This window comes from Stutzerimonas sp. 21-1 (assembly GCF_056336065.1).
This window is the reverse complement of the sequence record NZ_CM150500.1, coordinates 2655512-2708520: the sequence shown is the minus strand read 5'-3', so window position 1 is coordinate 2708520 and position 53009 is coordinate 2655512. Positions and strand designations below refer to the sequence as shown.

The following is a 53009-nucleotide window of genomic DNA, read 5'->3' as shown; positions in this document are numbered from 1 at the left end:
CGATGCCAACCACGATGCGAAGCGGCTGTTCGACGAGATTGAGGAGGCGCTGCTGGCGTTTCACGGCCAGCTGCGCGACGACCTCAGCCTGGTCGAGGTCGATCTGAGCGAGAAGATGGTGGCGCTGCAGCTGCCGTTGTCGTTCGGTGCGCCGAAGGAAGGCCGGCCGGCCGACTGGTCCGGGCGCTTCGAGTTGCGTGCGGCCAGCCTGCGCGCCGGCAATCCCTTGCCGCTGTTGCTGCAGGTGCTGCTGCAGGTCCATCAGCTGCGGCCTCGCGCCGGCGCCGTTTATGCGGTACTGGTCGAGCTGTATTCCAACGCGCTGGAGCACGGCGTGCTCGGCCTGGATTCGGCGCTCAAGCGCGATGCCGCCGGCTTCGCCCGCTATTACGAGGCGCGTAGCGAGCGTCTGGCCGCGCTGGTGGACGGCTACATCCGTCTCGAGCTGGATATTCAGTGCGACGCAGTGGGTGGTCGCCTGCGCATCGGCATTCAGGACAGCGGCACGGGCTTCGACGTCGAGCGCGCGCTGGGCGAGGCGCGCGGCGTGGAATGTCTGCGTGGGCGGGGATTGCAGTTGATCCGTCAGCTCAGTGACGGTTTCGCCTGGCAGGCCGACGGGCGCGGACTGAGCGTGGAGTTCCGTTGGTCGGCTCAGGCATAATTCAGCGCCTTTCTCCCAGGAGCGGATCGGTGTCCATTCCTCATCTCGACAGTGCCGTACTCGTCACGCTGCAAGCGGTCATGGAAGGCGAGTACCCACTTCTGCTGGACACCTTCCTGGCCGACTCCGAGGAGCGCCTGCGCCTGCTGCGCCAAGCCTTCCAGGCCGGTGAGGGCGAGACTCTGCGGCGTGCGGCACACAGCTTCAAGGGCAGCTGCAGCAACCTGGGCGCCGCCGCGCTGGCCGATCTGTGCTGCCAGCTGGAGACCCTGGCCCGCGAGCAGCGGCTGGTCGAGGCGCCGGCGATGATCGAGCGGATCGAGCGCGAGTTCGCCATCGTCGGCATCCTGTTTCGTGCCGAGCGTCAGCGCTACGGCTGAACGGACGGCTCTCTGACGGTTTTGCTGGCCCGGAACTTGCTCAAGGTTCTGCACGAACCACACTGAGCGGAATGTTTCATGGCCGTTTCCCCCGATCTGTTGCTCAAGTCCCCGACTCTCGAAGTGCGTCCCAAGGCCGCCGCCGCGCAACCGTCGCCGGCGCCCGAGGCGAGCGATGGCAAGCGTTCCAGCTTCTCCGAGGTGTATGCGCGCGAGCGCCAGACCAAGCCTGTCGAGCGCAAGGACGATGCTTCTGCATCGTCGCGCGAGAAAGTCGACGAGGAGCAGAGCGCCGGCGAGCCGACGGCAACCGCTGACGCCGAGAAGCCGACGGTTGCCGAGAGCGGCAATTCCTTGCCTGGCGAGGAAGCGAGCGATGAGCCGCTGCCGGAGGGCGAACTCGATCCGCTGCTGCTGTTCGGCCTGAATGGCCAGTTGCCGGCGCCCGAGCCGGCCGCCGCTCAGACCGAGGCCCTGACGCTGTTGCCAGGGCTGGGCCAGACGCAGCTGACACCGCCGCTCGCTGATGCCGAGACGCAAGTGTCGGAAGATGTTTCCGGCGAGTCGGCGACCACCGTCGCGGCACCGGCCCTGACGCTGAAGGCCGCGCCCACCGCCGTTTCGCCAGCCGCTGCGAGCGAGACCGCGGCACCCGCCGAGGACGACTTCGCCAGTCTGCTGCAAGCCAGCAGCGAGCCCGAGCCGGAAGTCGAGCTGGAGGTTGCGCTGAGTGAAGTCTCGAAGGGCCTGGATGCGCCGCAGGACAGCCGTCAGCCGGCCGATCCGGCGCTCGGCCGTGCCAGCCCGCTGAGCCAGGCGATCACCCAACAGATTCAGCAGGCGCAGCGCACGCCGCTGGTACCGGGGCAGCCGGTGGCGATGCAGCAGGCCGGCTGGAGCGAGGCGGTGGTGGATCGGGTGATGTGGCTGTCCAGCCAGAACCTCAAATCGGCGGAGATCCAGCTCGATCCGGCTGAACTGGGGCGGATGGAGGTGCGCATCGAGATGAACCGCGAGCAGGCGCAGATCACCTTCCTCAGCCCGCATGCCGGCGTGCGCGATGCGCTCGAAGGGCAGATGCAGCGCTTGCGCGAGATGTTCGACCAGCAAGGCATGAGCATGAACGTCAACGTTTCCGATCAGTCCCTGGCGCGTGGCTGGCAGGGCCGCGGCGAAGGCGAAGCGGGGCGCGGTGGCGCGTCGCCTGCCGCGACGGCGGGCGACGACGAGCAGCTGCAAGGCGTCAGCGAAGTCGCCAGCAATCGTGCCGTGGGCAACCGCGGGCTGGTGGATTACTACGCCTGACCGGCCGCCGCCGGTTTCCCGTCGCTCTGGCGCGCAGGCCCGTCTCGCGCCGGAGCGTCATCTATCTTCCTTCGGGCGTGCCGGGCGGCGCCTTCAGGGATGCCGTATCCTCTGCGGCCTAACGCGCAGCGCGTCGCTGACATTGGCACAGCAGTTGCTCCAACGATGCCTCAGTGAGCGGTCGCGCGCAGAATGACGGATATTTGGCATGGCGAAGAAACAGGTACCCCCCGGACCACCGATTGCCGACGCGCAGGACGCGGGCAAAGGTCGGTTGAAAATCATCATCGCGATCGCGGTGGCCTTCCTGCTGGCCATCGGGTTGTCCATCGGCGGCACGCTGTTCTTCCTCGACAAGGGTGGGGACGAGGCGGCTGAGCAACCGGCCGAGGCCGGGCAGACGGCGACCGGCAAGCCGGCGGCGATCTACGAGGTGCTGATGCCGGCCTTCGTGGTCAACTTCAATCACAAGGGGCGCCAGCGCTACATGCAGGTGAGCGTGGCACTGATGTCGCGCGATCAATTGGCGCTCGATGCGCTCAAAGGACATATGCCGTTGCTGCGCAATCATCTGGTGATGCTGTTCTCCAGCCAGGATTTCGCGGCGCTGATGACCCCGGTGGGCAAGGAAATGCTGCGTCAGCAGGCGACCTCCAGCGTGCAGGAACTGGCGCAGAAGGAAGTCGGCAAGCTGGCGGTCGAGCAAGTACTGTTCACCAACTTCGTACTGCAATAGAAGGTTCCGCCGATGGCTGTTCAAGACCTGCTTTCGCAAGACGAGATCGATGCGCTGCTGCATGGCGTCGATGACGGTCTGGTCGATACCGAAAGCGATTCCGAACCGGGCGCGATCAAGAGCTACGACCTCACCAGCCAGGACCGCATCGTCCGCGGGCGCATGCCGACGCTGGAAATGATCAATGAACGCTTCGCGCGCTACACCCGCATCAGCATGTTCAACCTGCTGCGCCGCTCGGCAGACGTCTCGGTGGGCGGTGTGCAGGTCATGAAGTTCGGCGAGTACGTACATTCGCTGTACGTGCCGACCAGCCTCAATCTGGTAAAGATGAAGCCGCTGCGTGGCACCGCGCTGTTCATCCTCGACGCCAAGCTGGTGTTCAAGCTGGTGGACAACTTCTTCGGCGGCGACGGCCGCCACGCCAAGATCGAGGGCCGCGAATTCACCCCCACCGAACTGCGTGTGGTGCGCATGGTGCTCGATCAGGCCTTCACCGACCTCAAGGAAGCCTGGCATGCGGTGCTGGACGTCAACTTCGAGTACATCAACTCGGAGGTGAATCCGGCGCTGGCCAACATCGTCAGCCCCAGCGAAGTGGTGGTGGTGTCGACCTTCCATATCGAGCTGGACAGCGGCGGCGGCGACCTGCACGTGACCATGCCCTATTCGATGATCGAGCCGATCCGCGAAATGCTCGACGCCGGCTTCCAGTCCGACGTCAGCGATCAGGACGAGCGCTGGATCAAGGCGCTGCGCGAGGACATCCTCGACGTCAACGTGCCGCTCGGCGCGACGGTGGTGCGTCGCCAGCTGAAACTGCGCGACATTCTCAACATGCAGCCGGGCGACGTGATTCCAGTGGAAATGCCCGAGGACATGATCATGCGCGCCAACGGCATGCCGGCCTTCAAGGTCAAGCTGGGCGCACACAAGGGCAATCTGGCCCTGCAGGTGCTGGAGCCGGTGGTGCGTACCCGGTGACTCACTTTTCTACTCAATTCGAGCCGGTCGAGGACTAGCGATGGCAGACGATCAGAACACTTCCCCCGAAGAGCAGGCGCTGGCCGACGAATGGGCCGCGGCGCTGGCCGAGGCCGGCGATGCCAGCCAGGACGACATCGACGCGCTGCTCAACCAGGGACCGGCGGCGGCACCGGCTGCTCCGCGTGCCCCGCTGGAGGATTTCGCCAGCGCACCCAAGGGCGGTGGCGGCGTGCCGCTGGGGCTGGAAGGGCCGAATCTGGATGTGATTCTGGATATTCCGGTGTCCATCTCGATGGAAGTCGGCAGCACCGAGATCAGCATCCGCAACCTGCTGCAGCTCAATCAGGGCTCGGTGGTGGAGCTCGACCGGCTGGCCGGCGAGCCGCTGGACGTGCTGGTCAACGGCACGCTGATCGCCCATGGCGAGGTGGTGGTGGTCAACGAGAAGTTCGGCATTCGCCTGACGGACGTGATCAGCCCCACCGAACGCATCAAGAAGCTGCGCTGACATGCGCGCGCTAGCCTTTCTCGCGCTGCTGGTGGCGCTGCCGGCACTGGCTGCCGAACCGGCTGCCAGCATGAGTAGCACCGACATGGGGGCGCAGCTGAGCAAGCTGCTGCTCGGCCTGCTGTTGGTGGTCGGGCTGATCTTTCTGCTGGCCTGGCTGCTGCGCCGTGTCCAGCAGATGAACCCTCGCGGTACCCAGGTGATCAAGCTGGTTTCCAGCCAGGCACTCGGCCCGCGCGAACGGCTGGTGCTGGTGCAGGTCGGCAGCGAGCAAGTGCTGATCGGCCTCTCCGCCGGGCGCATCACGCCGCTGCACGTGCTCAAGGAGCCGGTGCATCTGCCCGATTCTGAACCGGCCAACCCGGAGTTCGCCCAGCGCCTGATGGAGCTGTTGGGCAAGGATCACAAGGACAAGCCCTGATGTTGCGAATTCTGCTGGCGTTGCTGCTGGCCGTGGTCGCCCCGCTGGCTCTCGGCCAGGAGGCGGGCGGACTGCTGACCCGTGGCGACAATCCGCTGTCGATCCCGGCGATCACCCTGAGCACCGACGCCCAGGGCCAGCAGGAGTATTCGGTCAGCCTGCAGATTCTGCTGATCATGACGGCGCTGAGCTTCATCCCGGCGTTCGTCATGCTGATGACCAGCTTCACGCGGATCATCATCGTGTTTTCCATCCTGCGTCAGGCGCTGGGCCTGCAGCAGACGCCATCGAACCAGATTCTCATCGGTCTGACGCTGTTCCTCACGCTGTTCATCATGGCCCCGGTGTTCGAGCGGATAAACCAGGAAGCGCTGCAGCCGTACCTCGCCGAGCAGATTCCGGCGCAGGAGGCGATCACTCGCGCCGAAGGCCCGCTCAAGGCGTTCATGCTGGCGCAGACTCGCGAGAGCGATCTCGATCTGTTCATGCGGCTGTCGCGGCGTACCGACATCGCCAGTCCGGAGGCGGCGCCGCTGACCATCCTGGTGCCGGCCTTCGTCACCTCGGAGCTGAAGACGGCGTTCCAGATCGGTTTCATGATCTTCATTCCGTTCCTGATCATCGACATGGTGGTGGCTAGCGTGCTGATGGCGATGGGCATGATGATGCTCTCGCCACTGATCATCTCGCTGCCGTTCAAGATCATGCTGTTCGTGCTGGTCGACGGCTGGGGCCTGATCATCGGCACCCTGGCCGGCAGCTTCGGCACGCTCTAGGAGGCTCGTCATGACGCCCGAAGTCGCGGTGGACCTGTTTCGCGAAGGCCTGTGGATGACCGCGATGATCGTCGGTGTGCTGGTGATGCCGAGCCTGCTGGTCGGCCTGGTGGTGGCGATGTTCCAGGCCGCCACGCAGATCAACGAACAGACCCTGAGCTTCCTGCCGCGCCTCTTGGTGATGCTGCTGACGCTGATCTGGGCCGGACCGTGGCTGGTGCGCGAGCTGATGGAGTACACCCAGGGCCTGATCGCCAACATTCCGCTGATCATCGGCTGAACCATGCTGGAACTGAGCAATGCGCAGATCGGCAGCTGGGTGGCGCAGTTTCTGCTCCCGCTGTTTCGTATCGCCGCGTTGCTGATGAGCATGCCGATCATCGGCACGCAGCTGGTGCCACCGCGGGTGCGACTGTATCTGGCGCTGGCCATCACCCTGGTGCTGGCACCGACGCTCGGGCCGATGCCGCTGGTCGAGGCGCTGAGCCTGCGGGCACTGCTGCTGATCGCCGAGCAGATTCTGATCGGCGTGATGCTCGGTTTCGTCCTGCAGCTGTTTTTCCAGGTGTTCATCGTTTCCGGGCAGCTGCTGGCGATGCAGATGGGCCTGGGCTTCGCCTCGATGGTCGATCCGGCCAACGGCGTGTCGGTGCCGGTGCTCGGCCAGTTCTTCAACATGCTGGTGATCCTGCTGTTCCTGGCGATGAACGGCCATCTGGTGGTGCTGGAAATCCTCACCGAGAGCTTCGTGACCCTGCCGGTGGGCGGCGGGCTGTCGACCAATCATCTGTGGGAGGTGGCGAGCAAGCTCGGCTGGGTGCTCGGCGCCGGCCTGCTGCTGGTGCTGCCGGCGATCACCGCGCTGCTGGTGGTCAACCTGGCGTTCGGCTTGATGACTCGTGCCGCACCGCAGCTGAACATCTTTTCCATCGGCTTTCCGCTGACGCTGGTGCTGGGCTTGGTCATCGTCTGGATCGGCATGGCCGACATCCTGGCGCAGTACCAGATCTTCGTCGGCGAGGCGCTGGCCATGCTGCGCGAGCTGGTGGGGCTGCGCTGATGAATACGCTGATGCACAACGCGGAGGCCGTCGATGGCTGAAAGCGAAAGCGGTGCCGACAAAAGCGAGGAACCCACAGAGAAACGGCTCCGGGAATCTCGCGAGAAAGGCCAGATCGCGCGCTCGCGCGAGCTGAACACGGTGGCCGTGACCATCGGTGGCATTGGCGGCCTGCTGGCGTCCGGCAGCGGGCTGGCGCAGGCGCTGATGGCGATGATGCAGGGCAGTTTCGAGCTGAGCCGCGAAACCCTGCTGGACGAGAGCAACATGGCGATGCTGCTGGCGGCCAGCGGCAGGATCGCGCTGGAGGCGACCCTGCCGTTGCTGATCGCACTGCTGATCGCGTCCATCGCCGGGCCGATCGCGCTGGGCGGCTGGCTGTTCTCCGCCAAGGCAATGGCGCCCAACTTCGGCCGGATGAATCCTGCTGCCGGGCTCAAGCGCATGTTCTCGACCAAGGCGCTGGTGGAGCTGCTCAAGGCCCTCGGTAAGTTCTTGGTGGTGCTGCTGGCGGCGTTGATGGTGCTGTCCTCCTACGAGGACGATCTGCTCTCCATCGCCAAGCAGCCGCTGGACCTGGCGATCATGCACAGCGCCGAGGTAGTCGGCTGGTGCGCGCTGTGGATGGCCTGCGGGCTGATCCTGATCGCCGCGGTGGATGTGCCGTTCCAGCTCTGGGACAACAAGCAGAAGCTGATGATGACCAAGCAGGAGGTCAAGGACGAGTACAAGGACTCCGAGGGCAAGCCGGAGGTCAAGTCGCGCATCCGTCAGCTGCAGCGCGAGGCGGCGCAGCGGCGCATGATGCAGGCCGTGCCCGAAGCCGATGTGGTGATTACCAACCCGACGCACTTTGCCGTGGCGCTGAAATACGACGGCGACAAGGGTGGCGCGCCTCGGCTGGTGGCCAAGGGCGGCGACTTCGTGGCGCTGAAGATTCGCGAGATCGCCCAGGAGCACAACGTGACGGTGCTTGAATCGCCGGCGCTGGCGCGAGCGGTGTACTACTCGACCGAACTGGAGCAGGAAATTCCTGCCGGCCTCTACCTGGCCGTGGCGCAGGTGCTGGCTTACGTCTATCAGTTGCGCCAGTACCGCGCCGGCAAGGGCCGTCGACCCGATCCGCTGAACGACCTGCCGATTCCGCCAGATCTGCGGCGCGACGAATAGCTTCGGGCTGCAAGCGTGTCGCTTGCAGCCCGAAGCCCGTCGCTGCCGTTACTCGATGACGCCGCAGGCCACCCGGGCACCGCCACCGCCGAGCGGCTGCGGATGGTCGGCATGGTTGTCGCCGCCCTGATGCACCATCAGCGCCAGGCCCTTGATGTCGCCCAGGCTCTTCAGGCGTGGGGCCAGCACCGGCTGGCTGGCCTTGCCATCCTTGTCGACATAGAGCGCGGGCAGGTCGCCCAGGTGGCCGTCGCCCCAGGGTTCGCCGTGCTTGCCGCTGTTCTTCGGATCCCAGTGGCCGCCGGCAGCGCCCGCCGGCGTGACCTTGCCGTCGATCTCGGCGCTCTCGCAATTGCCCTTGGCGTGCACGTGGAAGCCGTGAATGCCGGGCTCCAGCCCCGACAATTCGGGGCGCAGGAGCAGGCCGTATTCGCTGCTCTCGATCTTCACGCTGCCGACGGCGGCGCCGATGCCCTGGGCGCTGACGGCCTTGAGCGGAACGCTGAGCGTCTCCGCCTGGACAGTCAGCGCGGTGCAGCCGGCCAATGCGGCGATGATCCACTGTTTCATCGATTGTCTCCTTGCAGGTTGGGCCGGGCGGAGCGGTTCCGCCGGTCGAAGGTCTGACTGCGCGACACCGGTCGGGTTCGCCCGCAGGCGGCGAGACGTCCCGTAGCGCCTGCTTCAGTTGAGTTCAACTGGCCCGCGTCCGCCAGTCCGCCGCTGCGCCGCCAAGTTGGACCCCTTCTTGCTATAGCCCACGGCAGGGCGCATCGGGCGTCAAAAAACTTTCTGCTGGGGGCCACGTTGGATCGCACGCAACTCATCAACATGCGCAACAACCTGACGAGTGTCGGCCGCGGCAACCTCGGGGTGCCGCTGCTGTTGCTGGTGATGCTGGGCATGATGATGCTGCCCGTGCCGCCGTTCCTGCTCGACGTGCTGTTCACCTTCAACATCGCACTGTCGATCGTCGTGCTGCTGGTCAGTGTCTACGCGCTGCGGCCGCTGGATTTCGCGGTGTTCCCGACCATCCTGCTGGTGGCGACCTTGCTGCGTCTGGCGTTGAACGTCGCATCCACCCGGGTGGTGCTGATTCACGGCCACGAAGGCGGCGCGTCGGCCGGTCACGTGATCGAAGCCTTCGGCAACGTGGTGATCGGCGGCAACTACGTGGTCGGTATCGTGGTGTTCGCGATCCTGATGATCATCAACTTCGTGGTGGTCACCAAGGGCGCCGGGCGGATTTCCGAGGTGAGCGCGCGCTTCACCCTCGACGCGATGCCCGGCAAGCAGATGGCGATCGATGCCGACCTCAACGCGGGGCTGATCGATCAGTCCGAGGCGAAAAAGCGCCGGGTCGAGGTGGCTTCCGAAGCGGACTTCTACGGCTCGATGGACGGTGCCAGCAAGTTCGTGCGCGGCGACGCCATCGCCGGTCTGCTGATCCTCTTCATCAACCTGCTCGGCGGCATGGGCATCGGCATGGCGCAGCACGGCCTGAGCTTCGCCGAAGCCGGCAAGGTCTACGCGCTGCTGACCATCGGTGACGGTCTGGTGGCGCAGATCCCCTCGCTGCTGCTGTCCACCGCGGCGGCGATCATGGTGACGCGGGTCACCAGCTCCGAGGACATGGGCCAGCAGGTCAACCGGCAGATGTTCGCCTCGCCCAAGGCGCTGGCGGTATCGGCCGCGATCATGATCGCGATGGGCCTGGTGCCGGGCATGCCGCACCTGTCATTCCTCGGCCTCGGTGCGCTCGCCGCCGGTGGCGCCTACTGGATCTGGTACCGGCAGAAGCGCGTCAAGCAGCAGGCCGAGCAGGAAGTGCAGAAGCAGCAGGAGCTGCTGCCAGCGCAGCGCGCGGCGGAAACCAAGGAGCTGGGCTGGGATGATGTCACGCCGGTGGACATGGTCGGTCTGGAGGTCGGCTACCGGCTGATTCCGCTGGTCGATCGCAACCAGGGCGGCCAGCTGCTGGCGCGGATCAAGGGCGTGCGCAAAAAGCTGTCGCAGGACCTGGGCTTCCTCATGCCGTCGGTGCATATCCGCGACAACCTCGATCTGCTCCCCAATGCCTATCGCCTGACGCTGATGGGCGTCAGCCTGGCCGAGGCGGAGGTCTACCCGGACCGCGAGCTGGCGATCAACCCGGGCCAGGTGTTCGGGCCGCTCAACGGCATCGCGGCCAAGGACCCGGCGTTCGGGCTGGATGCGGTGTGGATCGAGGGTAGCCAGCGCGACCAGGCGCAGTCGCTCGGCTATACCGTGGTGGATGCCAGTACCGTGGTTGCCACCCACCTCAATCAGGTGTTGTACAAGCACGCGCATGAACTGCTTGGCCATGAGGAGGTCCAGCAGTTGCTGCAATTGCTCGCGCGCAGCTCGCCCAAGCTGGCCGAGGAGCTGGTGCCGGGCATGCTGTCGCTGTCCACGCTGCTCAAGGTGTTGCAGGCGCTGCTGCAGGAGCAGGTACCGGTGCGTGACATCCGCACCATCGCCGAAGCCATCGCCAATGTCGCCACTAAGAGTCAAGATCCCGCCGCGATGGTGGCGGCAGTGCGCGTCGCGCTTTCTCGCGCAATCGTGCAGAACGTTGTGGGACTAGAGCCGGAGCTGCCTGTGATCACGCTGGAACCGCGATTGGAACAGATCTTGCTCAATAGCCTGCAGAAGGCCGGACAGGGTGCCGAAGATGGCATCCTGCTGGAGCCGGGAATGGCAGAGAAGTTGCAACGGTCGCTGGTAGAAGCGGCGCAGCGCCAGGAAATGCTCGGTAAGCCGGCGATCCTCCTGGTGGCCGGACCGGTTCGCGCGATGTTGTCCCGCTTCGCCCGGCTGGCCGTACAGAACATGCATGTACTGGCCTACCAGGAAATTCCGGACAACAAGCAGGTCACCATCGTTGCGACGGTGGGTCAGAATTAATCGAGGGTGCAGGCCATGCAGGTCAAACGTTTCTTCGCCGCCGATATGCGCATCGCCATGAAGATGGTGCGTGATGAGCTGGGCGCCGATGCCGTGATCATCGGCAATCGCCGGGTCGCCGGCGGTGTCGAGCTGACTGCCGTGCTCGATTACCCGATGCAGGCCGCGCCGGAAGCGAACAAGCCCAACCCCGTGCTGGAAGCCGAGCTGCGCAAGACGCAGGCGCGCATCGCCTCGGCACATGCCGAACTGAGCGCGCCGAGCCGCGTGAAGGCGGGCCAGGACCGTCAACTGCTTGACGAGCAGCCGGCCGCCGCGCCGCAGCCCGCTGCCAGTGCGCCGGTCGATACGCGTGCCTTCGAGAGCATGTGCACCGAACTGCAAGGTCTGCGTGAGCTGATCGAAGTGCAGCTCGGCTCCATCGCCTGGGGCCAGGAGCAGAGCCGGCGGCCGCAGCAGGCCGGGCTCTGGCGCCGCCTGCAGCGTCTCGGCCTGCCGGCAGAGCTGTCGCGCAGCCTGCTGGAAAAGGTCGCCACCATCGCTGATCAACGTCAGGCCTGGCGCATGTTGCTGGCGCACTTGGCGCAGGCGATCAAGGTCACCAAGCACGAACCGCTGGAAGAGGGCGGGGTAATCGCCTTGGTGGGACCGGCCGGTGTCGGCAAGACCACCACGCTGGCCAAGCTGGCGGCCCGTTACGTATTGAAGTACGGCGCGCAGAACATCGCGCTGGCGAGCATGGATAACTACCGCATCGGCGCGCAGGAGCAGCTGAAGACGCTCGGTCGTATTCTCGATGTGCCGGTGGTGCAGATCGACCCGTCGCAGCCGCTGGGCAAGACGCTGGCGCCGCTGGCGCGCAAGCGCGTGATCCTGATAGACACGGCCGGTCTGCCGGCGAGCGATCCGACACTGCGCATGCAGCTGGAAGCGCTGTCCGATCGTGGCGTGAAATCGAAGAACTACCTGGTGCTGGCCGCCACCAGCCAGAGCCAGGTGCTCAAGGCGGCGTGGCACAACTATCGTCGCTGCGGCCTGGCCGGTTGCATCCTGACCAAGCTCGACGAGGCCGGCTCGCTCGGCGACGTGCTCGGACTAACGATCAGCCAGCACCTGCCGATAGCCTACCTCGCCGACGGGCCGCGTATTCCCGATGACCTGCACCTGCCGCGCAGTCATCAGCTGGTCAGTCGGGCGGTGAGCCTGCAATCTGGCGAGGAGCCGAGCGAGGAAACGATGGCCGATATGTTCGCCGGCCTGTACAACGAATCATCGCGGCGAGCGGGCTGAAGCGGCAGTGCGTTACTCGGATAAACCTGATGCATTCGAGCTGAATGCATCGCCGGCCTTGCAGGCCGAGCAACATATAGGCGTTTGAACATGGGTATGCATCCCGTACAGGTGATTGCGGTGACCGGCGGCAAGGGTGGCGTCGGCAAGACCAACGTGTCGGTCAATCTGGCACTGGCGCTGGCCGAACTCGGGCGGCGGGTGGTGTTGCTCGACGCCGACCTCGGGCTGGCCAATGTCGACGTGCTGCTGGGGCTGACCACCAAGCGCACGCTTGCCGACGTGATCGCCGGTGAATGCGACCTGCGCGACGTGCTCATCCAGGGGCCGGGCGGCATTCGCATCGTGCCGGCTGCATCCGGCACGCAGAGCATGGTGCAGCTGTCCTCGCTGCAGCACGCCGGCCTGATTCAGGCGTTCAGCGAGATCGAGGATCTCGACGTACTGATCATCGACACCGCCGCCGGTATCGGCGAGGCGGTGGTCAGCTTCGTGCGCGCCGCACATGAGGTATTGCTGGTGGTTACCGACGAGCCGACCTCGATCACCGATGCCTATGCGCTGATCAAGCTGCTCAACCGCGACTACGGCATCAACCGCTTTCGCGTGCTGGCCAACATGGCGCACGCCCCGCAGGAAGGGCGCAACCTGTTCGCCAAGCTGACCAAGGTCACCGAGCGCTTCCTCGACGTCGCGCTGCAGTACGTCGGTGCGATTCCCTACGACGAAGCCGTGCGCAAGGCCGTACAGAAGCAGCGTGCAGTCTACGAGGCCTATCCGCGGTCGAAATGCGCATTGGCTTTCAAGGCCATCGCGCAGAAGGTCGACACCTGGCCGCTGCCGGCCACGCCGCGCGGGCATCTTGAATTCTTCGTCGAGCGCCTGATCAGGCCGGCGAACGACACTCACGAATGACGGCTGCTGGATTCGCTATGTATTACAGCAAGGCTCAGGCGAAGGATGCCCAGCATCGTTTGATCGACCAGTATGCGCCGCTGGTCAAGCGCATTGCCTACCACCTGCTCGCACGCCTGCCGGCCAGCGTCCAGGTCGACGACCTGATCCAGGCCGGGATGATCGGCCTGCTGGAGGCAGCGAAGAAGTACGACGCCGGCAAGGGCGCCAGCTTCGAAACCTACGCCGGTATCCGCATCCGCGGCACCATGCTCGACGAGGTGCGCAAGGGTGACTGGGCGCCACGCTCGGTGCATCGCAACTCGCGCATGGTCAGCGAGGCGATTCGCGCCATCGAAGCGAAAACCGGACGTGACGCTAAAGATCACGAGGTTGCGGCCGAACTTAAGCTCAGCCTCGATGAGTACTACGGCATTCTCGGCGATACCCTGGGCAGCCGCCTGTTCAGCTTCGACGACCTGTTGCAGGACGGCGAACATGGCGAGTTGCACGACGATGCCGCCAGCACTCATTCCGAGCCGTTTCGCGATCTTGAGGACGAGCGTTTCCAGCAGGCGCTGGCTGATGCCATCACCAACCTGCCCGAACGCGAAAAGCTGGTGCTGTCGCTGTACTACGACGAAGAGTTGAATTTGAAGGAAATCGGTCAGGTGCTCGGGGTCAGCGAGTCGCGGGTCAGTCAGCTGCATAGCCAGTGCGCCGCCCGTCTGCGTGCCCGCCTCGGCGAATGGCGGGCGAGCTGACTGGTACCCTCACTGCGAGACGTGCTCGGTTGCCGAGATTTTGGGATTTACGGAGGTCGACTTGGACAAGAACATGAAAATCCTCATCGTCGATGACTTCTCGACGATGAGACGAATCATCAAGAACCTCCTGCGAGACCTGGGGTTCACCAATACCGCCGAGGCCGACGACGGCACCACTGCGTTGCCGATGCTCAAGAGCGGCAGCTTCGATTTCCTCGTCACCGACTGGAACATGCCGGGCATGAGCGGCATCGACCTGCTGCGCCACGTACGTGCGGACGAGCGCCTCAAGCACCTGCCGGTGCTGATGGTGACGGCCGAAGCCAAGCGCGATCAGATCATCGAAGCGGCTCAGGCCGGCGTTAACGGTTACGTCGTCAAGCCTTTCACTGCCCAGGTGCTCAAGGAGAAGATCGAAAAGATCTTCGAGCGCGTCAACGGCTGAAGCAGTAACGCCGCGAGGGCACTATGACGCAAGCAGACCAACGCCTGGCGGAGTTCGAAGCGACTCTGCAGGCCAATGCACCGCAGCTGATTGAAAGCCTGCAGCAGGGCCGCTTCGATGAGGCGGCGCAAATGTTCAACGAGCTCAACCAGGCCCGTAATCAGGGACTCTATCAAGAGGTTGGCAAGCTCACCCGCGAACTGCACAACGCGATCGTCAAGCTCGAGATGGACACCTGCGCCACAGGCGGGGATCCGTCGCCGATCACCGATGCGACCGACCGGCTTTCCTACGTGGTGGCGATGACCGAGAAGGCCGCCAACCGCACCATGGATCTGGTCGAGGAGTCGGCGCCGCTGGTGAACTACGTCAGCTACGAAGCCCAGAGCCTGACCGCCGACTGGCAGCGCTTCATGCGCCGCGAGATGAACGCCGAGCAGTTCCGCGAGTTGGTCCGGCGCATCGACCAGTACCTGCAGCGCTCGATGAACGATGGCAGTCAGCTGTCGCAGAACCTCAGCGAAATCATGCTGGCACAGGACTTCCAGGACCTGACCGGGCAGGTGATCAAGCGCGTCACGCGGCTCATCACCGAGCTGGAAAGCAATCTGGTCAACTTGGTGGCAATGGCCGGGCAGGTCGATCGCGTGGCCGGCATCCAGCACGACCGCGACGCGATGCGTGCCGAGCAGGAAAAGAAAAAACAAGAGAAAGAGCCTTCCAACGGTGAAGGTCCGCAGATGCATGCCGATATACGTGAGGACGTCGTATCTGGACAGGACGACGTGGACGATCTGCTTTCGAGCCTGGGCTTTTAGGGGAATTGCAATATGAGCTTCGACGCCGATGAAGAAATCCTCCAGGATTTCCTGGTAGAGGCCGGCGAGATTCTCGAACTGTTGTCAGAGCAGTTGGTGGAGCTGGAAAGCAGCCCCGACGACATGGCGTTGCTCAATGCAATTTTTCGCGGGTTCCATACGGTCAAGGGCGGGGCGGGCTTCCTGCAGCTGAACGAGCTGGTGGAATGCTGCCACATCGCCGAGAACGTCTTCGACATTCTGCGCAAGGGCGAGCGCCGGGTGGATTCCGAGCTGATGGACGTGGTGCTGCAGGCGCTGGACGCCGTGAATGCCATGTTCAGTCAGGTTCGCGAGCGCGTCGAGCCGACCCCGGCAACCCCTGAGCTGCTGGCGGCGCTGGCGCGCCTGGCCGAGCCGGCGTCGGCGGATGCTCCCAGCGTGGCGGCAGAAGTCGCGGCGCCGGTAGCGGCGGACGACGAGTTCGAGCAGATGCTGCAGGCCATCGACACGGCGGCTGCGGTCGAATCCGCAGCGGCGGCGAGCGATGAAATCACCGACGATGAATTCGAGTCGCTGCTCGACCAGCTGCACGGCAAGGGCCAGTTCAGTGCCGCACCTGCCGAAGCGGAGACGCCAGCAGAGCCGGTAGCGGCCGCGGGCGACGAGATCACCGACGAAGAATTCGAGGCGCTGCTCGACCAACTGCACGGCAAAGGGCAGTTCAACGAGCCTGCCGCCACGCCTGCGTCAGCACCCGCGGTAGCCGAGACCGGCGCCCCGGCGGCCGGCGACAATATCACCGACGACGAATTCGAAGCGCTGCTCGATCAGCTGCACGGCAAGGGCAAGTTCGAGCCCGAGAGCGTGGCGCCGGTCGCTGCAGTAGCGGCAGCGGCTCAGCCCGCAGCAGTGGCCAAGAGCGCGCCGCGCCAGCCCGCTGCCGCGCCGAGCAAGGCAGAGGCGGCGCCGCGCGCAGCGGCTCCGGCCGAGAAGCCGGCCAGCGACGCGGAAACCACCGTACGGGTCGATACCGCCCGGCTCGACGAGATCATGAATATGGTCGGCGAGCTGGTGCTGGTGCGTAACCGTCTGGTGCGCCTGGGCGCCAACAGCGGCGACGAGGCCATGTCCAAGGCGGTGTCCAACCTCGACGTGGTCACCGCCGATCTGCAGAGCGCGGTGATGAAGACGCGCATGCAGCCGATCAAGAAAGTCTTCGGCCGCTTCCCGCGGCTGGTTCGCGATCTGGCGCGCAACCTGAAGAAAGAGATCAACCTGGAGCTGGTGGGCGAAGAGACCGATCTCGACAAGAACCTCGTCGAGGCGCTGGCCGATCCGCTGGTGCACCTGGTGCGCAATGCCGTCGATCACGGCATCGAGTCGCCGGAGGACCGCGAGGCCGCCGGCAAACCGCGCGTCGGACGCGTGGTGCTCTCTGCCGAGCAGGAGGGCGACCACATCCTGCTGATGATCACCGACGACGGCAAAGGGATGGACGCCAACATCCTGCGCGCCAAGGCGGTCGAGAAGGGCATGCTGGACAAGGATGCCGCCGAGCGCCTGAGTGATCTGGAGTGCTACAACCTGATCTTCGCGCCCGGTTTCTCGACCAAGACCGAGATTTCCGACGTGTCCGGCCGTGGTGTCGGCATGGACGTGGTCAAGACCAAGATTTCCCAGCTCAACGGTACGGTCAACGTGTTCTCCACCAAGGGCCAGGGCTCGCGGGTGGTGATCAAGGTGCCGCTGACCCTGGCGATCATGCCGACGCTGATGGTCATGCTCGGCAACCAGGCGTTCGCTTTCCCGCTGGTCAACGTCAACGAGATCTTCCACCTCGACCTGTCACGCACCAACGTGGTGGACGGCCAGGAAGTGGTCATCGTCCGCGACAAGGCGCTGCCGCTGTTCTACCTCAAGCGCTGGCTGGTGCAGGGCGCCGAGCAGGACGAACAGCGCGAGGGGCACGTGGTGATCCTCAGCGTCGGCAATCAGAGCATCGGCTTCGTCGTCGACCAGCTGGTGGGTCAGGAAGAGGTGGTGATCAAGCCGCTCGGCAAGATGCTGCAAGGTACGCCCGGCATGTCCGGTGCGACCATTACCGGCGATGGCCGCATCGCCCTGATCCTCGATGTTCCCAGCATGCTCAAGCGCTACGCGCGTCGAGTGTGACAGACCGGCAGGGGTCGTGACGGGCCGCTGCCGCTAGGAGTGTTTTATGGCAGTCAAGGTCCTGGTGGTCGACGATTCGGGGTTCTTCCGCCGGCGTGTCTCGGAAATCCTCGCGTCGGATCCCGCTATCCAGGTGGTCGGCACCGCCACCAACGGTCGCGAGGCCATCGATCAGGTACTGGCGCTCAAGCCGGACGTCGTCACCATGGACTATGAAATGCCCATGATGGACGGCATTACCGCGGTGCGGCAGATCATGCAGCGCTGTCCCACGCCGGTGCTGATGTTCTCTTCGCTGACTCACGAAGGCGCGCGGGTCACGCTCGATGCGCTCGACGCCGGCGCGGTCGACTATCTGCCGAAGAACTTCGAGGACGTCTCGCGCAACCCGGAGAAGGTCAAGCAACTGCTGTGCGAGAAGATCCATACCGTCTCGCGCAGTAACCGGCGCTACGGCAGCTGGAGCGGTGCGGCAGCGCCCGCGCCGACCCCGCTCGCGCGCAGCACGCCGCTGACAACCGGGACAGTGGCACCGCGTGCCAGCACCTCTCCGGCCCCCGTCGCCGCGGCACCCAAGCGCAAGGCTTACAAGCTGGTTGCTATCGGCACCTCGACCGGCGGCCCGGTGGCGCTGCAGCGCGTGCTGACGCAACTGCCAGCCAGTTTTCCGGCGCCGATCGTGCTGATCCAGCACATGCCGGCGGCGTTCACCAAAGCCTTCGCCGAGCGTCTCGACAAACTCTGCAAGATTCGCGTGAAAGAGGCCGAGGACGGCGACCTGCTGCGCCCCGGACTGGCGCTGCTGGCCCCCGGCGGCAAGCAGATGATGGTCGACGGACGCGGGGCGGTGCGCATCCTGCCCGGCGACGAGCGGCTGAACTACAAGCCGTGCGTGGACATCACCTTCGGCTCGGCGGCCAAGTCGTTCCATGACAAGGTCCTGGCGGTGGTACTCACCGGCATGGGCGCCGATGGCCGCGAGGGTGCGCGCCTGCTCAAGCAGAGCGGCAGTCAGGTGTGGGCGCAGGACGAGGCCAGCTGCGTGATCTATGGCATGCCGATGGCGGTGGTCAAGGCGAACCTCAGCGATGCGGTCTACAGCCTGGGTGATATCGGTCGCCACCTCAGTGAGGCGTGCATCTAGATGGATGTTCTCAGCCTGATCGGGCTGGTGCTGGCCTTCGTCGCCATCGTCGGCGGCAATTTCCTCGAAGGCGGGCACATTTCCTCGTTGCTCAACGGGCCGGCTGCTCTCATCGTGCTGGGCGGTACCCTGGGCGCGGTGCTGTTGCAGACGCCGATCGCGGTGTTCATGCGGGCGGTGTCCATCGCGCGCTGGATCTTCTTCCCGCCGCGCATCGATATGAACGGCGGCATTCAACTGGTCACCGGCTGGAGCAACACCGCGCGCAAGGAGGGTCTGCTGGGCCTGGAGCCGGCGGCTGAAACCGAGCCCGATCCTTATGCTCGCAAGGGCTTGCAGCTGCTGGTCGATGGCGCCGAGCCGGAAGTCATTCGCAGCATCCTCGAGGTCGACCTGTACACCCAGGAGAGTCGCGATCTGCGCGCGGCCAAGGTCTACGAGAGCATGGGCGGCTACGCGCCGACCGTTGGCATCATCGGCGCGGTGATGGGCCTGATTCACGTGATGGGCAACCTCGCCGATCCCAGCCAGCTGGGCAACGGCATCGCCGTGGCATTCGTCGCGACTATCTACGGCGTCGGTGTGGCCAACCTGCTGGTGCTGCCGATCGGCAACAAGCTCAAGAGCGTGGTGCAGCGGCAGACCGCGTACCGCGAGATGCTGCTCGAAGGCGTGCTGTCGATCGCCGAGGGTGAGAACCCGCGTTCCATCGAAATGAAGCTGCAGGGCTTCATCGACTGAGGCCGCCGCGATGGCACGACGCAGACACGCCGAAGAGCATGAGAATCACGAGCGCTGGATGGTGTCCTACGCGGACTTCATCACCTTGCTGTTCGCCTTCTTCGTGGTGATGTACTCGATCTCGTCGGTGAACGAGGGCAAGTACAAGATTCTCTCCGATTCGCTGGTCGGCGTGTTCAACCAGGTGGATCGCGCGGTCAAGCCGATCCCCATCGGCGAGGAGCGGCCACGCACCACCAGCCCGGCGCTGTCTGAGGTCGATGAGCCGACCGGGCAGTCGCTGTTGGAGCAGAGCGTCGCCGACCCGCTGTACAGCATTGCGCAGAGCATGCGTGAGACCTTCGGCGAGCTGATTGCCGACGGCCAGCTGACGGTACGCGGCAACGAGCTGTGGATTGAGATCGAACTCAATTCCAGCCTGCTGTTCCCCAGCGGCGATGCCATTCCCAACGATCTGGCCTTCGATCTGATCGCCCGGGTGGCGGCGATCCTCGCGCCGTTCGACAACCCGATCCATGTCGAAGGGTTTACCGACAACCTGCCGATCAGCACCGCCAAGTTTCCGACCAACTGGGAGCTTTCCGCAGCGCGCGCCGGCAGCGTGGTGCGCATGCTGGCCGCCGATGGCGTCGATCCGGCGCGCATGGCGGCGGTGGGCTACGGGGAGTTCCAGCCAGTGGCGGACAATGCGACCCCCGAAGGCCGCGCGCGCAACCGCCGTGTGGTGCTGGTGGTGTCGCGCAATCTCGACGTGCGCCGCAGCGTTACCGGCACCGGTAGCAGCAACGCGCGGGCGGATGCAGCGCTGCAACGAGCTGGCACACAAACTGCACCGGTCAGCGGCAATTCGGCGCACTAGGGCGCCTTCGTCAAATCACCGTCGTCGCGGGGCCTGGCAGCGGCCGGCCCGCTCGGATTCGGATGGAATGTGCGCAATGAGAGTCTGGGCAGTAGCCAATCAAAAGGGCGGGGTGGGCAAGACCACCACATCGATCGCACTGGCAGGCTTGCTCGCTGATGCAGGCAAGCGGGTGGTAGTGCTCGATCTTGACCCGCATGGGTCGATGACCAGCTATTTCGGCCATGATCCGGATAACCTCGAGCACAGCGTCTTCGATCTGTTCCAGCACAATGGCACCGTGCCCGAGGGCTTGCCGTGGCAGTTGCTACTGTCGACCAGTCATGAGCGCATCTCGCTGTTGCCGTCCAGTACCGTGCTCGCCACGCTGGAGCGGCAGTCGCCCGGGCAGAACGGACTGGGTCTGGTCATCGCCAAGAGTCTGTCGCAGCTCTGGCAGGACTTCGATTACGCGATCATCGACAGCCCGCCGCTGCTCGGCGTGCTGATGGTCAATGCGCTGGCGGCCAGCCAGCAGCTGGTGATTCCGGTGCAGACCGAGTTCCTGGCGATGAAGGGCCTGGAGCGGATGGTCGGCACGCTGGCGATGATCAATCGTTCGCGCAAGCAGCCGCTGCCCTACGTCATTGTGCCGACCCTGTTCGACCGCCGGACGCAGGCGTCGATGAATACCCTCAAGGTGTTGCGTGCCGGTTACCCGGACAGCCTGTGGCCAGCGTTCATCCCGATCGATACGCGCCTGCGCGACGCCAGCCGGGCGGGGCTGACGCCGTCGCAGTTCGATTCGGGCAGCCGGGCGGTGCTGGCGTACCGCGCGCTGCTCAAGCATCTGCTGTCACTGCAGACCTCGCCCGAGGCGGCCTGACATGCTGACGAAGTGTCGGATGACCGGCTCAAGTTCGCCTTGGCACTGGCCGATAGCCTGTCTGAATTTTCAACAGAAGTGGGTCCCATGAGCCGCGTCGTTCTCACCGAAACTCGCTCCCAGCTCGCGCTGCAGTCGTATCTCGATGCGCTGCTGCAGGACGCCACGGTCGAGCTGGCGGAGTCGGTCAGCCTGGACGAGTTCCAGGCCGCCGTGCTGGAAGAGCAGCAGCGCGACAGCCTGCGCCCGGTCGAGATCGTTACCGAGTTGCCGGTTGAAAGCCCGCCGGCGGCCACGGTGGTCGCCGAGATTGCCGTGCCGGCTGCGGTAGTCGAGCCGGTCGTGGAGCTGAGCGTGGCGGCGGCAGCAGCGGCCGAACCGCCGGCACTCGACCCGCACCAGCCGCCCCAGTGGGGCGAGCAGCCGTTCGAGTGCCTGTTGTTCGACGTCGCCGGGCTTACCCTGGCCGTGCCGTTGGTCTGTCTCGGTTCCATCTACCCGCTGACGGGGCAGGAGCTGACGCCGCTGTTCGGTCAGCCGGACTGGTTTCTCGGCATACTGCCGAGCCACGCCGGCAACCTGAAGGTGCTGGATACCGCGCGCTGGGTCATGCCCGACCGCTATCGCGATGACTTCCGCGAGGGGCTGCAGTACGTGATTTCCGTGCAAGGCTATGAATGGGGGCTGGCGGTGCATCAGGTCAGCCGTTCGATTCGCCTGGACCCGCGCGAGGTGAAGTGGCGCACGCAGCGCAACCAGCGCCCGTGGCTGGCCGGCACGGTGATCGAACACATGTGCGCGCTGGTGGATGTCACCGCGCTCGCCGAGCTGATCGCCAGTGGCGCGGTCAGGCAGCTGCACCCGGCATCGACAAAGAGACATTGAGATTGATACGCACCGGACACCTCTGTCGGCTCCGGTGCAACCGACAAATCGACCGCTGCGGCGGTATCTGAAAAAGGGTGGGACTATGAAGATGACGTCTGCGCAGGGTTCCGATGATCCTGTCCTGCAATGGGTAACCTTCCGTCTGGACAACGAGACCTACGGCATCAATGTGATGCAGGTGCAGGAAGTGTTGCGCTATACCGAAATTGCGCCGGTCCCGGGTGCGCCGAGCTACGTGCTGGGCATCATCAACCTGCGCGGTAACGTGGTTACGGTGATCGACACGCGCCAGCGCTTCGGTCTGGCACCGGCGCCGGTTTCCGACAACACGCGCATCGTGATCATCGAGGCCGACCGTCAGGTCATCGGCATCATGGTCGACAGCGTCGCCGAGGTGGTCTATCTGCGTCAGTCGGAGATCGAGACCGCGCCGAACGTGGGTAACGACGAATCGGCCAAGTTCATCCAGGGTGTGTGCAACAAGAACGGCGAGCTGCTGATTCTGGTCGAACTGGACAAGATGATGACGGAAGAAGAATGGGCGGAACTTGAGAGCATCTGATCCATGCTGATCGTGTCGCTGGTCGCGTCGGTCGTCGCCCTGGCCCTCGGTTGTCTGGGGTTGCTGGGCTTCTGCGTGTGGCTGCTGCGCCAGCAGCGGCGGCAGGCAGAGGAGCAGGCCAAGCGCGACGCTGTCCGCGACCGACGCATCAAGGATCTGGTCCAGCAACTGGACGTCTACGCCGAAGGCAGTGCGCGCATGGGTGATCGGCTCGAGGAGCTGGCCCGCCTGGTGGCGCCGCTGCCGGACAAGCTGGTGCAGCTCGAGCAGCGCGATCCCAACAATTTCTCGTTCAGCCAGGCCGCCAAACTGGTCGGCATGGGCGCCAGCGTGGATGACCTCACGCATTCCTGCGGCCTCTCGCAGTCCGAGGCCGAGCTGATGAGCAAGCTGCACAAGGCGCGCAAGCCCTGATAGCACGCCGCGCGTCGCCCGCTGACGCGTCGAGTGGAACCTCGCTTCGCCGTAATTCTCCAAATCTTCACGAGCTTTGCTGCGTTCGCGGTGTTTCGCCGTGCAGGCCGAGGAGGCGTGGGCGATGGTGCGCGTACTGATTCTGCTGTTGTGCATGGCGCCGCTGAGCGGGCTGGCGCAGGAGGCGCCGCAGGCGGTGCATGGCGCGCTGACGGTGAATGCCCACCAGGCCAAACGCCTGCATGAGCTGGGCGCGATGTTCGTCGATATCCGTCCCATGCGCGAATGGACCTGGGGGCACGTGCAGGGAGCGCTGCACCTCGATCTGGACACGGGCTTCGGCATCCTCGCCAGCCAGAACATGCCGCGCAGGGTGCCGCTGGTGATCTATTGCGACAGCGAAATATGCCCCGGTAGCGCGCAGGCTGCGCGGATGGCGGTGGCGTGGGGATATCGCCAGGTCTTCTATTTCCGCGACGGCTATTTCGCCTGGCAGCTGGAGGATTTCCCGCAGGAGAAGGGCAGCGACGACGCCTATGCGGCACTTAGCGCTCTGGTGCGTTGAGCAGCGGCGGCAACGCGGCGGGCGTAGGTTGCGGGTCGAAGCCAGCAGGGCGCTTGCCCTTGAGATACCAGGCGAAGGCGATGATCTCGGCGATCACGCGATACAGCTCCGGCGGGATCTCGTCGCCCAGCTCCAGACGCGCGAGCAGTTTGACCAGTTCGGCGTTTTCGTAGATCGGTACTTCGTGTTCGCGGGCGATCGCCAGGATCATCTCCGCCAGCTCGTCGTCGCCCTTGGCGGTCAGGGTCGGTGTGTGCCGGCCATCGTAACTGAGGGCAATCGCCTGGCGCGGTTGCTGATCATTCATGCGGTTTCATCCACGAAGCGCTGATCCAGGGAGGTGCGCGGCCCCTGCGGTGGCACGCCTTGCCGACAGGCCAGCTCGCCGACGTTGAGGCCGGCGGCCTGCAGGCGTTCGCGCAGATGTTCGAGTTCGCCGGCGATCAGTTCGGCGGTTTCGCCGCGCTCGGCCCATAGCTGGCTGGACAGGCTGCCACGCAGCAGCTGTGCCTGGACCTGCAGGGGCCCCAGAGGTTGGATGTCGAACGCCAGTTCGATCTTCCAGAGGGTGTCCGGTTGTTCCTTGTCGCCCTGGCGTTGGCTTTCCTCGCGCTGCACTTTGATCTGCAGGGGCACGATGTCACGCTGGTCACGCATCGGCACCTCCAGCTGCCAGGTAGTCAGCTGGATTCCATCAGGTAGCGTTTGCGTCTGCGCCAGGCTCGACAGTTGATGCGTCTGCAGACGTGAGACCGCGGCCGCCGCGAGCTTGAGCAGCAGCTCCAGATCGGCCTGTTCGTCCTGGCCATCCGGCAGCTTGCCGCCCAGCGGGCTACCGCCGAGGGGAAAGCCCAACGCCAGCTGGCGTGCATTGTTCTGGCCGAGTGCCCCTAGGGCGCTACGGGCAAATGCCGGCAACCCCTGGCCGGTTGCCGCGCTCAGCTGTGCCGCCGCCAGCGGAGTGCTGCCCGGCAGGTTGGGCAGCTGCGCCATCAGCCGCAGCAGTGCGGCCTTGAGATCGCCGGCGACCCCGGCGGTCTGGCCGCTCAGCAAGTGCGCTTCGAGAAACGCCCCGCTGGCGGCGAGTGCCCGGGCCACGCCTTGCGGATCGCTCATTTGCTGGACGCCGGGCAGCAGGCCGAGGAGTTTGCCGGCGGCGTCGCGCAGGCCGTCGGGCAGCGTATCGCCGAGCGCTGCCAAGGCCTGGAAAACACCACTCAGCGGTGCCTGCCGACCGTGCTGGGCAGCCAGCTGCTGGCCGAGCAGCAGCCGGTCGAACAGGCCGCTCAGTGGCACGAAGCTCAATGCCTGGCTGCCCTGGACCTGGGCCGTCAGCAAGCTGCCGAGGGCCAGCGGGGTGCTGGTCTCGATCTGCAGTTTCTGCCCTGCCAGCGGGGAGTTGAGCAGGCTGAGCACGACCTGGAATGTGGGGCGGCCATCGCCGCCAGTCTGCTGGCCGGTGGCGATCACCTTGCCTTGCAGGATGCTGCCGGCCGGCAGCAGTGCCAGGTCGATGCTCTGTAGCGGCTGGTTGCGCCCCGGTTGCGGCTGCGCCAGCAGCCGGCTATCCGACAGCGCCGCTACTGCGTAGCTGGCGCCGGGCAGCACCGGGCGTGGACTCTGGGCTTCGACGGTGGCCTGGCGGCCGTTCTCCAGCGTCAGGCGCAACACCAGCTGGAAGCTCTGCGCGGTTTCCTTGACGGAGACGACCTCGGCCTGCGCGCTCTCGCCCGCTCCGAGCAGGCCCTGCATCGGCTGCAGCAACCTGAGCGCCACATCGAGCGCGGCAGTACTGGCGCGCGGGGTGGTGGACGGCGGGACGGGAGAGGCGCTCTTGATCTCGGTCATTTTTCCTCAAATGCTCTTACAACCTTTCGCTTCCGCAGCCTTTGGTGCAAGGGGTTGCCATGTATAATTCCGACCGCCCTCGGGTGGCCGCCTGAATTATAGCGGCCACGCTCTTTTCATCTTGAGGTATCGCCGGCGTGTCAAATCCCTTTCTCGAAGCTGTGGCGCTCGCCTGTGAGCGGGATTGGCGCTTGCTGTTCGAGCAGCTTGAATTGCGCCTGGAGAAAGGCCAGATGCTGCAGATATCCGGCCCCAACGGCAGCGGCAAGACCAGCCTGCTGCGTCTGCTCTGCGGACTGATGCAGCCGACCGCCGGGCAAATCCTGCTCCAGGGCCAGCCTCTGGAGTCCCAGCGTAGCGAACTGGCGCGCAACCTGCTGTGGATCGGCCATGCTGCCGGCATCAAGGGGCTGCTCACGCCGGAGGAGAATCTCGCCTGGCTCTGCGCCTTGCACCAGCCGGCCGACCGCGAGGCGATCTGGCAGGCGCTGGCGCAGGTCGGTCTGCGCGGCTTCGAGGACGTGCCCTGTCACACGCTTTCTGCCGGACAGCAGCGCCGCGTCGCTCTGGCGCGGCTGTATCTGGCGCCGCCGCCGCTGTGGATTCTCGACGAACCGTTCACCGCGCTCGACAAGCACGGCGTGGCCCAGCTGGAAGGCCATCTGGCGCGCCACTGCGAGCAGGGCGGCCTGGTGGTGCTTACCACGCATCACACGCTGACGGAAAAACCGGCCGGCTACCGTGAACTGGATCTGGGGCAGCGGGCCGCATGAGCAGCGTCTTCACTCTTCTGTTGGCTCGCGAGGCGCGCCTGCTGTTTCGCCGCCCGGCCGAGCTGGCCAATCCGCTGGTGTTCTTCGCCATCGTCATTGCGCTGTTTCCGCTGGCGGTCGGCCCAGAGTCGCAATTGTTGCAGACGATTTCGCCCGGGCTGGTATGGGTCGCGGCGCTGCTGGCCGTGCTGCTCTCGCTGGACGGGCTGTTTCGCAGCGATTTCGAGGACGGTTCACTCGAGCAGTGGGTCGTTTCGCCGCACCCGCTGGCGCTTCTGGTGCTCGCCAAGGTGCTGGCACACTGGCTGTTCTCGGGGCTGGCGTTGGTCTTGCTGGCTCCCTTGCTCGGGCTGATGCTCGGCCTGCCGATGAGCGCGATGCCGGTGTTGCTGCTGTCGCTGCTGCTGGGGACGCCGATCCTCAGTCTGCTCGGCGCGGTCGGCGCGGCGCTGACCGTTGGCCTCAAGCGTGGTGGCCTGTTGCTCGCGCTGTTGATTCTGCCCTTGTACATCCCGGTGCTGATTCTTGGCAGCGGGGCTCTGCAGGCGGCCTTGCAGGGACTGCCCGCCGCCGGCCATCTGTTATGGCTGGCCAGCCTGACCGCCCTGGCGGTTACTCTGACCCCCTTTGCGATTGCCGCCGGGCTGAAGATCAGCGTCGGCGAGTAGCGGTACATAACGCCGGCCGGAGTCGCTAAGCTCATCCGGCCGCTGAAACGGATTGTCGAGGCCGGGTTGTCGGTCTCTAACCACGATGAGTCATTCGATGAACTGGACATGGTTTCACAAGCTGGGTTCGCCCAAGTGGTTCTACGAGATCAGCGGTCGCTGGCTGCCGTGGCTGGGCTGGAGCGCGGCTATCCTCATCGTCGTGGGAACGATCTGGGCGCTGGCGTTCGCGCCCGAGGATTACCAGCAGGGCAACAGTTTTCGCATCATCTATATCCACGTTCCGGCGGCGTTCCTCGCCCAGTCGGTCTACGTGATGCTGGCCGTGGCGGGTGTGGTCGGTCTGGTCTGGAAGATGAAACTCGCCGACGTGGCGCTGCAGCAGGCCGCGCCCATCGGGGCCTGGATGACCTTCATCGCACTGCTGACCGGCGCGGTCTGGGGCAAGCCCACCTGGGGCGCCTGGTGGGTGTGGGATGCGCGCCTGACGTCGATGCTGATCCTGCTGTTCCTCTATTTTGGCGTGATCGCGCTCGGTCAGGCGATCAGCAATCGTGACAGCGCCGCCAAGGCCTGCGCGGTGCTGGCGATCGTCGGTGTGGTGAATATCCCGATCATCAAATACTCGGTCGAGTGGTGGAATACCCTGCACCAGCCGGCCACGTTCAAGGTCACCGAGAAACCGGCGATGCCCGTCGAGATGTGGCTACCTCTGCTGGTCATGGTGCTGGGCTTCTACTGTTTCTTCGCCGCCGTGCTGCTGATGCGCATGCGCCTGGAAGTGCTGCGCCGCGAGTCGCGTAGCAGCTGGGCGAAGACCGAAGTCACCGCTCTGGTGGGGAAAATGTCGTGAATTTTTCGTCCTTCGCCGATTTCATCGCCATGGGCAACCACGGCCTGTACGTCTGGACCTCCTATGGCATCAGCCTGGCGGTACTGATCCTGAACGCGGCGCTGCCGATGCTGGCGCGTCGCCGTTACCTGCAAGACGAGGCGCGCCGTTTGCGCCGGGAGGAAGTGAAGTGAATCCGGTGCGCAAGAAACGCCTGTTCATCGTGCTGGCGATCCTCGCTGGCGTCGGTATCGCCGTCGCCTTGGCCCTGTCGGCGCTGCAGCAGAACATCAACCTGTTCTACACGCCGACGCAGATCGCCAACGGTGAAGCGCCCGAGGGCACGCGAATTCGCGCCGGCGGGTTGGTGGAAACCGGCTCGGTGCAGCGCTCCAGCGATTCGCTGAGCGTGTCCTTCCGCGTGACCGACGGTGTGGAGACGGTGACGATCAACTATCAGGGCATCCTGCCGGATCTGTTCCGCGAAGGGCAGGGCATCGTCGCGCTGGGGCGGGTGAACGCCGATGGCGTGCTGGTCGCCGACGAAGTGCTGGCCAAGCATGATGAAAACTACATGCCGCCGGAGGTTTCGCAGGCGCTCGAGAAGAGCGGCATGATGAAACATTACGAGGGCGGCAAGCAGGAGTATGCGAAATGATTCCTGAGCTTGGCCATCTGGCGATGATCCTCGCGCTGTGCCTGGCCTGCGTGCAGGGTACGTTGCCGCTGATCGGCGCCTGGCGCGGTGACCGGCAGTGGATGAGTCTGGCGCAGCCGGCGGCCTGGGGGCAGTTCGCGTTCCTCGCCTTCGCCTTCGCCTGCCTCACCTATGCGTTCATGGTCGACGACTTCTCCGTTTCCTACGTGGCGCAGAACTCCAACAGCGCGCTGCCCTGGTACTACAAGTTCAGTGCGGTATGGGGCGCACACGAGGGCTCGCTGTTGCTCTGGGCGTTCATTCTGTCGGCCTGGACCTTCGCCGTCTCGGTGTTCTCGCGGCAACTGCCGGAAGAAATGCTGGCGCGCGTGCTGGGGGTGATGGGGCTGATCAGCATCGGTTTTCTGCTGTTCCTCATCGTCACTTCCAACCCGTTCGACCGTCTGCTGCCGCAGTCGCCGATGGATGGCCGCGATCTCAATCCGCTGCTGCAGGACTTCGGCCTGGTGGTGCACCCGCCGATGCTCTACATGGGTTACGTCGGGTTCTCCGTGGCCTTCGCCTTTGCCATTGCGGCACTGCTCGGCGGACGCCTGGATGCCGCGTGGGCGCGCTGGTCGCGTCCCTGGACGCTGGTGGCCTGGGCGTTTCTCGGCATCGGTATCGCGCTGGGCTCCTGGTGGGCTTATTACGAGCTGGGCTGGGGTGGCTGGTGGTTCTGGGACCCGGTGGAAAACGCCTCGTTCATGCCCTGGCTGGTCGGCACGGCGCTGATCCATTCGCTGGCGGTCACCGAGAAGCGCGGTGTGTTCAAGAGCTGGACGGTACTGCTGGCGATCGCCGCATTCTCGCTCAGTCTGTTGGGCACCTTCCTGGTGCGTTCCGGCGTGCTGACCTCGGTACATGCATTCGCCACGGACCCTGAGCGCGGCGTGTTCATCCTGGTCTTCCTGCTGGTGGTAGTGGGCGGCTCGCTGACGCTGTTCGCCCTGCGTGCGCCAGTGGTCAAGAGTCAGGTCGGCTTCGGGCTGTGGTCACGCGAAACGCTGCTACTGATCAACAACCTGCTGCTGGTGGTCGCCACGGCGATGATCCTGCTCGGTACGCTGTATCCGCTGCTGCTCGATGCGCTGTCGGGAGCCAAGCTGTCGGTAGGACCACCCTACTTCAACGCCATGTTCGTACCGCTGATGGCAGCGCTGTTGCTGGCTCTGGCGGTTGGCATTCTGGTGCGTTGGAAGGACACGCCATTGCGCTGGCTGCTGGGCATGCTGACACCGGTGCTGATTGTCAGTGCAGTGCTCGGCGGGTTGGGCGCGCTCGCCTTCGGTGACTTCCACTGGGCAGTGCTGGCAGTCAGCTTCTTGGCGGCCTGGGTGGTACTGGCGAGCGTGCGTGACCTGCTCGACAAGACCCGACACAAAGGCCTGCTGAACGGCGTACGCAGCCTCGCGCCGAGCTACTGGGGCATGCATCTGGCGCATATCGGCTTGGTGATGTGCGCGCTGGGCGTCGTGCTCACCAGCCAGCAGAGTGCCGAGCGCGACCTGCGTCTGGCTCCGGGCGAGTCGCTGGAGCTGGGTGGCTATCAGTTCGTCTTCGAAGGCGCGCAGCATCACGAAGGGCCGAACTACACCTCCGATCGGGCCACCATTCGCGTACTCGACGGTGATCGCCAGATCGCCGTTCTGCACCCGGAGAAACGCCTTTACACCGTGCAGCAGATGCCGATGACCGAGGCAGGCATCGACGCAGGCTTTACCCGCGACCTCTACGTCGCACTGGGCGAGCCGCTGGGCGATGGCGCCTGGGCCGTACGCGTGCATATCAAACCCTTCGTGCGCTGGATCTGGCTCGGTGGGCTGATGATGGCCTTTGGCGGCATGCTGGCGGCGAGTGACCGGCGGTATCGGGTCAAGGTGAAAACCCGGGTGCGTGAGGCACTGGGGCTGGCTGGACAAGGAGCCTGATGTGAAACGAGTGCTGATGTTGCTGCCGCTGGCGATCTTCCTGGTGGTGGCGGTATTTCTGTATCGCGGGCTGTTCCTCGATCCAACCGAGTTGCCTTCGGCGCTGATCGGCAAGCCGTTTCCAGCGTTCGAGTTGCCGGCAGTGGAGGGCGACCGGCAGGTTCGCCGCGAGGACTTGCTGGGCAAGCCAGCGCTGGTGAACGTCTGGGCGACCTGGTGTCCGACCTGCAAGGCCGAGCACGCCATGCTCAATCGCCTGGCCGAGCAGGGCGTCGTGATTCACGGCATCAACTACAAGGACGAGAACGCCAAGGCACAGCAGTGGCTCAAGGATTTCCTCGACCCCTACCAGCTCAACGTCAGTGATCCGGATGGCAAGCTGGGATTGGACCTGGGCGTCTACGGCGCACCGGAAACCTTCCTGATCGACAAGAACGGCATCATTCGTCACAAGTACGTTGGCGCGATCGACGAGCGAGTCTGGCGCGAGCAGCTGGCGGCGCTCTATCAGGAGCTGGTGGACGAATGAAATCAATGATCCGCGCGCTTTTGCTGGGTTTGGCCGTCAGCGCTACGGCACATGCTGCCATCGACACCTATGACTTCAAGGACGAAGCCGAGCGCGAGCGCTACCGCACGCTCACCGAAGAACTGCGCTGTCCAAAATGCCAGAACCAGAACATCGCCGACTCCAATGCGCCGATCGCAATGGACCTGCGCGAAGAGATCTTCCGCATGCTGGAGGAAGGCAAGAGCAACGATGAGATCGTCGCCTATCTGGTCGATCGCTATGGCGATTTCGTGCGCTACAACCCGCCGGTAAACACCACCACGCTGCTGCTCTGGTACGGCCCAGCGGGCCTGCTGATCCTTGGTTTCGGTGTGCTGACGGTAATTCTGGTCCGCCGCCGCCGAGCGGATACCGCACCTGCGGCAAGAACCCTTTCCGATGCCGAGCGCGAACGCCTCGCCACGCTGCTGGATAAAAAAGACTCATGATCGATTTCTGGATTGCTGCCAGCGTACTGCTGCTGGCGGCTCTGGCCTTTCTGCTGCTACCGATCCTGCGCGGGCGCAAGGCCCAGGCCGAGGAAGACCGCACTGCACTGAATGTCGCCCTGTATCAGGAGCGTCTCGCTGAACTTGCTGCCCAGCGCGCCGCTGGCACCCTTACCGAGGAGCAACTGGAAGCGGGGCGTGCCGATGCCGCACGCGAGCTGCTGGATGATACCGAGGGCAGCGACGACGCGCGCAGCGCGCGGCTGGGGCGTGCAGTGCCGCTGCTGGCGGCGCTGCTTGTGCCTCTGCTCGGCTACGGCCTGTACCTGCACTGGGGCGCCAGCGATAAGGTCGAGCTGGCCCGCCAGTTCGGCGAGCAACCGCGTTCTCTCGAGGAAATGACGGTGCGCCTGGAGCGAGCTGTCGAAGCGCAGCCCGATTCCGCCGAGGGCTGGTATTTCCTCGGGCGTACTTACATGAATCAGGAACGTCCGGCCGATGCCGCCAAGGCGTTTGCCCGAGTGATCGAGCTGGCCGGACGGCAGCCCGAGCTGCTTGGGCAGTGGGCGCAGGCGCAGTATTTCGCCGGCAATCGGCAGTGGACTAAGGAACTGCAGGCGCTGACCGACGAAGCCTTGCGCGCCGATCCGCAGGAGGTGACCAGTCTTGGTCTGCTGGGGATCGCGGCGTACGAAGAAAGCCGCTTTCAGGATGCGATTGGCTTCTGGGAGCGTCTGGTGGCCACTCTGCCGGAAGAGGACCCATCCCGTGAGGCGATCAAGGGCGGTATCGCTCGCGCGCGCGAACAGCTTGGCGAGACAGCACCTGCGCCTGCGGCCGCCAGCGAATCGGCGGCGGTTCGGCTTCAGATCGAGGTAACCCTGGACCCGTCGCTGCAGGACGATGTGCGTCCGGATGACAGCGTATTCGTGTTCGCCCGTGCCGTATCGGGGCCGGCGATCCCGTTGGCGGCCAAGCGCCTGCGCGTTGCCGATCTGCCGGCCAACATCAGTCTGGGCGACGCGGATGCGATGATGCCGCAGCTGAAGATGTCCAATTACCCTGAGGTGAAGCTGGTGGCGCGCGTTTCGCGTGAGGGTAATGCAACCAAAGGCGAGTGGGCGGGTCAGAGCGAAGCGTTGAAAACCGCAGGTGGCGACAAAACGATTCGCCTGATGATCGACAAGCCCGACGCTCCTTGACGCGCCGGCAGGGAGCGGAGGGATGAAGATGGTGCGCGTTGGCGATATTTCGTTGGGGCGGCACGCGCAGCGGATCGTAGCGCTAGGCGCGACGCTGCTTCTGGCAGCGTGTGCGGGAACGCCCTACGAGGCCGAACGGCCGGTGCCGCCTGCCAAGCCTGTGCCGCAGGCACCGGCTCCACGCGGTCCGGTTATCGCTCCGCCACCCATCCAGACCCCACCGGCGCCGCGGGCACCATCGGTGCAGCGCAGCCATCCGCGCTATGCGCCGCCGCCGCATGCGGCAGCGCACTGGGATAATCGTTTGGGCGTGTATGTGGTGGAAGGCACCGAGCTGTTCTACCGCGAACGCCTTTACTACCGCTGGGATGGCGAGTGGTACTGCTCCGGACGCCCGGATGGCCCGTGGGATCCAGTGGCGCCGCCCAGCGTTCCGCCAGGGCTGCGTAATCGCTACTGATCGAGGTCGGCTTGCACGGCGAGTCTTTTCGTCGGCTCTGCTAAAGCCGGCTGGCGGTGTGCCGATAAGCAGGAAGCAGCTAGCGGCTGCATGATGAGCCTGCCCGGAGTCGATCCATGAATATGTCCGTCAAACGTCTCGAAGAAACCGGTAGCGCCTTGCGCAATGCACTGGCGCAACAGGACTGGGCGGCTATCAGTGTGCTTGATCGTCAGTGCCGGCAGGCAGTCGACGAAGCCATGAGCGAGCCTGAGCGCGACGAAGTTCAGATACGCCACGGCATGCAGCAACTGCTGATCCTCTACGGCGAGCTGGTTGGCGCATGCCAGACGGAGCGGCAACGTATCGCCGGCGAGTTGCGACAACTCAACCAGGCACGCGAGAGCGCCAAGGTCTACCAGCTGTTCGGATAGTCGAAGTCTTGCTGGTGCGACATAGCGTCAATCTGCCACAGCTGGCTGTGTCGCCTGTGAGGCATCGCTCGCCGGGACGCTCGTGTAATCGTTCCTTCCAACTTCCCGGAAAAGCCGGCATCTTCCTGCTGGTGCTGTCAATTAGCTATCAAAATTAAGGTTTGATAGATTTTTGACTCTGTCGACGCTACGCCTTTACCCCTTAGATATTCCTATCCGGCGGCACGGGAAGTGTGTGCTAGCGCCGATTAACGGTATTTCCGGCGCTGCCTTTGGTCGACAATTCACGTCATAAATTTGACTCCGTTCATTTTTTTTAATTAACTACCGGCCAATTGCCTCTGGTGTGGCCGCGTTTCCCCATGGATGCGAAAACTCCGGCGCTTCTTCCCTGCAAGCCAAGAGCCCTATAAACAAGATGTGGCGTGATACCAAGATTTTGTTGATAGACGATGATCGTGACCGTTGTCGTGACTTGACTGTGATCCTGAATTTCCTCAGCGAGGATCATCTGGCGTGTTCCAGCCACGATTGGCGCGACGCCGTGGAGGGCCTGGAGTCGCGGAGCGTCATTGGCGTCCTGCTGGGCGAGGTCACCAGCAAGGGCGGGGCGGTCGAGCTGTTCAAGCAGATGAGTCAGTGGGACGAGAACGTGCCGGTGATCCTGATTGGCGAGCCGGTGCCGACGGATTGGCCGGAAGAGCTGCGCCGCCGCGTGCTCACCAGCCTAGAGATGCCGCCCAGCTATAACAAGCTGCTCGATTCGCTGCACCGCGCGCAGATTTACCGGGAAATGTACGATCAGGCCAAGGGGCGCGGGCGTCAGCGCGAGCCGAATCTGTTTCGCAGCCTGGTCGGCACCAGCCGTGCCGTGCAGCATGTTCGCGAAATGATGCAGCAGGTCGCCGACACCGAGGCCAGCGTGCTGATACTCGGTGAATCCGGGACGGGCAAGGAAGTTGTCGCGCGCAACCTGCACTACCACTCCAAGCGACGCCAGGCACCGTTCGTGCCGGTGAACTGCGGCGCGATTCCGGCGGAACTGCTGGAGAGTGAACTGTTTGGTCATGAGAAAGGCGCCTTCACCGGTGCGATCACGGCACGCGCCGGGCGTTTCGAGCTAGCAGAGGGCGGCACCCTGTTCCTCGACGAGATCGGCGACATGCCGCTGCCGATGCAGGTCAAGCTGCTGCGCGTGTTGCAGGAGCGCACCTTCGAGCGCGTGGGCAGCAACCGCACGCAGGTCGCCGACGTGCGCATCATTGCTGCGACGCATAAGGATCTGGAGAAGATGATCGAGGCGGGCACCTTCCGCGAAGATCTCTATTACCGCCTGAATGTCTTCCCGATCGAGATGGCGCCGCTGCGCGAGCGCGTTGAAGACATACCGCTGCTGATGAATGAACTGATCTCGCGTATGGAGCACGAGAAGCGCGGTTCGATTCGCTTCAACTCGGCAGCCATCATGTCGCTCTGCCGGCACGATTGGCCGGGCAACATTCGCGAGCTGGCTAATCTGGTCGAGCGAATGGCCATCATGCACCCGTATGGGGTAATCGGCGTCATGGAGCTGCCGAAGAAGTTTCGCCATGTCGATGACGACGACGAGCAGTATGCCGTCAGCCTGCATGATGAGATGGAAGAGCGCGCAGCGATCAGTGCGCCGATGGCGGTTCCCGAAGCACATGCCATGCTGCCGATCGAGGGGCTAGATCTCAAGGAATACCTCGGCAACCTCGAACAGGGTCTGATCCATCAGGCGCTGGAAGATGCCGGCGGCGTTGTGGCGCGGGCTGCAGAGCGCCTGCGCATTCGGCGCACGACGTTGGTGGAGAAAATGCGCAAGTACGGCATGAACCGCCGCGACGACGACAACGGCGAGCTGGCAGCAGCCGAAGACTGATTGTCTGGCGGGCGTAGCCGTATCGGTTGTTGCCGGTACGGCTCGTTCATGTCCATCCCTCTCCACGCTCAGCGTGCCTCAGGCACGAACCTTGCTCCCGCCAGTGACAGGTCTTTTTTTTGACAGTCACGAGTGGAACAGTGAGCGCCGCCTCTAGCCCAACCCCCGCCGAACGTCCGTGCTCGCCATCGCTCGATGGGCTGGCCCAATTGCAAACGCAGCTGGACGCCACTCAGCAGCGGATGGCCGCACGCGTGGCCTCGCTCGAAGGTCAGTTGGACGCCGCCAGCGCGCTACGTCTGCGCGAGCTGGATGAAAAAGAGCGGCTGGCCCAGCGGTTGCGCAGCCTGCTCGATCTGCTTCCCGGTGGCGTGGTGGTGCTCGACGGGCATGGCGTCGTGCGCGAAGCCAATCCGGTTGCCGTTGAGCTCCTGGGCGAGCCGCTGGAGAACCAGTTGTGGCGCAACGTAATCGCACGCTGCTTCGCCCCGCGGCGCGACGACGGCCATGAGATATCGCTCGCCAACGGGCGGCGGGTTGCGCTTGCCACCCGCTCGCTGAGCGGCGAGCCGGGGCAGCTGGTATTGCTCACCGACATGACCGAGACCCGCCGGCTGCAAGATCAGCTAGCGCGTCATCAGCGCTTGTCCTCACTAGGGCGGATGGTCGCCTCGCTGGCGCATCAGATTCGCACGCCGCTGAGCTCTGCCTTGCTCTACGCCAGCCACCTGGAAGAGGGTGGGCTGAGCACGGAACAGCAAACGCGTTTCGCCGGACGCCTGAAGAGCCGGCTGCACGAACTGGAGCATCAGGTTCGCGACATGCTGGTGTTCGCCCGCGGCGATCTGCCTCTGCAGGATCGCATTATTGCGGCCGAGCTGTTCGGTGCGCTACGCGCGGCGGCCGAGCCGCGCTTGCAGAATATCCCCCTGCGCTGGCAGTGCGATGCGCCGCAAGGGCTGCTGTTGTGCAACCGTGACACGCTGGTCGGCGCATTGCTCAATCTGATCGAAAATGCCGTGCAGGCTGCAGGCGCTGATGTGCGGCTCAAGATTCATCTCTACGCACGCGGCGACAGGTTGCGCCTGTGCGTCAGCGACAACGGGCCGGGCATCGAGCCGGCGCTGCTGGCGCGGCTGGGTGAGCCTTTTCTCACCACCAAGGCGACCGGTACCGGGCTTGGGTTGGCGGTGGTCAAGGCTGTTGCGCGCGCCCATCACGGTGAGCTGCAGCTGCTTTCCCGCCCTGGACGAGGCACCTGCGCGCGGCTGGTGATTCCCCTGCTTCCAGCAGGCCCGCAGGAGATTTGCGAATGACCGGCAGAATTCTTCTGGTTGAGGACGATCACGCATTGCGTGAAGCGCTGGGCGACACCCTGGAGGTTGGCGGTTATGCCTATCACGCCGTGGCGAGCGCCGAGGCGGCATTGCAGGCGCTGCGCGAAGAGGCGTTCAGTCTGGTGGTCAGTGACGTCAATATGCCGGGTATGGATGGCCACGAACTGTTGAGCGTTATCCGCCAACGTTATCTGCAGGTGCCGGTGCTGCTGATGACCGCTTTCGGCGCCATCGAACGCGCGGTGCAGGCCATGCGTCAGGGCGCGGTGGATTACCTGCTCAAGCCATTCGAACCGAAGGCTCTGCTGAACCTGATCGCGCAACACGCCTGCGGTCGCTTGGATGATGCCGAGCAGGGGCCGGTCGCTCATGCACCGGCCAGTCGGCATTTACTCGAGCTGGCCGCACGAGTGGCGCAGAGCGATTCCACGGTGCTCATCTCCGGTGAGTCGGGGACCGGCAAGGAAGTGCTGGCGCGTTACATCCATCAGCAGTCGCCGCGGGTGAATGGACCGTTCATTGCAATCAACTGTGCGGCCATTCCCGACAACATGCTCGAGGCCACGTTGTTCGGTCATGAGAAGGGCGCCTTTACCGGAGCGATCGCCGCACAGCCGGGCAAGTTCGAACTGGCCGATGGCGGTACGCTGCTGCTCGACGAGATATCCGAGATGGCGCTGCCGTTGCAGGCCAAGCTGCTGCGGGTGCTGCAAGAGCGTGAAGTGGAGCGGGTCGGCGCGCGCAAGCCGATCACGCTCGATATCCGCGTGCTCGCCACGACCAACCGTAATCTGCAGGGCGAAGTGGCGGCGGGGCGTTTTCGCGAGGATCTGTACTATCGGCTGTCGGTCTTTCCTTTGGCCTGGGCGCCACTGCGTGAGCGGACTGCGGATATCGTGCCGCTGGCCGAGCGGCTGTTGGCCAAGCATGGGCAGAAGATGCGACAGGCACCGGCGCGGTTGTCCGAGGCCGCGCGGCGCTGCCTGCAGGCCCATGCCTGGCCGGGGAACGTGCGCGAGTTGGACAACGCCATTCAGCGCGCGCTGATTCTTCAGCGCGGCGGCGTGATCGAGCCGGCCGACCTCTGCCTGGACGGTGTTGAGCTGATGCTCGCGAGCCAGGCGCCAGGGTCCAACGACGTCGCGGCGAAACCCGCCGCGGCGCTGGGAGAGGATCTGCGGCAGCACGAATTCCAGCTGATCATCGAAACCTTGCGCAGCGAACGCGGACGCCGCAAGGAGGCGGCGGATCGCCTCGGTATCAGTCCGCGTACGCTGCGCTACAAGCTGGCGCAGATGCGTGATGCCGGCTTCGATGTCGAGGCTGCGCTCTACGCCGAATGATCGGCTTCGCCTGTAAGGCGCTCTGCTAAGCTGCCGTCTTCATCGGAAGGAGGTTCGCGGATGCACGGAGACTTCTGGCTGCAGCGCTGGGCGCGCAATGAAATCGGTTTTCACCTTGGCATGGTGCATCCCGGGCTGCGGCGCCACTGGCCGCGGCTTGGGCTTGCGCCGGGTGCGCAGGTGCTGGTGCCGCTGTGCGGCAAGAGCGTCGATCTCGCCTGGCTGGTCGAACAGGGGTATCGGGTGCTGGGCGTCGAGCTGAGCGAGAAAGCGGTCGAAGCGTTCTTCGCTGAACAGCAGCTCGACGCCGCGGTCTCTCAAGCCGGGCCTTTCAAGATTTTCCGCGCAGGCGCGCTGGAGATCCGCTGCGGTGATATTTTCGCGCTCGCGGCGCAGGATGTTGCCGACTGCCAGGCTCTATACGATCGTGCCGCGCTGATTGCCCTGCCGCCGTCGATGCGCCAGCGCTATGCAGCACATCTTTCGGCAATCCTGCCGAATGCCTGTCAGCAGTTGCTGATTACCCTCGATTACGAGCAGTCGCAGATGGACGGGCCGCCCTTCGCCGTCGATACCGCCGAGGTCACTGCGCTTTATGCGGCCGACTGGCACGTCGAACTGCTCGAGGCGAAGGAAGTGCTGGAGCGCAATCCGCGCATGCGTGAGTGCGGCCTGGGGCGCCTGGAGGAACGTTTCTATCACCTGCGGCGCCACGCCTGAGGCATCCCAGCGCGTGCAATGCCGCCACAGCGAGCGGGCGGGGCGCTCAGCTTCCCGCCTGCAGACGGCGGATGAAACTGTCCGCCTCGTCGATGGCGCGCTGCATGTCCGCCATCAGCTGGTCGACGTTGCTCTGCAGCGTCCGGTATTCGCTCTGCAGTGCGCCAATGGCGCGAGCGTTGAGGTTGTGCTTGAGAAACAGCGCTTGGTCGCGCAGCACGGCAAGCACTGGCGCAATGCGCTTCTCGGCAGCCTTCATGCGCTGCAGCAGTGTGCGGTATTCGCTGCGCGTGCGGCTCAGCTCACGTGCACTGGCGCTCTTCAGGCTGGCGTTGCTGTACTGCTGTAGTTCGTCTTCCCATTCGTCGAACAATGCCTCGGCGACATCTTCGACAGCCTCGATGCGTGCGCGCACGTCATTGGCTGCGGTGACGCTGGCTTCATATTCCCGGTTCAGCGCCTCGTAGCGCTGTTCCAGATCGCCGCCGTTGACTTTGACGACGCTGCGGTAGCGCTCCAGCGCATCCTTAAACTGCTGCTTGGCGTCTTGCTGCGAGTCGCGGGCATCCTCGACGCGATCAACCAGAATGTCGCGTTTATGGATGCCTGCCTTTTCCATCGCGGAGTAATAGGCGCTCTGGCAACCGCTGAGCGTGAGCATGACGCAGCAGGTGAGTAGAAGTCGGCGCATGAGGGTTCCTTTGTGCGCGGGAGGAAGAAGATAGACAAACAAAAAGGGCGACTTGCGTCGCCCCTTTTTCATCCGAACATGCTCAGCCGCGCTGACGCAGCGCCTCGATGCGATCGTCCAGCGACGGGTGGGTCATGAACAGCCCGGCCATGCCATGTTTCAGCGCGCCGTTGATGCCGAACGCCTTGAGCGTATCCGGCATCTGGACCGGCACGCCTTGTTCGGCCTGCAGGCGGCGCAGCGCGCCGATCATGGCCTGGGTGCCGGCGAGCTGAGCGCCGGCTTCATCGGCGCGGTATTCGCGTTTGCGCGAGAACCACATGACGATGATGCTGGCCAGCAGACCCAACACCAGTTCGGCGAAGATGGTCGCGATGAAGTAGCCGATGCCCTGGCCTTCCTCGTTCTTGAGGATCGCTTTGTCGACGAAATTGCCGAAGATCCGTGCGAAGAACATCACGAAGGTGTTCACCACGCCTTGGACCAGCGCGAGTGTGACCATGTCGCCGTTGGCCACGTGGCCGATCTCATGGGCCAGTACGGCCTTGACCTCGTCCGGCGAGAAGCGCTCCAGAAGACCCTGGCTGACGGCCACCAGGGCATCGTTCTTGTTCCAGCCGGTGGCGAAGGCGTTGGCCTCGTAGGCCGGGAAGATACCGACTTCTGGCATCTTGATACCGGCTTCGCGCGACAGTTGCTCGACGGTCTGCAGCAGCCACTGCTCATGGCGCGTACGAGGCTGGCTGATGATTTCGGTGCGGGTGCTCATCTTCGCCATCCACTTGGAGATGAACAGCGAAACCAGCGAGCCGGCGAAGCCGAAGACCGCGCAGAAGGCCAGCAAGCTGCCATAGTTCTGGCCGGTGTAGCGGTCGACCCCGAGCACCTTGAGCGTGATGCTGGCGATCAGCAGTACCGCGAGGTTGGTGGCCACGAACAGAAAAATGCGCATCATGGTTGCGACTGACTCCGGGAGTACGAGAAAGAACGTAGGCTATATAAGGTGCGCCCCTGGGCTATTCAACCGGGCGACTATTTCAAGCTATGTCGCGTCGTGCTGGCAGCGGGCCGCTTTCGAAGAGCAGGCGGGCCAATCTGGCGAGACGCTCGCTGTTTCCGCTTTTCAGCGCTTCGCGTAGCTGATGGGCGAGGCTGGCATGAACGCGTTGCACGCTCGAAGGCAGGGTTTCCGTTGCGGCGGGCAGATCGGGAACGCTGCGAGTCAGGCGCAGGAACGCCTTTTCGGTGAGTGCCGCCTGATCCAGCGCCTGATACTGAATGGTGCTGTCGAAGCGCAGGTAGCCTTCTTCGGCGAGCCATAGCAGCGCACCAAGGCAGCCCTGGTGGCGCTTGCTCGGTAGGCCGAACTCGTCCGGCTCTTCGTGACCGATCAGATCCTCGACGTACAGCGCGACCTTGCGCGGAAAGGCCTGATAGAGCATCAGCAGGCCTGCCGCGGCGTCCCGGTAGAAGTCGTCGATGTGCAGATCCATGCCGTTACTGGTGATAGGTCTTGAGGAAGTTGCCTATGCGACCAATCGCCTGCTCCAGATCGTCGACGCGCGGCAGGGTGACCACGCGGAAATGATCCGGCCACGGCCAGTTGAACGCCGTGCCCTGGACGATCAGCAGCTTCTCGGCCAACAACAGGTCGAGTACGAACTTTTCGTCGTTGTGAATCGGGCAAACCTTCGGGTCGATCCGCGGGAAGGCGTAGAGCGCACCCATCGGCTTGACGCAGCTGATGCCCGGAATGTCGTTGAGCAGCTCCCAGGTGCGGTTGCGTTGCTCGATCAGGCGGCCCGGCGGCAATATCAGGTCGTTGATGCTCTGATAGCCGCCCAGGGCGGTCTGGATCGCATGCTGGGCCGGCACGTTGGCGCACAGGCGCATGTTGGCGAGGATATCCAGACCTTCGATGTAGCTCTGCGCCTTGTGCTTGGGACCGGAAATTGCGACCCAGCCCGAGCGGAAGCCTGCCACTCGGTAGGATTTGGACAGGCCGTTGAAGGTCAGGCAGAGCACGTCCGGCGCCAGCGAAGCGGTGGAAATGTGCACGGCGTCGTCGTAGAGAATCTTGTCGTAGATCTCGTCGGAGAAGAGCACGAGTTTGTGCTGGCGCGCCAGCTCCACCATGCCTTCCAGCACTTCCTTGGGGTAGACCGCACCGGTCGGGTTGTTCGGGTTGATCAGCACCAGCGCCTTGGTGTTCGGCGTGATCTTGGCCTTGATATCGGCCAGGTCCGGCCACCAGTTGGCCTGCTCGTCGCACAGATAATGCACCGGCTTGCCACCGGCCAGGCTAACGGCTGCGGTCCACAGCGGATAGTCCGGCGCCGGGATCAGTACTTCGTCACCGTTGTTCAGCAGGGCCTGCATGGACATGACGATCAGCTCGGACACGCCGTTGCCGAGGTAGATGTCCTCGATGCCGACGCCTTCGACCTGCTTCTGCTGGTAGTACTGCATGATCGCCTTGCGGGCGCTGAACAGACCTTTGGAGTCGCTGTAGCCCTGGGCGGTTGGCAGATTGCGGATCACGTCCTGGAGGATTTCCTCCGGGGCCTCGAAACCGAACGGCGCCGGGTTGCCGATGTTCAGCTTGAGGATGCGATGGCCTTCCTCTTCCAGGCGTTTGGCGTGCCGTAGCACCGGCCCGCGAATGTCGTAGCAGACATTGGCGAGCTTGTTCGATTTGCTGACCTGCATGATCCTGAGTGTCCCGAAGTGAAAACGCGCCAGCTCCGGAGTGGCTGGCCACGCTTGGCATGAACCCGGGCGCCTTGGCAGTCGGAAACCCCGCTGCCAGACTAGGCGTCGAAGAGCCACGCATGATACGTGCGGCCCGATCACCGGAAAAGGTACAGATCGGCCTTTTTTAAGCTGTGGAGGTGTACCGATGGATAAGCTGGAAAAACCGCTCGAAGTCTGGCGCGAAGAGCTTTCCGACGAGCAGTTCCAGATCTGCCGCCTCGGTGCCACTGAGCGTCCGTTCAGCGGCAAGTACAACGACAGCAAGACCCCGGGTACCTACCGTTGCGTCTGTTGCGGTGCGCCGCTGTTCGATTCGGCTGCCAAGTTCGATTCCGGTTGCGGCTGGCCCAGTTACTTCCAGCCGGTCAGTGACACGGCGATTGCCAGTCTGGATGATTTCAGCCACGGGATGCATCGCATCGAGGTGCGTTGCGCGCGCTGCGATGCACACCTCGGCCACGTGTTCCCCGACGGACCGCGACCAACCGGCTTGCGTTATTGCATTAATTCCGCGTCTCTCGATCTGGAGCCGCACGACGCCTGAGTCTCCCCGCCGCGGAGGACGCTGCAAACGCCCGCTGCGTCGATGGGGTAGTGGGTGGAGCGCGCGCCGCTCAAGTCTATGAATCACATCTGGAGTCGTTCGATGGATGTCGAACTGAAAGCATTTCTGCGGCGTGCCGAGGCGCTGCTGACGCGTGTCGAGCCGTTGTTGCCGATACCGCATGAGCCCATCGACTGGGGTGTGACCATTGCCGCGCGCTGGCAGCGAGATGCGCGTGGGGGCTGGCTGGCGCCTTTGCGCGTGAATCTTGATCTGTCTCTGGACGACCTGATCGGCATCGACCGCCAGCGCGATCTGCTGGCGGCCAATACCCGCCAGTTCGTTTCCGGAATGCCGGCCAACCATGTGCTGCTTTGGGGCGCGCGTGGCACCGGCAAGTCGTCGCTGATTCGCGCCCTGCTGGCTGAATATGCCGCGGCCGGACTACGTCTGATCGAAATCGAGCGCGACCACCTTGCCGATCTGCCGCGCCTGGTGGAGGCGCTTGCCGGCGAGCAACGGGCGTTCGTAGTATTCTGCGATGACCTGTCCTTCGAGGCCGGCGAGGGGGATTACCGGGTGCTCAAGAGCGTGCTCGACGGTTCACTGGAACGGGCGCCGGAAAACGTGCTGCTTTACGCCACCTCCAATCGCCGCCATCTCGTGCCGGAACGGCAGAGCGATAACGAGCACTGGCAAATGGTCGATGGCGAGTTGCATCCCAACGAGGCGGTGGAGGACAAGATCGCCTTGTCCGACCGGTTCGGCCTGTGGCTGTCGTTCTACCCGTTCAGTCAGGAGCACTACCTGAGCGTCGTTCGCCACTGGATCGGCTCGCTGGCAGATCGGGCCGGGCTGGACTGGTTCTGGAGCGAGGCGCTGGAGAGAGAGGCGATTCGCTGGGCAACCGGACGCGGTAACCGCAATGGACGATGCGCGTATCAATATGCGCGTCAGTGGGTCGGTCAGCGTTTGCTCGAACGTCGCGATTGAAGAGTTGCAGCGCCTCGGACGGGCGCTGCGTCCGTTTAGGCTCAGCGTGCCGCTGCTTTGGCCATTTCCTTGAGTTTGTCGTTCATGCGCTGCTCGCTGGGCAGCAGGCCGGCAAGCGACGGCAGGGTAAGCATGCGGGCGTAATGAGCGCTCAATGCGGGCCAGCGGGCGGTATCCAGCGATTCACCGCCGTGGGCCAGGTTGATGAACTGGCTGGCAATGGCGAGATCGGCTAGAGACAGGCACCCGCCAACGAAATAGTCCTGCTGCCCCAGTTGCTGCTCAAGGTAGTCGAGATGTCGCGGTAGCTTCTCGTGCAGCGCCGACTGTACGGCTTGCTCGTCGCAGGTGCCCCCCGAGCTCGGTTTGAGTATGCGGTTGGCAAAGATGCAGAAGGTTGTCAGCGGCGCGAGTTCGTAGTCGGCGTATTTCTCCAGCCAGCGAATCCTTGCTCGGCTTGCGGCGTCATCGCCGTACAGGCGGTGCGTACCGGCATAGGCGTCTTCGAGGTACTGGCAGATCACGCTCGAGTCGGCCAGCGTAAGGTCGCCGTCGCGCAGCGCCGGAATGCGACCGAGAGGGTTGAGTTGCAGATACCAGTCCGGCGGATTGAACGGCATCACCATTTCCAGCTGATAGTCGAGCGCTTTTTCCAACAGGCAGAGCCTGACCTTGCGTACGAAAGGCGAAAGCGGGGCTCCGTAAACCGTCAGTGTCATTGTTGTTCTCTCTGTAGGGCCTAGTAGACGTTGTTCTTCTTCCACAGATCTTCGTCGTCGAACGCCTTCATGCCTTCGGCCAGCTCGCTCGGCTCATCCGCGGCGGGACGCACCTGATTCGACACCAATGCATTGGCGTGATCGAGAAGATTCTGCAATTGCTTGAGTTGCGCCGAGTACTCGACTGTAGACGGCTGTTTGCGAATGTGCTGGATCGCACGCTCGAAGGCCAGGCGCGCGCGTTGTGGCAGGTTCTGTTGCAGCGCCTGGCGACCGAGACCGGCAAAGTATTCGATGTGCAGTACGGCGAGCAGGCGCTGGATTTCCTGAACCCAGCGGCGACCTTCCTCCTGGCTCAGCTGACGCTCCTTGGCTGCTCGAACGATCTGCGCATGGAGATCTTCGAGCATGAAGCGCACCTCCTTGGCCTGGGCTTCGCTGACGATCTGCCGTGGCGGATTGCGAACCGGGATGGCGTCGCCTTCGGCGATTTCGGCGCGCAGGCTCTGGATTCGGCTGGTCAGCTGATCGTTGCCGCGCTCGAGCGGCAGCAGCCGTTCACTGAGGTTCAGTTCGAGACGGGTGAGTACCTGCTTCAGGGCCGGTGTCATCATCTGCCCGGGTAGCGCTTCGCTGAGGTTGCTGCAGCGGCGTCGGCGATCGTTCAGGTCTGCCCGTAGCCGGGCTTTCTCCAGGTTCTTCCTCTCGACGAGTTGGTTGATATAGCCGATAGCAACCAGCAGAACCACGCCGGCAACGACCAGGCCGGTGATCATTAAAGGAGACACATCAGGCACTCCGTGCGGCTGAGTTTGCGCCTGAGTGTAGTGGCTGGGGTGGCAAGCTGATAGCGTCGAAGGCGATGTCGATTTTTTTTGGTTTGCAGGGTTGACGGGCTATCGGTGCCTCCATAAAATGCGCGCCACTTGCAGCGTGAAGCACCAAACGAAGCGCGGCAAGCCGGAATCAGGCTGTAGTTTCCGGGGTGTGTCCCCTTCGTCTAGTGGCCTAGGACACCGCCCTTTCACGGCGGTAACAGGGGTTCGAGTCCCCTAGGGGACGCCAAGTTTGCGGGAATAGCTCAGTTGGTAGAGCACGACCTTGCCAAGGTCGGGGTCGCGAGTTCGAGTCTCGTTTCCCGCTCCAAATTCACTTCAGGTGTCGAAACCGACATTTGAAGCTAAAAAAGCGACCTCAGGGTCGCTTTTTTTATGCCTGCAATTTCTCACCGCTCATTTCCTACACGGCATCGCTACGCGGCAGGCGCGTCGATCGCTCAGGTGTACTTGGTGAAGATGCTGCGCACACGCTCCAGTGCAGCCGCCGTGTCCTGTTTCTGATCGTGTAGCGCCTCCTCGAGCAGGCAGGTCAGCATCAGCCTATAGGCCTTATCCAGTGCGCTACGGGCTGCCGAGAACTGCTGAGCGATGGCTTCGCATTCCTCGCCGCGCTTGATCATCGCCTGAATGCCGCGAATCTGGCCTTCGACCCGGGCCAGCCGCTTGAGCATGGCCTGCTGCTGGTCCTGCATGTCGATCGACGTTATTGCCTGGTCTTCCATCAATCACCTCGGCGGGAAGAAACGAACAGAGCGCCCGGCGCGAGTACGTTTTGCGTGGGTCGGTCATATACCGGTAGGGGCATCCTAGCGACGGCAACGAGCGTTGACTACCGCTGTATTGACAAGCGGGTCGCCAAACAATATACATATAAATATATTGTTTTTTTTGAGGGTGTTGCCTGTGACACTTGCTTCCGCTGAATTGGATATCCAACGCCTGCGTGACAGCGCGGCGGCGGCAGGGCAGCTGCTGCGAACGCTCGCGAATCCGGACCGACTGTTGCTGCTGTGTCAGTTGAGCCAGGGCGAGCGCAATGTCAGCGACATGGAGCAGTTGCTGGGCATCCAGCAGCCGACGCTGTCGCAACAGCTCGCGGTGCTGCGGCGCGAGGGGTTGGTGGAAACCCGTCGTGATGGCAAACAGATCTTCTACCGCATCAGCAGTCCCGAGGCGCTGGCGGTCATCGCCACCCTCTACCAACTTTTCTGCGGGAGCGAGCAATGACTATCGATTGGGTCAATTTCACCCCTTGGTCGGCCTTGGCCGGCGGCGCGCTGATCGGGCTGGCAGCTGCTCTGTTCGTCATGCTGAACGGCCGCATTGCCGGCATCAGCGGCCTGCTCGCCAGCCTGCTGGAGCGCAACGCGGAGGGGCGGGGCGAGAAGGCGCTGTTCCTGCTCGGTATCCTGCTGGCGCCGTTGCTGTGGTTGATAGCCGGCGAATGGCCGCAGATGGAATTCCAGACCAATTGGCTTGGCCTGCTGATCGCCGGCGTGCTGGTAGGTGTAGGGACGCGCTATGGCGCGGGCTGCACCAGCGGTCACGGCGTTTGCGGTATTTCACGCCTCTCGGCGCGTTCTATCGTCGCGACCCTGGCCTTCATGGCCGCAGGATTCGCGACCGTTTTCGTCATTCGCCACCTTGTCGGAGCTTGAACATGCGCAAGCTGACTGCATTTGCCGCGGGTCTGCTGTTCGGTATCGGTCTGCTGCTTTCGGGCATGGCCAATCCGGCCAAGGTGATCGGTTTTCTCGACCTGGCGGGCGTCTGGGATCCCTCACTGGCGCTGGTGATGGCCGGTGCCATCGCAGTGGCGCTGTTGCCGTTCGGCTGGGCGCGACGCCGCCATGTCTCGCTGCTCGATGCACCGATGCGCTTGCCGGAAAAGCGCGAGCTGGATCGGCGCCTGATCGGCGGCAGCCTTCTGTTCGGCATTGGCTGGGGTATCGCCGGCATCTGTCCCGGTCCGGCGCTGGCGATGCTGCTGTCCGGACGCTGGCAGGTCGCGCTGTTCGTCGTGGCGATGCTCGGCGGAATGTTGCTCTTCACTGCGCTGGAAAGCCGGCGCACGCACTGACCTTGGAGGTCATCATGAAAGCCAATGTGGGAACAATCGATCGTACGGTGCGGATAGTCGTCGGGCTGTTACTGATCGGCCTGACGCTGGGCGGCGTGATCGGCATGTGGGGCTGGATCGGCCTGCTACCGCTCGCGACCGGCATCTTCCGCTTCTGCCCGGCATACGGTCTGCTGGGCATCAAGACCTGCAAGCTGCGCCATTGAGGCCACACTCGCCGCTGGTCGGCAATCGACCGGCGGCGACTGCCATCGCCATGCTCAGTAGCGCATGTCGATAATGATGGTCGTGCTCTGCTCGGCGACGACGTCGAAGGCGCTGTCGTCGAAGGCCGGCGGGCCCATCACCTTGGGGTTGTTGGACAGACCGTAGCCTTCGGCTGGGAACATGCCGAAGCGGCGGTCGAGTTCGCCGTTGGCGTTCTCGTCATGGTAGGCCATGACCGCATAACACCCCGGCGGAATATCACCGAAAGTCAGCGTCACGTCGCCGGTTGCCGCGGGGGCCTGCTTGGTGGCGAATGCCTTGGCCTCCTTGCGGAAGGTCTTCGGATCAGCGTACAGCCCCACCCGCACGTTGCCCCGGTCATGCTCGACGCCCGCCAGGGTGATCTTCAGCTCCTGAGCCTGCGCCCACTGGCTCGCGCCGATGCCGATGCACAGCAGCAGCACCCATGTCCCTCGCTTCATCGTCTTCATCTCCGCTGGTCATTGCGTGGCGACCACTGCGACCGCCGCGTTGCGTGCAGGAAGTCTAGCGTGATTGCGCAATGCCACCCGATGGTTTGTCTGTCGCTTGAGCCGGAGCTCAACTGAAATCGGGCAGGCTCGGAGTCGTTTGCGGCTGGCCGGCCGCGCACCAGGCATCGAAGCCGCCTTCGATGGACCTGACCTGCAGATAGCCCATCTCCCGCAGCGCTGCGGCAGCGAGCGCGGCGCGCCCGCCGGTCTTGCAGTAGAGCACGATCGCCAGGTCGCGCGAATCGAACTCGGGCATGCCGCTGAGCTTGAACTCCAGCACGCCACGCGGAATGTTCACGGCACCGGGAATGTGCGCGGCGTGATATTCGTCGCCTTCGCGCACATCGATCAGTACGTCCGCTTCGCGAATCGCTGCTTCGGCATCGGCAATCGGAACTTCCTGGATGCGGGTCTTGGCCTCGACGACCAGGTCATGGGCGGTTTTCATGTCTATCTCCCGTGAGGCAAAGGTTCGTTGTCTGGCGGTCAGAGCCTGTCCAGAGGTATTTTCAGGTAGCGCGTGCCGTTGCTCTCCGCTGGAGGCAGTTCGCCGCCGCGCATGTTGATCTGCACTGCAGGCAGGATCAGCGCTGGCAGCCCGAGCGTGGCATCGCGCGCGGTACGCATGGTCACGAACTCCTCCTCGGTGATGCCGGCGTGGATATGAACGTTGTGCACGCGCTCGGCGCCGATGCTGGTTTCGTGGAAGAACGTCTCGCGGCCTGGCGCCTTGTAGTCATGGCAGAGGAACACGCGGGTGCTGTCGGGCAAGGCGAACAGTTTCTGGATCGAGCGGTACAGCGTGCGCGCGTCGCCGCCGGGAAAGTCACAGCGGGCGGTGCCGTAGTCGGGCATGAACAGCGTATCGCCGACGAATGCGGCGTCGCCGATCAGGTAGGTCAGGCAGGCGGGCGTGTGGCCTGGCGTATGCAGTGCCTGTGCATCGAGGTTGCCGATCTGGAACCGTTCGCCGTCACGAAACAGTTGATCGAACTGCCGACCATCGGTGGCGAAATCGGCGCCGGCGTTGAACAGTTCGGCAAAGGTACGTTGCACTTCGGTGATGCGCTCGCCAATGGCGAGCCGGCCGCCCAGGTGCTGCTTGAGATAGTGAGCGGCGCTCAGGTGATCGGCATGCACGTGGGTTTCCAGCAGCCATTGGACCTGCAGCTCGTGCGTGCGGATGTAGTCGATGATGCGGTCAGCGGCCTGATGCGATGTGCGTCCGGAGGCGGCGTCATAGTCGAGCACGGAGTCGATCACCGCGCACTGGCGCGTCTGCGGATCGCTGACAACGTAGCTGTAGGTGAAGGTGTCGGGGTCGAAGAAGGCTTCAATCCGGGCGCTCATGTCGCAACTCCTTTCAACGTATTAATACCCCATGGGGTATGCAAGCCTGTCGATAGTAGCGCGTTTTTTGTGGTTGCGTTTCCACGGGCCGACGACTAGTTCGGCGGTGGCGTTTACCCATCGAGCGGCGAATTCAACGCGTCGCTGACGATCTGTCCGTCGACGAGCTGCACGGTGCGTGCGCAGTTGGCCGCCAGGCGGGGATCGTGGGTGACCACCAGCACCGCACAGCCGAACTGCGCATTGATGCGGTGGAACAGCTCGAACACGCTCTGTGCGGTACGTGTGTCGAGATTGCCGGTCGGCTCGTCGGCCAGCAGCAGCGGTGGGCGGGTCACCAGCGCACGGGCGATGGCGACCCGCTGCTGCTGGCCACCGGAAATCTGCGTGGGCTTCTTGTCGGCGTACGCGGCGAGGCCGACCTCGTCGAGCAGGCTGCGCGCCAGGTCGATCTCCGTCGCCGACGGCTTGCCATGGCGGATCATCAGCGGCATCAGCACGTTATCCAGCACGCTGAACGCCGAGATCAGGTGATGGAACTGGAAGACGAAGCCGATCGCCTCGTTGCGCAGGCGCGTGCGCGTCTCGTCATCGACCATCCGTGTCGGCCGGCCGAGCAGGTACAGCTCGCCGGCGCTCGGCGGGTCGAGCAGGCCGATGACGTTCAGCAGCGTGCTCTTTCCCGAGCCGGACGGGCCGATAAGGGCGGTCAGCTCGCCGGCACGCAAGCGCAGATCGATGCCGTGCAGCACCTCGCTTTCCAGTGGCGTGCCGAGGTTGAAGCTCTTGCGCACGCCTTCCAGGCGCAGCACTTCGCGCGGGTCAGGCATGGTCGGCTCAGACATAGCGAATGGCCACCGCCGGGTCGTAGTGTGCCGCGCGGCGGGCGGGCAGGGCGGCCGCCAGGACGCCGGTCACGGTTGCCACGAGCATGGCCAGCGGCACCAGCGTCGGGTCGACCGGGATGTAGAACAGCCGTGGCCCCAGCAGGTTGAACACCTGCACCAACCCCCAGCCGACGCCGCCGCCGCAGGCCGAACCGAGCAGGCCGAGCAGGCCGCCCTGGATCAGGAATACCCGCAGAATCTGCTGGCGCGGGCTGCCCATCGCCCGCAGGATGCCAATCTCCCGCGTGCGCTGAACGACGCTGACGGCGAGCACGCTGGCGATGCCGAAGGCCACCGAGATGCCGACGAACACGCGAATCATCTCGGTGGTCATGCTCTGCGAGCTGAGCGCGTTGAGCAGCTGGCCGTTGGTATCCATCCAGCTTTCGGCACGCAGCCCGGTCAACCGGGCGAGGCGGCGGGCGATCCGGTCGGCCTCGAAGATCTGCGCCACGGTGGTGTCGATCACCGTCACGCCGCCGGGCAGGTCGAGCAGGGTCTGTGCCTGCTTGAGATCCAGATAGACGTAGCGCTCGTCCAGCTCGCGCACGCCCAGCTCGAAGATTCCAGCGATATCGACGACCGACTCGCGCCCCTCGCCGGCGTCCAGGCGCAGCTTGTCGCCGACGCCAAGGCCCAGGTCGCGCGCCAGTTCGGTGCCGATCACCGCGTCGCCGGCACCGACGCGCAGTTCGCCCGCAACCAGTTCCTCGGCCAACGGAATGATGCGCTGGTAGCGCTGTGGATCGATGCCGACCAGCGCCACCGAAGCCCGCGCGACGCCGCGGCGCGCCAGCGCCGGACCGCTGATGACCGGCGATACGGCGAGCACCTGGGCGTCCTGATCGAGCACGTCGCGCACATCCTGCCAATTACTGATCGAACGCAGACGCTGAGCGCGCGGGCTTTCCAGCAGCAGCGTCAGCGCGCCGTCGGCTGCCGGCAGCACGCGATTGACCTCGTCCGGCGGCAGGATACGAATGTGCGACTGGGTGCCGAGTGTGCGCTCGATCACGTTGGCCTGCAGGCCGGTGATCAACGCGGTGATGAAGACGATCACTGCCGAGCCCACGGCGATGCCGAAGACGATCAGCAGCGTCTGCAAGCGGTTGTCGAGCAGAAAGCGCAGGGCGATTTTCCACTCGGTCCACAGCGAGTCGAGCAGGCGCATCGGTGGTCAGTCCTGCACGCCGGTGGGAATCGGCTGCTCGCGCAGGCGTACCCGCCGGCCTTCTTCGGCTTCGGCGGCGAGCACGCGGTCGCCGGCCTGCAGACCATCGAGTACCTCGCTCAAGGCCGTGCCGAGCAGGCCGAGACGTACGTCCACCCGTTCGACCTTGCCGTCACGCACCCGCAGCACCCGCGCATGCTCGCCGTCGCGGCTGCGCAGCGCGTCGTTGGGCAGTACCAGCGCCTGCTCACGGCGCCCGGTCTCGATGTTCACCGACACCGTCATGCCCTGGCGCAGCAGTTCGGCGGGCTCTTCCAGGTCCAGATGCACGTCGATGGTGCCGCGCGCAGTGTCGACGCTGGGCGCGATGAAACTCACGCGGGCGGCGAACGCGCGCAGCGGATAGGCATCGGCGATCACCTGCGCCGCCTGGCCGATCGCCACGGGCGCGAGGTTCTTTTCGTCCAGCGGCAGGATGATTTCGCGTCGGCCGGCGCGGGCGATTTCCAGCAGCATGCGTCCCGGCTGGACCAAGTCGCCCGGCTCTACGGCGCGGGTCTGCACGATGCCATCGACCTCGGCGTGGATGCGCGTCTTGGCGAGGTTGGCGCGTGCAGCCTCCAGGCGCTGGCGCAGTACCTGTTCCTCGCTACCACCGGGCGCCTGCGCGGCAGCGGCGAGGCGGGCGCGATCACGTATCACCCGCGCCGCCAGCTCGGCGCGACGCGCCTGCTCCAGCGCCTCGGAAGCCAGCAGCTTGCGTTCGAAGAGGGTTTCGCGGCGCTCACGTTCGCGCACCAGCTGCTGCAGGTTGCTCTGCGCATCGCGCAGCGTGGCCTGGGCTTGCGGCCGGCTGCTGTCGATCAGCTGGCGCAGCGCAGCTTCGGCCTCGCGCAGGCGCGCCAATTGTTCGTCGTTACGCAGCTCCAGCAGCAGGTCGCCCGCTTTCACCGGATCGCCTTCGCGCACGTGGCGGGCGGCGATCACACCGGTGATCTCGCTGCCGATCTGGGCGACCGACTGGTTGTCCACCTCGCCGCTGGCAACCACCCGCTGCACCAGCGGGCGCGGCTCCAGGCGGTAGCCTGGCAGCTCCGGCCCTTGCCAGTGCTGCCAGAGCAGCCAGCCGGCGATCAGGACGGCCGGCAGGATCACTACGAGCGAGCGGCGAGAAGGCATTGCGAGCAAGTTGAGCACTCCCCAGAGTATGTCGCCGCAGCTTACGGCCAATCCATTCGTCGAGCCATCCTCGCGCGGTGCGGGCGCGCGTCTATCGCGGTCATAGCAGGAACCGCCAGAAGGCGCGGCGCTACAATGAAGGCCCGCTCCAAGGATCCGACGACATGGATACGACGCAAAGCTCCGCTGCGACACTGCGCTCCGCCTGGATTGCCCAGGCGCAGGCCAATCCGTGGATTGCGACCGGGCTTGGCGCCGCCTTGCTGGCGGTGCTGGCGCTGCTGCTGGCGAGCGGCTACAGCGCGTTGCACAACGGCGACCAGAACAACCTGCGCCTCGCCATGCTGGGCGGCAGCGCGGGGTTCTCCGCCACGGCGCTCGGTGCTCTGCTGGCCATCGGTCTGCGCGAGATTTCCAGCCGCACCCAGGACAGCATGCTCGGCTTCGCCGCCGGCATGATGCTCGCTGCCGCTTCGTTTTCACTGATCCTGCCGGGGCTTGCTGCCGGCCGGGAAATTTTCGACAGCGGCTCGGCGGCGGCGCTGATGGTGGTCGTCGGGCTCGGCTTGGGGGCGCTGCTGATGCTTGGGCTCGA

64 protein-coding genes and 2 tRNA genes (2 of these 66 running past the window's edge) are annotated in these 53009 nt (G+C 64.4%); 50 read left to right on the top strand and 16 right to left on the bottom strand.

What is annotated here, in order from left to right; translation table 11 throughout:
- The 11 genes from AC0ZJQ_RS13120 to flhB form a co-directional block, all read left to right on the top strand.
- A protein-coding gene (locus tag AC0ZJQ_RS13120; RefSeq protein ID WP_155550344.1) for a fused response regulator/phosphatase crosses the window boundary here: on the top strand, positions 1-664 show its 3' end. Its footprint begins 1025 nt before the window's first position; only the last 664 of its 1689 coding nucleotides appear in the window; its start codon lies beyond the left edge, outside the window; its stop codon occupies positions 662-664.
- A 29-nt stretch (positions 665-693) separates the two neighbouring features.
- Positions 694-1044: an Hpt domain-containing protein gene (locus AC0ZJQ_RS13115; RefSeq protein ID WP_003287603.1), complete on the top strand. Its 351-nt coding sequence runs from the start codon at positions 694-696 to the stop codon at positions 1042-1044.
- 78 nt (positions 1045-1122) lie between these two features.
- Positions 1123-2349, top strand: a complete 1227-nt coding sequence (locus tag AC0ZJQ_RS13110) for a flagellar hook-length control protein FliK (RefSeq protein WP_476476781.1) — start codon at positions 1123-1125, stop codon at positions 2347-2349.
- A 208-nt stretch (positions 2350-2557) separates the two neighbouring features.
- The gene (fliL, locus tag AC0ZJQ_RS13105) at positions 2558-3085 is read left to right on the top strand and encodes a flagellar basal body-associated protein FliL (RefSeq protein WP_008570490.1); all 528 of its coding nucleotides are present in this window, start codon (positions 2558-2560) and stop codon (positions 3083-3085) included.
- Positions 3086-3097: 12 nt separating this feature from the next.
- Positions 3098-4069 (top strand): flagellar motor switch protein FliM, encoded by a 972-nt coding sequence (gene fliM, locus AC0ZJQ_RS13100; RefSeq protein ID WP_003287607.1) that lies wholly within the window; start codon positions 3098-3100, stop codon positions 4067-4069.
- A gap of 40 nt (positions 4070-4109) precedes the next feature.
- On the top strand, positions 4110-4580 hold the full coding sequence (gene fliN, locus AC0ZJQ_RS13095) for a flagellar motor switch protein FliN (protein ID WP_003287608.1): 471 nt from the start codon (positions 4110-4112) through the stop codon (positions 4578-4580).
- Between the two features lies 1 nt (position 4581).
- A complete protein-coding gene (gene fliO / locus AC0ZJQ_RS13090; RefSeq protein WP_003287609.1) occupies positions 4582-5001 on the top strand; it encodes a flagellar biosynthetic protein FliO in 420 nt (139 codons plus the stop codon).
- Positions 5001-5777, top strand: coding sequence for a flagellar type III secretion system pore protein FliP (fliP, locus tag AC0ZJQ_RS13085; protein ID WP_008570489.1), 777 nt, complete (start codon positions 5001-5003; stop codon positions 5775-5777). The genes fliO and fliP overlap by 1 nt, the downstream gene beginning before the upstream one ends.
- Positions 5778-5787: 10 nt before the next feature.
- Positions 5788-6057 carry a flagellar biosynthesis protein FliQ gene (gene fliQ / locus AC0ZJQ_RS13080; protein ID WP_003287611.1) on the top strand — a complete coding sequence of 90 codons (270 nt, stop codon included), beginning with the start codon at positions 5788-5790 and terminating at the stop codon, positions 6055-6057.
- A gap of 3 nt (positions 6058-6060) precedes the next feature.
- Complete coding sequence (gene fliR / locus AC0ZJQ_RS13075; protein ID WP_043297345.1) at positions 6061-6837, top strand: flagellar biosynthetic protein FliR; 777 nt, start codon at positions 6061-6063, stop codon at positions 6835-6837.
- 33 nt (positions 6838-6870) lie between these two features.
- On the top strand, positions 6871-8007 hold the full coding sequence (gene flhB / locus AC0ZJQ_RS13070; protein WP_476476780.1) for a flagellar biosynthesis protein FlhB: 1137 nt from the start codon (positions 6871-6873) through the stop codon (positions 8005-8007).
- A 48-nt stretch (positions 8008-8055) separates the two neighbouring features.
- Here the strand turns inward: flhB and sodC are convergent, their stop codons facing one another.
- Positions 8056-8577: a superoxide dismutase [Cu-Zn] SodC gene (gene sodC, locus AC0ZJQ_RS13065; protein ID WP_476476779.1), complete on the bottom strand. Its 522-nt coding sequence runs from the start codon at positions 8575-8577 to the stop codon at positions 8056-8058.
- A 237-nt stretch (positions 8578-8814) separates the two neighbouring features.
- Between sodC and flhA the strand changes: the two genes are divergently transcribed.
- The 15 genes from flhA (at position 8815) to AC0ZJQ_RS12990 (ending at position 23341) form a co-directional block, all read left to right on the top strand.
- Positions 8815-10935, top strand: coding sequence for a flagellar biosynthesis protein FlhA (flhA, locus tag AC0ZJQ_RS13060; RefSeq protein ID WP_008570485.1), 2121 nt, complete (start codon positions 8815-8817; stop codon positions 10933-10935).
- A gap of 15 nt (positions 10936-10950) precedes the next feature.
- Positions 10951-12225, top strand: a complete 1275-nt coding sequence (gene flhF / locus AC0ZJQ_RS13055) for a flagellar biosynthesis protein FlhF (protein ID WP_008570484.1) — start codon at positions 10951-10953, stop codon at positions 12223-12225.
- Positions 12226-12315: 90 nt separating this feature from the next.
- The gene (gene fleN / locus AC0ZJQ_RS13050; protein WP_008570483.1) at positions 12316-13140 is read left to right on the top strand and encodes a flagellar synthesis regulator FleN; all 825 of its coding nucleotides are present in this window, start codon (positions 12316-12318) and stop codon (positions 13138-13140) included.
- A complete protein-coding gene (gene fliA / locus AC0ZJQ_RS13045) occupies positions 13137-13883 on the top strand; it encodes an RNA polymerase sigma factor FliA (RefSeq protein WP_083862569.1) in 747 nt (248 codons plus the stop codon). Before fleN ends, fliA begins: the two co-directional genes overlap by 4 nt.
- A gap of 73 nt (positions 13884-13956) precedes the next feature.
- Positions 13957-14331 (top strand): chemotaxis response regulator CheY, encoded by a 375-nt coding sequence (locus AC0ZJQ_RS13040; RefSeq protein WP_171819274.1) that lies wholly within the window; start codon positions 13957-13959, stop codon positions 14329-14331.
- A gap of 23 nt (positions 14332-14354) precedes the next feature.
- The gene (locus AC0ZJQ_RS13035; protein WP_008570481.1) at positions 14355-15149 is read left to right on the top strand and encodes a protein phosphatase CheZ; all 795 of its coding nucleotides are present in this window, start codon (positions 14355-14357) and stop codon (positions 15147-15149) included.
- Between the two features lie 12 nt (positions 15150-15161).
- The gene (locus AC0ZJQ_RS13030; protein WP_237264226.1) at positions 15162-17303 is read left to right on the top strand and encodes a chemotaxis protein CheA; all 2142 of its coding nucleotides are present in this window, start codon (positions 15162-15164) and stop codon (positions 17301-17303) included.
- Between the two features lie 46 nt (positions 17304-17349).
- Positions 17350-18447 carry a protein-glutamate methylesterase/protein-glutamine glutaminase gene (locus AC0ZJQ_RS13025; RefSeq protein WP_476476778.1) on the top strand — a complete coding sequence of 366 codons (1098 nt, stop codon included), beginning with the start codon at positions 17350-17352 and terminating at the stop codon, positions 18445-18447.
- Complete coding sequence (locus AC0ZJQ_RS13020) at positions 18448-19188, top strand: flagellar motor protein (protein ID WP_008570478.1); 741 nt, start codon at positions 18448-18450, stop codon at positions 19186-19188. It begins immediately after the preceding gene.
- A gap of 10 nt (positions 19189-19198) precedes the next feature.
- Complete coding sequence (gene motD / locus AC0ZJQ_RS13015; protein ID WP_476476777.1) at positions 19199-20047, top strand: flagellar motor protein MotD; 849 nt, start codon at positions 19199-19201, stop codon at positions 20045-20047.
- Between the two features lie 76 nt (positions 20048-20123).
- On the top strand, positions 20124-20912 hold the full coding sequence (locus tag AC0ZJQ_RS13010) for a ParA family protein (protein WP_043297332.1): 789 nt from the start codon (positions 20124-20126) through the stop codon (positions 20910-20912).
- 87 nt (positions 20913-20999) lie between these two features.
- On the top strand, positions 21000-21797 hold the full coding sequence (locus AC0ZJQ_RS13005) for a CheW domain-containing protein (protein ID WP_458988552.1): 798 nt from the start codon (positions 21000-21002) through the stop codon (positions 21795-21797).
- Positions 21798-21882: 85 nt separating this feature from the next.
- Entirely contained in the window at positions 21883-22362 is a 480-nt protein-coding gene (locus AC0ZJQ_RS13000) for a chemotaxis protein CheW (protein ID WP_008570473.1), read from the top strand.
- A gap of 3 nt (positions 22363-22365) precedes the next feature.
- Positions 22366-22776: a DUF2802 domain-containing protein gene (locus AC0ZJQ_RS12995; protein ID WP_043297328.1), complete on the top strand. Its 411-nt coding sequence runs from the start codon at positions 22366-22368 to the stop codon at positions 22774-22776.
- A 124-nt stretch (positions 22777-22900) separates the two neighbouring features.
- A complete protein-coding gene (locus AC0ZJQ_RS12990) occupies positions 22901-23341 on the top strand; it encodes a rhodanese-like domain-containing protein (RefSeq protein ID WP_458988551.1) in 441 nt (146 codons plus the stop codon).
- Here AC0ZJQ_RS12990 and AC0ZJQ_RS12985 read toward each other — a convergent pair.
- Both AC0ZJQ_RS12985 and fliK read right to left on the bottom strand, forming a co-directional pair.
- Positions 23322-23648 (bottom strand): EscU/YscU/HrcU family type III secretion system export apparatus switch protein, encoded by a 327-nt coding sequence (locus tag AC0ZJQ_RS12985; RefSeq protein ID WP_008570470.1) that lies wholly within the window; start codon positions 23646-23648, stop codon positions 23322-23324. The genes AC0ZJQ_RS12990 and AC0ZJQ_RS12985 overlap by 20 nt on opposite strands.
- Entirely contained in the window at positions 23645-25189 is a 1545-nt protein-coding gene (gene fliK, locus AC0ZJQ_RS12980; RefSeq protein ID WP_476476776.1) for a flagellar hook-length control protein FliK, read from the bottom strand. The genes AC0ZJQ_RS12985 and fliK overlap by 4 nt, the downstream gene beginning before the upstream one ends.
- A gap of 137 nt (positions 25190-25326) precedes the next feature.
- Between fliK and ccmA the strand changes: the two genes are divergently transcribed.
- The 15 genes from ccmA (at position 25327) to AC0ZJQ_RS12905 (ending at position 38467) form a co-directional block, all read left to right on the top strand.
- Complete coding sequence (ccmA, locus tag AC0ZJQ_RS12975) at positions 25327-25962, top strand: cytochrome c biogenesis heme-transporting ATPase CcmA (RefSeq protein WP_043297323.1); 636 nt, start codon at positions 25327-25329, stop codon at positions 25960-25962.
- Positions 25959-26630, top strand: a complete 672-nt coding sequence (gene ccmB / locus AC0ZJQ_RS12970) for a heme exporter protein CcmB (RefSeq protein ID WP_008570468.1) — start codon at positions 25959-25961, stop codon at positions 26628-26630. Before ccmA ends, ccmB begins: the two co-directional genes overlap by 4 nt.
- A gap of 97 nt (positions 26631-26727) precedes the next feature.
- Positions 26728-27483 (top strand): heme ABC transporter permease, encoded by a 756-nt coding sequence (locus AC0ZJQ_RS12965; RefSeq protein WP_043297320.1) that lies wholly within the window; start codon positions 26728-26730, stop codon positions 27481-27483.
- A complete protein-coding gene (ccmD, locus tag AC0ZJQ_RS12960) occupies positions 27480-27656 on the top strand; it encodes a heme exporter protein CcmD (RefSeq protein ID WP_008570466.1) in 177 nt (58 codons plus the stop codon). Before AC0ZJQ_RS12965 ends, ccmD begins: the two co-directional genes overlap by 4 nt.
- Positions 27653-28120 carry a cytochrome c maturation protein CcmE gene (ccmE, locus tag AC0ZJQ_RS12955; protein WP_008570465.1) on the top strand — a complete coding sequence of 156 codons (468 nt, stop codon included), beginning with the start codon at positions 27653-27655 and terminating at the stop codon, positions 28118-28120. The genes ccmD and ccmE overlap by 4 nt, the downstream gene beginning before the upstream one ends.
- Positions 28117-30090 carry a heme lyase CcmF/NrfE family subunit gene (locus AC0ZJQ_RS12950; protein WP_165595144.1) on the top strand — a complete coding sequence of 658 codons (1974 nt, stop codon included), beginning with the start codon at positions 28117-28119 and terminating at the stop codon, positions 30088-30090. Before ccmE ends, AC0ZJQ_RS12950 begins: the two co-directional genes overlap by 4 nt.
- A 1-nt stretch (position 30091) precedes the next feature.
- Positions 30092-30619: a DsbE family thiol:disulfide interchange protein gene (locus AC0ZJQ_RS12945; protein ID WP_102828911.1), complete on the top strand. Its 528-nt coding sequence runs from the start codon at positions 30092-30094 to the stop codon at positions 30617-30619.
- The gene (locus AC0ZJQ_RS12940) at positions 30616-31089 is read left to right on the top strand and encodes a cytochrome c-type biogenesis protein (RefSeq protein WP_102828912.1); all 474 of its coding nucleotides are present in this window, start codon (positions 30616-30618) and stop codon (positions 31087-31089) included. The genes AC0ZJQ_RS12945 and AC0ZJQ_RS12940 overlap by 4 nt, the downstream gene beginning before the upstream one ends.
- Positions 31086-32291 carry a c-type cytochrome biogenesis protein CcmI gene (gene ccmI, locus AC0ZJQ_RS12935; RefSeq protein WP_476476775.1) on the top strand — a complete coding sequence of 402 codons (1206 nt, stop codon included), beginning with the start codon at positions 31086-31088 and terminating at the stop codon, positions 32289-32291. The genes AC0ZJQ_RS12940 and ccmI overlap by 4 nt, the downstream gene beginning before the upstream one ends.
- Positions 32292-32313: 22 nt before the next feature.
- Positions 32314-32751 (top strand): hypothetical protein, encoded by a 438-nt coding sequence (locus AC0ZJQ_RS12930; RefSeq protein ID WP_167137099.1) that lies wholly within the window; start codon positions 32314-32316, stop codon positions 32749-32751.
- A gap of 116 nt (positions 32752-32867) precedes the next feature.
- Positions 32868-33164 carry a flagellar protein FliT gene (gene fliT / locus AC0ZJQ_RS12925; RefSeq protein WP_167137095.1) on the top strand — a complete coding sequence of 99 codons (297 nt, stop codon included), beginning with the start codon at positions 32868-32870 and terminating at the stop codon, positions 33162-33164.
- Positions 33165-33582: 418 nt separating this feature from the next.
- Positions 33583-35067, top strand: a complete 1485-nt coding sequence (locus AC0ZJQ_RS12920; protein WP_008570457.1) for a sigma-54 dependent transcriptional regulator — start codon at positions 33583-33585, stop codon at positions 35065-35067.
- 200 nt (positions 35068-35267) lie between these two features.
- Positions 35268-36383: a sensor histidine kinase gene (locus AC0ZJQ_RS12915; protein ID WP_178099852.1), complete on the top strand. Its 1116-nt coding sequence runs from the start codon at positions 35268-35270 to the stop codon at positions 36381-36383.
- Positions 36380-37747 (top strand): sigma-54-dependent transcriptional regulator, encoded by a 1368-nt coding sequence (locus tag AC0ZJQ_RS12910; RefSeq protein ID WP_476476774.1) that lies wholly within the window; start codon positions 36380-36382, stop codon positions 37745-37747. Before AC0ZJQ_RS12915 ends, AC0ZJQ_RS12910 begins: the two co-directional genes overlap by 4 nt.
- 60 nt (positions 37748-37807) lie before the next feature.
- Complete coding sequence (locus AC0ZJQ_RS12905) at positions 37808-38467, top strand: thiopurine S-methyltransferase (protein WP_155550360.1); 660 nt, start codon at positions 37808-37810, stop codon at positions 38465-38467.
- A gap of 46 nt (positions 38468-38513) precedes the next feature.
- Here the strand turns inward: AC0ZJQ_RS12905 and AC0ZJQ_RS12900 are convergent, their stop codons facing one another.
- The 4 genes from AC0ZJQ_RS12900 to AC0ZJQ_RS12885 all read right to left on the bottom strand — a co-directional run bounded on the left by AC0ZJQ_RS12900 (position 38514) and on the right by AC0ZJQ_RS12885 (position 41867).
- Positions 38514-39158 (bottom strand): DUF2959 domain-containing protein, encoded by a 645-nt coding sequence (locus AC0ZJQ_RS12900; RefSeq protein ID WP_155550361.1) that lies wholly within the window; start codon positions 39156-39158, stop codon positions 38514-38516.
- Positions 39159-39240: 82 nt separating this feature from the next.
- Entirely contained in the window at positions 39241-40113 is an 873-nt protein-coding gene (gene htpX, locus AC0ZJQ_RS12895) for a protease HtpX (RefSeq protein WP_237264239.1), read from the bottom strand.
- An 82-nt stretch (positions 40114-40195) separates the two neighbouring features.
- Positions 40196-40651, bottom strand: a complete 456-nt coding sequence (locus AC0ZJQ_RS12890; RefSeq protein WP_237264240.1) for a hypothetical protein — start codon at positions 40649-40651, stop codon at positions 40196-40198.
- 4 nt (positions 40652-40655) lie between these two features.
- Positions 40656-41867 (bottom strand): pyridoxal phosphate-dependent aminotransferase, encoded by a 1212-nt coding sequence (locus AC0ZJQ_RS12885; RefSeq protein WP_008570448.1) that lies wholly within the window; start codon positions 41865-41867, stop codon positions 40656-40658.
- Positions 41868-42057: 190 nt separating this feature from the next.
- Here AC0ZJQ_RS12885 and msrB point away from each other — a divergent pair, with 190 nt between their 5' ends.
- Both msrB and AC0ZJQ_RS12875 read left to right on the top strand, forming a co-directional pair.
- Entirely contained in the window at positions 42058-42456 is a 399-nt protein-coding gene (msrB, locus tag AC0ZJQ_RS12880) for a peptide-methionine (R)-S-oxide reductase MsrB (RefSeq protein WP_008570447.1), read from the top strand.
- A gap of 102 nt (positions 42457-42558) precedes the next feature.
- Positions 42559-43449: an ATP-binding protein gene (locus AC0ZJQ_RS12875; RefSeq protein ID WP_167137080.1), complete on the top strand. Its 891-nt coding sequence runs from the start codon at positions 42559-42561 to the stop codon at positions 43447-43449.
- Positions 43450-43490: 41 nt separating this feature from the next.
- On the opposite strand, the gene AC0ZJQ_RS12870 is transcribed toward AC0ZJQ_RS12875, so the two are convergent.
- Entirely contained in the window at positions 43491-44168 is a 678-nt protein-coding gene (locus AC0ZJQ_RS12870; protein WP_167137418.1) for a glutathione S-transferase family protein, read from the bottom strand.
- A gap of 20 nt (positions 44169-44188) precedes the next feature.
- Positions 44189-44956 carry a hypothetical protein gene (locus AC0ZJQ_RS12865; RefSeq protein WP_237264242.1) on the bottom strand — a complete coding sequence of 256 codons (768 nt, stop codon included), beginning with the start codon at positions 44954-44956 and terminating at the stop codon, positions 44189-44191.
- Positions 44957-45157: 201 nt separating this feature from the next.
- Between AC0ZJQ_RS12865 and AC0ZJQ_RS12860 the strand changes: the two genes are divergently transcribed.
- Together AC0ZJQ_RS12860 and AC0ZJQ_RS12855 are read left to right on the top strand one after the other, a co-directional pair.
- Positions 45158-45233: transfer RNA gene (locus AC0ZJQ_RS12860), tRNA-Glu, on the top strand.
- A gap of 5 nt (positions 45234-45238) precedes the next feature.
- A tRNA-Gly gene (locus tag AC0ZJQ_RS12855) sits at positions 45239-45314 on the top strand.
- 130 nt (positions 45315-45444) lie between these two features.
- On the opposite strand, the gene AC0ZJQ_RS12850 is transcribed toward AC0ZJQ_RS12855, so the two are convergent.
- On the bottom strand, positions 45445-45729 hold the full coding sequence (locus tag AC0ZJQ_RS12850; RefSeq protein ID WP_237263178.1) for a metal-sensing transcriptional repressor: 285 nt from the start codon (positions 45727-45729) through the stop codon (positions 45445-45447).
- Between the two features lie 181 nt (positions 45730-45910).
- On the opposite strand from AC0ZJQ_RS12850, the gene AC0ZJQ_RS12845 reads away from it, so the two are divergent.
- Genes AC0ZJQ_RS12845 through AC0ZJQ_RS12830 form a run of 4 tightly spaced genes read left to right on the top strand, consistent with a single transcriptional unit; the run spans position 45911 to position 47293 of the window.
- Positions 45911-46234 (top strand): ArsR/SmtB family transcription factor, encoded by a 324-nt coding sequence (locus AC0ZJQ_RS12845; protein ID WP_102828925.1) that lies wholly within the window; start codon positions 45911-45913, stop codon positions 46232-46234.
- The gene (locus tag AC0ZJQ_RS12840) at positions 46231-46665 is read left to right on the top strand and encodes a YeeE/YedE family protein (RefSeq protein ID WP_102828926.1); all 435 of its coding nucleotides are present in this window, start codon (positions 46231-46233) and stop codon (positions 46663-46665) included. The genes AC0ZJQ_RS12845 and AC0ZJQ_RS12840 overlap by 4 nt, the downstream gene beginning before the upstream one ends.
- A 2-nt stretch (positions 46666-46667) precedes the next feature.
- Positions 46668-47087: a YeeE/YedE family protein gene (locus tag AC0ZJQ_RS12835; protein WP_213663773.1), complete on the top strand. Its 420-nt coding sequence runs from the start codon at positions 46668-46670 to the stop codon at positions 47085-47087.
- Between the two features lie 14 nt (positions 47088-47101).
- A complete protein-coding gene (locus AC0ZJQ_RS12830; RefSeq protein WP_008570439.1) occupies positions 47102-47293 on the top strand; it encodes a YgaP family membrane protein in 192 nt (63 codons plus the stop codon).
- Positions 47294-47347: 54 nt separating this feature from the next.
- Here the strand turns inward: AC0ZJQ_RS12830 and AC0ZJQ_RS12825 are convergent, their stop codons facing one another.
- From AC0ZJQ_RS12825 to AC0ZJQ_RS12800, 6 genes are all read right to left on the bottom strand, one after another.
- A complete protein-coding gene (locus AC0ZJQ_RS12825) occupies positions 47348-47776 on the bottom strand; it encodes a DUF2141 domain-containing protein (protein ID WP_237263179.1) in 429 nt (142 codons plus the stop codon).
- Between the two features lie 118 nt (positions 47777-47894).
- Positions 47895-48275 (bottom strand): rhodanese-like domain-containing protein, encoded by a 381-nt coding sequence (locus AC0ZJQ_RS12820; RefSeq protein ID WP_213663771.1) that lies wholly within the window; start codon positions 48273-48275, stop codon positions 47895-47897.
- 38 nt (positions 48276-48313) lie between these two features.
- Positions 48314-49177, bottom strand: a complete 864-nt coding sequence (locus tag AC0ZJQ_RS12815; protein WP_155550369.1) for an MBL fold metallo-hydrolase — start codon at positions 49175-49177, stop codon at positions 48314-48316.
- Positions 49178-49290: 113 nt separating this feature from the next.
- Positions 49291-50007, bottom strand: coding sequence for an ABC transporter ATP-binding protein (locus AC0ZJQ_RS12810; RefSeq protein ID WP_369805823.1), 717 nt, complete (start codon positions 50005-50007; stop codon positions 49291-49293).
- A 7-nt stretch (positions 50008-50014) separates the two neighbouring features.
- A complete protein-coding gene (locus AC0ZJQ_RS12805; protein WP_165595149.1) occupies positions 50015-51235 on the bottom strand; it encodes an ABC transporter permease in 1221 nt (406 codons plus the stop codon).
- Between the two features lie 6 nt (positions 51236-51241).
- A complete protein-coding gene (locus tag AC0ZJQ_RS12800) occupies positions 51242-52414 on the bottom strand; it encodes an efflux RND transporter periplasmic adaptor subunit (protein ID WP_476477780.1) in 1173 nt (390 codons plus the stop codon).
- Between the two features lie 164 nt (positions 52415-52578).
- Here AC0ZJQ_RS12800 and AC0ZJQ_RS12795 point away from each other — a divergent pair, with 164 nt between their 5' ends.
- On the top strand, positions 52579-53009 hold the beginning of the coding sequence (locus AC0ZJQ_RS12795) for a ZIP family metal transporter (protein ID WP_458988541.1). Its footprint extends 499 nt past the window's final position; 431 of the gene's 930 nt are visible here — the first part of the coding sequence; the start codon lies at positions 52579-52581; its stop codon lies off the right edge, out of view.

What these genes read in the sequence shown, in the direction of transcription:
- AC0ZJQ_RS12810 (WP_369805823.1), bottom strand. Translation starts at nt 50,007, where the DNA reads ATGCCTGACCCGCGCGAAGTGCTGCGCCTGGAAGGCGTGCGCAAGAGC.
- flhB (WP_476476780.1), top strand. Translation starts at nt 6,871, where the DNA reads ATGGCTGAAAGCGAAAGCGGTGCCGACAAAAGCGAGGAACCCACAGAG.
- AC0ZJQ_RS12995 (WP_043297328.1), top strand. Translation starts at nt 22,366, where the DNA reads ATGCTGATCGTGTCGCTGGTCGCGTCGGTCGTCGCCCTGGCCCTCGGT.
- fliT (WP_167137095.1), top strand. Translation starts at nt 32,868, where the DNA reads ATGAATATGTCCGTCAAACGTCTCGAAGAAACCGGTAGCGCCTTGCGC.
- AC0ZJQ_RS13010 (WP_043297332.1), top strand. Translation starts at nt 20,124, where the DNA reads ATGAGAGTCTGGGCAGTAGCCAATCAAAAGGGCGGGGTGGGCAAGACC.
- ccmB (WP_008570468.1), top strand. Translation starts at nt 25,959, where the DNA reads ATGAGCAGCGTCTTCACTCTTCTGTTGGCTCGCGAGGCGCGCCTGCTG.
- AC0ZJQ_RS12900 (WP_155550361.1), bottom strand. Translation starts at nt 39,158, where the DNA reads ATGCGCCGACTTCTACTCACCTGCTGCGTCATGCTCACGCTCAGCGGT.
- AC0ZJQ_RS12920 (WP_008570457.1), top strand. Translation starts at nt 33,583, where the DNA reads ATGTGGCGTGATACCAAGATTTTGTTGATAGACGATGATCGTGACCGT.
- motD (WP_476476777.1), top strand. Translation starts at nt 19,199, where the DNA reads ATGGCACGACGCAGACACGCCGAAGAGCATGAGAATCACGAGCGCTGG.
- AC0ZJQ_RS12990 (WP_458988551.1), top strand. Translation starts at nt 22,901, where the DNA reads ATGGTGCGCGTACTGATTCTGCTGTTGTGCATGGCGCCGCTGAGCGGG.
- fliA (WP_083862569.1), top strand. Translation starts at nt 13,137, where the DNA reads ATGACGGCTGCTGGATTCGCTATGTATTACAGCAAGGCTCAGGCGAAG.
- AC0ZJQ_RS12815 (WP_155550369.1), bottom strand. Translation starts at nt 49,177, where the DNA reads ATGAGCGCCCGGATTGAAGCCTTCTTCGACCCCGACACCTTCACCTAC.
- AC0ZJQ_RS12965 (WP_043297320.1), top strand. Translation starts at nt 26,728, where the DNA reads ATGAACTGGACATGGTTTCACAAGCTGGGTTCGCCCAAGTGGTTCTAC.
- AC0ZJQ_RS12870 (WP_167137418.1), bottom strand. Translation starts at nt 44,168, where the DNA reads ATGACACTGACGGTTTACGGAGCCCCGCTTTCGCCTTTCGTACGCAAG.
- flhF (WP_008570484.1), top strand. Translation starts at nt 10,951, where the DNA reads ATGCAGGTCAAACGTTTCTTCGCCGCCGATATGCGCATCGCCATGAAG.
- fliO (WP_003287609.1), top strand. Translation starts at nt 4,582, where the DNA reads ATGCGCGCGCTAGCCTTTCTCGCGCTGCTGGTGGCGCTGCCGGCACTG.
- AC0ZJQ_RS12905 (WP_155550360.1), top strand. Translation starts at nt 37,808, where the DNA reads ATGCACGGAGACTTCTGGCTGCAGCGCTGGGCGCGCAATGAAATCGGT.
- AC0ZJQ_RS12875 (WP_167137080.1), top strand. Translation starts at nt 42,559, where the DNA reads ATGGATGTCGAACTGAAAGCATTTCTGCGGCGTGCCGAGGCGCTGCTG.
- AC0ZJQ_RS13025 (WP_476476778.1), top strand. Translation starts at nt 17,350, where the DNA reads ATGGCAGTCAAGGTCCTGGTGGTCGACGATTCGGGGTTCTTCCGCCGG.
- AC0ZJQ_RS13040 (WP_171819274.1), top strand. Translation starts at nt 13,957, where the DNA reads ATGAAAATCCTCATCGTCGATGACTTCTCGACGATGAGACGAATCATC.
- AC0ZJQ_RS12840 (WP_102828926.1), top strand. Translation starts at nt 46,231, where the DNA reads ATGACTATCGATTGGGTCAATTTCACCCCTTGGTCGGCCTTGGCCGGC.
- htpX (WP_237264239.1), bottom strand. Translation starts at nt 40,113, where the DNA reads ATGATGCGCATTTTTCTGTTCGTGGCCACCAACCTCGCGGTACTGCTG.
- fliP (WP_008570489.1), top strand. Translation starts at nt 5,001, where the DNA reads ATGTTGCGAATTCTGCTGGCGTTGCTGCTGGCCGTGGTCGCCCCGCTG.
- AC0ZJQ_RS13020 (WP_008570478.1), top strand. Translation starts at nt 18,448, where the DNA reads ATGGATGTTCTCAGCCTGATCGGGCTGGTGCTGGCCTTCGTCGCCATC.
- AC0ZJQ_RS12805 (WP_165595149.1), bottom strand. Translation starts at nt 51,235, where the DNA reads ATGCGCCTGCTCGACTCGCTGTGGACCGAGTGGAAAATCGCCCTGCGC.
- AC0ZJQ_RS12930 (WP_167137099.1), top strand. Translation starts at nt 32,314, where the DNA reads ATGAAGATGGTGCGCGTTGGCGATATTTCGTTGGGGCGGCACGCGCAG.
- AC0ZJQ_RS12885 (WP_008570448.1), bottom strand. Translation starts at nt 41,867, where the DNA reads ATGCAGGTCAGCAAATCGAACAAGCTCGCCAATGTCTGCTACGACATT.
- AC0ZJQ_RS12950 (WP_165595144.1), top strand. Translation starts at nt 28,117, where the DNA reads ATGATTCCTGAGCTTGGCCATCTGGCGATGATCCTCGCGCTGTGCCTG.
- sodC (WP_476476779.1), bottom strand. Translation starts at nt 8,577, where the DNA reads ATGAAACAGTGGATCATCGCCGCATTGGCCGGCTGCACCGCGCTGACT.
- AC0ZJQ_RS13035 (WP_008570481.1), top strand. Translation starts at nt 14,355, where the DNA reads ATGACGCAAGCAGACCAACGCCTGGCGGAGTTCGAAGCGACTCTGCAG.
- fliN (WP_003287608.1), top strand. Translation starts at nt 4,110, where the DNA reads ATGGCAGACGATCAGAACACTTCCCCCGAAGAGCAGGCGCTGGCCGAC.
- fliQ (WP_003287611.1), top strand. Translation starts at nt 5,788, where the DNA reads ATGACGCCCGAAGTCGCGGTGGACCTGTTTCGCGAAGGCCTGTGGATG.
- AC0ZJQ_RS13030 (WP_237264226.1), top strand. Translation starts at nt 15,162, where the DNA reads ATGAGCTTCGACGCCGATGAAGAAATCCTCCAGGATTTCCTGGTAGAG.
- AC0ZJQ_RS12890 (WP_237264240.1), bottom strand. Translation starts at nt 40,651, where the DNA reads ATGGATCTGCACATCGACGACTTCTACCGGGACGCCGCGGCAGGCCTG.
- AC0ZJQ_RS12825 (WP_237263179.1), bottom strand. Translation starts at nt 47,776, where the DNA reads ATGAAGCGAGGGACATGGGTGCTGCTGCTGTGCATCGGCATCGGCGCG.
- AC0ZJQ_RS13110 (WP_476476781.1), top strand. Translation starts at nt 1,123, where the DNA reads ATGGCCGTTTCCCCCGATCTGTTGCTCAAGTCCCCGACTCTCGAAGTG.
- AC0ZJQ_RS12910 (WP_476476774.1), top strand. Translation starts at nt 36,380, where the DNA reads ATGACCGGCAGAATTCTTCTGGTTGAGGACGATCACGCATTGCGTGAA.
- AC0ZJQ_RS12830 (WP_008570439.1), top strand. Translation starts at nt 47,102, where the DNA reads ATGAAAGCCAATGTGGGAACAATCGATCGTACGGTGCGGATAGTCGTC.
- AC0ZJQ_RS12835 (WP_213663773.1), top strand. Translation starts at nt 46,668, where the DNA reads ATGCGCAAGCTGACTGCATTTGCCGCGGGTCTGCTGTTCGGTATCGGT.
- AC0ZJQ_RS13000 (WP_008570473.1), top strand. Translation starts at nt 21,883, where the DNA reads ATGAAGATGACGTCTGCGCAGGGTTCCGATGATCCTGTCCTGCAATGG.
- AC0ZJQ_RS12800 (WP_476477780.1), bottom strand. Translation starts at nt 52,414, where the DNA reads ATGCCTTCTCGCCGCTCGCTCGTAGTGATCCTGCCGGCCGTCCTGATC.
- fliM (WP_003287607.1), top strand. Translation starts at nt 3,098, where the DNA reads ATGGCTGTTCAAGACCTGCTTTCGCAAGACGAGATCGATGCGCTGCTG.
- msrB (WP_008570447.1), top strand. Translation starts at nt 42,058, where the DNA reads ATGGATAAGCTGGAAAAACCGCTCGAAGTCTGGCGCGAAGAGCTTTCC.
- fleN (WP_008570483.1), top strand. Translation starts at nt 12,316, where the DNA reads ATGGGTATGCATCCCGTACAGGTGATTGCGGTGACCGGCGGCAAGGGT.
- AC0ZJQ_RS12820 (WP_213663771.1), bottom strand. Translation starts at nt 48,275, where the DNA reads ATGAAAACCGCCCATGACCTGGTCGTCGAGGCCAAGACCCGCATCCAG.
- AC0ZJQ_RS12985 (WP_008570470.1), bottom strand. Translation starts at nt 23,648, where the DNA reads ATGAATGATCAGCAACCGCGCCAGGCGATTGCCCTCAGTTACGATGGC.
- ccmI (WP_476476775.1), top strand. Translation starts at nt 31,086, where the DNA reads ATGATCGATTTCTGGATTGCTGCCAGCGTACTGCTGCTGGCGGCTCTG.
- fliR (WP_043297345.1), top strand. Translation starts at nt 6,061, where the DNA reads ATGCTGGAACTGAGCAATGCGCAGATCGGCAGCTGGGTGGCGCAGTTT.
- fliK (WP_476476776.1), bottom strand. Translation starts at nt 25,189, where the DNA reads ATGACCGAGATCAAGAGCGCCTCTCCCGTCCCGCCGTCCACCACCCCG.
- AC0ZJQ_RS12850 (WP_237263178.1), bottom strand. Translation starts at nt 45,729, where the DNA reads ATGGAAGACCAGGCAATAACGTCGATCGACATGCAGGACCAGCAGCAG.
- AC0ZJQ_RS13005 (WP_458988552.1), top strand. Translation starts at nt 21,000, where the DNA reads ATGAGCCGCGTCGTTCTCACCGAAACTCGCTCCCAGCTCGCGCTGCAG.
- fliL (WP_008570490.1), top strand. Translation starts at nt 2,558, where the DNA reads ATGGCGAAGAAACAGGTACCCCCCGGACCACCGATTGCCGACGCGCAG.
- AC0ZJQ_RS12940 (WP_102828912.1), top strand. Translation starts at nt 30,616, where the DNA reads ATGAAATCAATGATCCGCGCGCTTTTGCTGGGTTTGGCCGTCAGCGCT.